General features: G+C 37.7%; 50 protein-coding genes. 23 read left to right on the top strand and 27 right to left on the bottom strand.

What is annotated here, in order from left to right; genetic code table 11:
* Positions 1 to 54: 54 nt before the first annotated feature.
* Positions 55 to 1,683 carry a long-chain-fatty-acid--CoA ligase gene (locus WFN33_RS10625; protein ID WP_336953043.1) on the bottom strand — a complete coding sequence of 543 codons (1,629 nt, stop codon included), beginning with the start codon at positions 1,681 to 1,683 and terminating at the stop codon, positions 55 to 57.
* A gap of 732 nt (positions 1,684 to 2,415) precedes the next feature.
* On the opposite strand from WFN33_RS10625, the gene WFN33_RS10620 reads away from it, so the two are divergent.
* The 6 genes from WFN33_RS10620 (at position 2,416) to WFN33_RS10595 (ending at position 7,184) form a co-directional block, all read left to right on the top strand.
* Positions 2,416 to 2,628, top strand: a complete 213-nt coding sequence (locus WFN33_RS10620; RefSeq protein WP_336953042.1) for a hypothetical protein — start codon at positions 2,416 to 2,418, stop codon at positions 2,626 to 2,628.
* Positions 2,629 to 2,780: 152 nt separating this feature from the next.
* Positions 2,781 to 3,488, top strand: coding sequence for a hypothetical protein (locus tag WFN33_RS10615; protein ID WP_336953041.1), 708 nt, complete (start codon positions 2,781 to 2,783; stop codon positions 3,486 to 3,488).
* Positions 3,489 to 3,522: 34 nt separating this feature from the next.
* Complete coding sequence (locus WFN33_RS10610) at positions 3,523 to 4,488, top strand: 2-hydroxyacid dehydrogenase (RefSeq protein ID WP_336953039.1); 966 nt, start codon at positions 3,523 to 3,525, stop codon at positions 4,486 to 4,488.
* A 172-nt stretch (positions 4,489 to 4,660) separates the two neighbouring features.
* Positions 4,661 to 6,058: a M48 family metalloprotease gene (locus WFN33_RS10605; protein WP_336953038.1), complete on the top strand. Its 1,398-nt coding sequence runs from the start codon at positions 4,661 to 4,663 to the stop codon at positions 6,056 to 6,058.
* A gap of 149 nt (positions 6,059 to 6,207) precedes the next feature.
* The gene (locus WFN33_RS10600) at positions 6,208 to 6,567 is read left to right on the top strand and encodes a hypothetical protein (RefSeq protein ID WP_336953037.1); all 360 of its coding nucleotides are present in this window, start codon (positions 6,208 to 6,210) and stop codon (positions 6,565 to 6,567) included.
* A gap of 38 nt (positions 6,568 to 6,605) precedes the next feature.
* Positions 6,606 to 7,184, top strand: coding sequence for a GNAT family N-acetyltransferase (locus WFN33_RS10595; RefSeq protein WP_336953036.1), 579 nt, complete (start codon positions 6,606 to 6,608; stop codon positions 7,182 to 7,184).
* Positions 7,185 to 7,290: 106 nt separating this feature from the next.
* On the opposite strand, the gene WFN33_RS10590 is transcribed toward WFN33_RS10595, so the two are convergent.
* Positions 7,291 to 7,737, bottom strand: coding sequence for a GatB/YqeY domain-containing protein (locus tag WFN33_RS10590; RefSeq protein ID WP_004720970.1), 447 nt, complete (start codon positions 7,735 to 7,737; stop codon positions 7,291 to 7,293).
* A 38-nt stretch (positions 7,738 to 7,775) separates the two neighbouring features.
* Positions 7,776 to 7,991, bottom strand: a complete 216-nt coding sequence (gene rpsU, locus WFN33_RS10585) for a 30S ribosomal protein S21 (protein WP_001136722.1) — start codon at positions 7,989 to 7,991, stop codon at positions 7,776 to 7,778.
* A gap of 145 nt (positions 7,992 to 8,136) precedes the next feature.
* On the opposite strand from rpsU, the gene tsaD reads away from it, so the two are divergent.
* Positions 8,137 to 9,153: a tRNA (adenosine(37)-N6)-threonylcarbamoyltransferase complex transferase subunit TsaD gene (gene tsaD / locus WFN33_RS10580; protein WP_336953035.1), complete on the top strand. Its 1,017-nt coding sequence runs from the start codon at positions 8,137 to 8,139 to the stop codon at positions 9,151 to 9,153.
* Positions 9,154 to 9,220: 67 nt separating this feature from the next.
* On the opposite strand, the gene WFN33_RS10575 is transcribed toward tsaD, so the two are convergent.
* Complete coding sequence (locus WFN33_RS10575; protein WP_336953034.1) at positions 9,221 to 9,760, bottom strand: hypothetical protein; 540 nt, start codon at positions 9,758 to 9,760, stop codon at positions 9,221 to 9,223.
* A gap of 110 nt (positions 9,761 to 9,870) precedes the next feature.
* On the opposite strand from WFN33_RS10575, the gene WFN33_RS10570 reads away from it, so the two are divergent.
* On the top strand, positions 9,871 to 11,217 hold the full coding sequence (locus tag WFN33_RS10570; protein ID WP_336953033.1) for an esterase-like activity of phytase family protein: 1,347 nt from the start codon (positions 9,871 to 9,873) through the stop codon (positions 11,215 to 11,217).
* Between the two features lie 249 nt (positions 11,218 to 11,466).
* Here the strand turns inward: WFN33_RS10570 and WFN33_RS10565 are convergent, their stop codons facing one another.
* Positions 11,467 to 12,525, bottom strand: a complete 1,059-nt coding sequence (locus WFN33_RS10565; RefSeq protein WP_004720964.1) for a type II asparaginase — start codon at positions 12,523 to 12,525, stop codon at positions 11,467 to 11,469.
* A 306-nt stretch (positions 12,526 to 12,831) separates the two neighbouring features.
* On the bottom strand, positions 12,832 to 14,067 hold the full coding sequence (locus tag WFN33_RS10560) for a pyridoxal phosphate-dependent aminotransferase (RefSeq protein WP_336953032.1): 1,236 nt from the start codon (positions 14,065 to 14,067) through the stop codon (positions 12,832 to 12,834).
* A 151-nt stretch (positions 14,068 to 14,218) separates the two neighbouring features.
* Between WFN33_RS10560 and msrB the strand changes: the two genes are divergently transcribed.
* The 4 genes from msrB (at position 14,219) to WFN33_RS10540 (ending at position 16,691) form a co-directional block, all read left to right on the top strand.
* A complete protein-coding gene (msrB, locus tag WFN33_RS10555; protein ID WP_004720961.1) occupies positions 14,219 to 14,638 on the top strand; it encodes a peptide-methionine (R)-S-oxide reductase MsrB in 420 nt (139 codons plus the stop codon).
* Positions 14,635 to 15,117, top strand: a complete 483-nt coding sequence (locus WFN33_RS10550; RefSeq protein WP_336953031.1) for a glutathione peroxidase — start codon at positions 14,635 to 14,637, stop codon at positions 15,115 to 15,117. The genes msrB and WFN33_RS10550 overlap by 4 nt, the downstream gene beginning before the upstream one ends.
* A gap of 35 nt (positions 15,118 to 15,152) precedes the next feature.
* Positions 15,153 to 15,998, top strand: coding sequence for an AraC family transcriptional regulator (locus WFN33_RS10545; RefSeq protein ID WP_336953263.1), 846 nt, complete (start codon positions 15,153 to 15,155; stop codon positions 15,996 to 15,998).
* Between the two features lie 72 nt (positions 15,999 to 16,070).
* Positions 16,071 to 16,691, top strand: a complete 621-nt coding sequence (locus WFN33_RS10540) for a LysE family translocator (protein WP_336953030.1) — start codon at positions 16,071 to 16,073, stop codon at positions 16,689 to 16,691.
* 137 nt (positions 16,692 to 16,828) lie between these two features.
* On the opposite strand, the gene WFN33_RS10535 is transcribed toward WFN33_RS10540, so the two are convergent.
* Together WFN33_RS10535 and WFN33_RS10530 are read right to left on the bottom strand one after the other, a co-directional pair.
* On the bottom strand, positions 16,829 to 19,999 hold the full coding sequence (locus WFN33_RS10535; protein ID WP_336953029.1) for an efflux RND transporter permease subunit: 3,171 nt from the start codon (positions 19,997 to 19,999) through the stop codon (positions 16,829 to 16,831).
* 1 nt (position 20,000) lies between these two features.
* Positions 20,001 to 21,176: an efflux RND transporter periplasmic adaptor subunit gene (locus WFN33_RS10530; protein WP_442892794.1), complete on the bottom strand. Its 1,176-nt coding sequence runs from the start codon at positions 21,174 to 21,176 to the stop codon at positions 20,001 to 20,003.
* A gap of 431 nt (positions 21,177 to 21,607) precedes the next feature.
* Here WFN33_RS10530 and WFN33_RS10525 point away from each other — a divergent pair, with 431 nt between their 5' ends.
* Entirely contained in the window at positions 21,608 to 23,830 is a 2,223-nt protein-coding gene (locus tag WFN33_RS10525) for a TonB-dependent receptor (protein WP_336953027.1), read from the top strand.
* A 50-nt stretch (positions 23,831 to 23,880) separates the two neighbouring features.
* On the opposite strand, the gene dapC is transcribed toward WFN33_RS10525, so the two are convergent.
* From dapC to WFN33_RS10495, 6 genes are all read right to left on the bottom strand, one after another.
* A complete protein-coding gene (dapC, locus tag WFN33_RS10520) occupies positions 23,881 to 25,050 on the bottom strand; it encodes a succinyldiaminopimelate transaminase (RefSeq protein WP_336953025.1) in 1,170 nt (389 codons plus the stop codon).
* A gap of 28 nt (positions 25,051 to 25,078) precedes the next feature.
* Positions 25,079 to 27,745 carry a [protein-PII] uridylyltransferase gene (gene glnD / locus WFN33_RS10515; protein WP_336953023.1) on the bottom strand — a complete coding sequence of 889 codons (2,667 nt, stop codon included), beginning with the start codon at positions 27,743 to 27,745 and terminating at the stop codon, positions 25,079 to 25,081.
* 26 nt (positions 27,746 to 27,771) lie between these two features.
* A complete protein-coding gene (gene purT, locus WFN33_RS10510) occupies positions 27,772 to 28,980 on the bottom strand; it encodes a formate-dependent phosphoribosylglycinamide formyltransferase (protein WP_336953022.1) in 1,209 nt (402 codons plus the stop codon).
* A gap of 191 nt (positions 28,981 to 29,171) precedes the next feature.
* Entirely contained in the window at positions 29,172 to 29,669 is a 498-nt protein-coding gene (locus tag WFN33_RS10505) for a metal-dependent hydrolase (protein WP_336953021.1), read from the bottom strand.
* A gap of 168 nt (positions 29,670 to 29,837) precedes the next feature.
* Positions 29,838 to 30,173: an L-valine transporter subunit YgaH gene (ygaH, locus tag WFN33_RS10500; RefSeq protein ID WP_004821146.1), complete on the bottom strand. Its 336-nt coding sequence runs from the start codon at positions 30,171 to 30,173 to the stop codon at positions 29,838 to 29,840.
* A gap of 1 nt (position 30,174) precedes the next feature.
* A complete protein-coding gene (locus tag WFN33_RS10495) occupies positions 30,175 to 30,912 on the bottom strand; it encodes an AzlC family ABC transporter permease (RefSeq protein ID WP_004720941.1) in 738 nt (245 codons plus the stop codon).
* A 102-nt stretch (positions 30,913 to 31,014) separates the two neighbouring features.
* Between WFN33_RS10495 and WFN33_RS10490 the strand changes: the two genes are divergently transcribed.
* Positions 31,015 to 31,497, top strand: a complete 483-nt coding sequence (locus tag WFN33_RS10490; RefSeq protein ID WP_336953020.1) for a hypothetical protein — start codon at positions 31,015 to 31,017, stop codon at positions 31,495 to 31,497.
* A 79-nt stretch (positions 31,498 to 31,576) separates the two neighbouring features.
* On the opposite strand, the gene WFN33_RS10485 is transcribed toward WFN33_RS10490, so the two are convergent.
* Complete coding sequence (locus WFN33_RS10485) at positions 31,577 to 31,984, bottom strand: hypothetical protein (RefSeq protein WP_336953019.1); 408 nt, start codon at positions 31,982 to 31,984, stop codon at positions 31,577 to 31,579.
* Between the two features lie 168 nt (positions 31,985 to 32,152).
* Positions 32,153 to 32,854, bottom strand: a complete 702-nt coding sequence (locus tag WFN33_RS10480) for a Crp/Fnr family transcriptional regulator (RefSeq protein WP_336953018.1) — start codon at positions 32,852 to 32,854, stop codon at positions 32,153 to 32,155.
* A 330-nt stretch (positions 32,855 to 33,184) separates the two neighbouring features.
* Between WFN33_RS10480 and WFN33_RS10475 the strand changes: the two genes are divergently transcribed.
* Positions 33,185 to 33,727, top strand: coding sequence for an Mpo1 family 2-hydroxy fatty acid dioxygenase (locus WFN33_RS10475; protein ID WP_336953017.1), 543 nt, complete (start codon positions 33,185 to 33,187; stop codon positions 33,725 to 33,727).
* 222 nt (positions 33,728 to 33,949) lie between these two features.
* Here the strand turns inward: WFN33_RS10475 and WFN33_RS10470 are convergent, their stop codons facing one another.
* Positions 33,950 to 34,561 carry a superoxide dismutase gene (locus WFN33_RS10470; RefSeq protein ID WP_336953016.1) on the bottom strand — a complete coding sequence of 204 codons (612 nt, stop codon included), beginning with the start codon at positions 34,559 to 34,561 and terminating at the stop codon, positions 33,950 to 33,952.
* A 465-nt stretch (positions 34,562 to 35,026) separates the two neighbouring features.
* On the bottom strand, positions 35,027 to 36,118 hold the full coding sequence (gene ychF / locus WFN33_RS10465; protein ID WP_336953014.1) for a redox-regulated ATPase YchF: 1,092 nt from the start codon (positions 36,116 to 36,118) through the stop codon (positions 35,027 to 35,029).
* A 324-nt stretch (positions 36,119 to 36,442) separates the two neighbouring features.
* Here ychF and WFN33_RS10460 point away from each other — a divergent pair, with 324 nt between their 5' ends.
* Positions 36,443 to 36,904, top strand: coding sequence for a hypothetical protein (locus WFN33_RS10460; RefSeq protein WP_336953012.1), 462 nt, complete (start codon positions 36,443 to 36,445; stop codon positions 36,902 to 36,904).
* Positions 36,905 to 37,005: 101 nt separating this feature from the next.
* On the opposite strand, the gene WFN33_RS10455 is transcribed toward WFN33_RS10460, so the two are convergent.
* The 7 genes from WFN33_RS10455 to WFN33_RS10425 are packed head-to-tail and all read right to left on the bottom strand — an operon-like array spanning position 37,006 to position 44,419.
* Positions 37,006 to 37,665, bottom strand: coding sequence for a methionine ABC transporter permease (locus WFN33_RS10455; RefSeq protein WP_336953011.1), 660 nt, complete (start codon positions 37,663 to 37,665; stop codon positions 37,006 to 37,008).
* Positions 37,646 to 38,716, bottom strand: coding sequence for a methionine ABC transporter ATP-binding protein (locus WFN33_RS10450; RefSeq protein ID WP_336953010.1), 1,071 nt, complete (start codon positions 38,714 to 38,716; stop codon positions 37,646 to 37,648). Before WFN33_RS10450 ends, WFN33_RS10455 begins: the two co-directional genes overlap by 20 nt.
* A gap of 11 nt (positions 38,717 to 38,727) precedes the next feature.
* The gene (locus WFN33_RS10445; RefSeq protein WP_336953008.1) at positions 38,728 to 39,564 is read right to left on the bottom strand and encodes a MetQ/NlpA family ABC transporter substrate-binding protein; all 837 of its coding nucleotides are present in this window, start codon (positions 39,562 to 39,564) and stop codon (positions 38,728 to 38,730) included.
* 10 nt (positions 39,565 to 39,574) lie between these two features.
* Positions 39,575 to 40,456, bottom strand: coding sequence for a MetQ/NlpA family ABC transporter substrate-binding protein (locus WFN33_RS10440; RefSeq protein ID WP_336953007.1), 882 nt, complete (start codon positions 40,454 to 40,456; stop codon positions 39,575 to 39,577).
* A gap of 55 nt (positions 40,457 to 40,511) precedes the next feature.
* Positions 40,512 to 41,945: an LLM class flavin-dependent oxidoreductase gene (locus WFN33_RS10435; RefSeq protein WP_336953006.1), complete on the bottom strand. Its 1,434-nt coding sequence runs from the start codon at positions 41,943 to 41,945 to the stop codon at positions 40,512 to 40,514.
* Entirely contained in the window at positions 41,945 to 43,177 is a 1,233-nt protein-coding gene (locus WFN33_RS10430) for an SfnB family sulfur acquisition oxidoreductase (protein WP_336953005.1), read from the bottom strand. The genes WFN33_RS10435 and WFN33_RS10430 overlap by 1 nt, the downstream gene beginning before the upstream one ends.
* Before the next feature lie 36 nt (positions 43,178 to 43,213).
* The gene (locus tag WFN33_RS10425) at positions 43,214 to 44,419 is read right to left on the bottom strand and encodes an SfnB family sulfur acquisition oxidoreductase (protein ID WP_336953004.1); all 1,206 of its coding nucleotides are present in this window, start codon (positions 44,417 to 44,419) and stop codon (positions 43,214 to 43,216) included.
* Between the two features lie 396 nt (positions 44,420 to 44,815).
* Here WFN33_RS10425 and WFN33_RS10420 point away from each other — a divergent pair, with 396 nt between their 5' ends.
* The 4 genes from WFN33_RS10420 to WFN33_RS10405 all read left to right on the top strand — a co-directional run bounded on the left by WFN33_RS10420 (position 44,816) and on the right by WFN33_RS10405 (position 49,952).
* Positions 44,816 to 45,580 carry a glutathione S-transferase family protein gene (locus tag WFN33_RS10420; RefSeq protein ID WP_004821170.1) on the top strand — a complete coding sequence of 255 codons (765 nt, stop codon included), beginning with the start codon at positions 44,816 to 44,818 and terminating at the stop codon, positions 45,578 to 45,580.
* A gap of 71 nt (positions 45,581 to 45,651) precedes the next feature.
* Complete coding sequence (locus tag WFN33_RS10415; RefSeq protein ID WP_336953003.1) at positions 45,652 to 46,026, top strand: hypothetical protein; 375 nt, start codon at positions 45,652 to 45,654, stop codon at positions 46,024 to 46,026.
* A 319-nt stretch (positions 46,027 to 46,345) separates the two neighbouring features.
* On the top strand, positions 46,346 to 46,615 hold the full coding sequence (locus WFN33_RS10410) for a hypothetical protein (RefSeq protein WP_004720907.1): 270 nt from the start codon (positions 46,346 to 46,348) through the stop codon (positions 46,613 to 46,615).
* A gap of 697 nt (positions 46,616 to 47,312) precedes the next feature.
* Positions 47,313 to 49,952: a bifunctional aconitate hydratase 2/2-methylisocitrate dehydratase gene (locus WFN33_RS10405; RefSeq protein ID WP_336953001.1), complete on the top strand. Its 2,640-nt coding sequence runs from the start codon at positions 47,313 to 47,315 to the stop codon at positions 49,950 to 49,952.
* 1,453 nt (positions 49,953 to 51,405) lie between these two features.
* Here the strand turns inward: WFN33_RS10405 and mqo are convergent.
* Both mqo and WFN33_RS10395 read right to left on the bottom strand, forming a co-directional pair.
* On the bottom strand, positions 51,406 to 53,052 hold the full coding sequence (mqo, locus tag WFN33_RS10400; RefSeq protein WP_336953000.1) for a malate dehydrogenase (quinone): 1,647 nt from the start codon (positions 53,050 to 53,052) through the stop codon (positions 51,406 to 51,408).
* Between the two features lie 317 nt (positions 53,053 to 53,369).
* Complete coding sequence (locus WFN33_RS10395; RefSeq protein ID WP_336952998.1) at positions 53,370 to 53,855, bottom strand: Lrp/AsnC family transcriptional regulator; 486 nt, start codon at positions 53,853 to 53,855, stop codon at positions 53,370 to 53,372.
* 481 nt (positions 53,856 to 54,336) lie between these two features.
* Here WFN33_RS10395 and WFN33_RS10390 point away from each other — a divergent pair, with 481 nt between their 5' ends.
* From WFN33_RS10390 to gltS, 3 genes are all read left to right on the top strand, one after another.
* On the top strand, positions 54,337 to 55,320 hold the full coding sequence (locus tag WFN33_RS10390) for an ion transporter (RefSeq protein WP_336952997.1): 984 nt from the start codon (positions 54,337 to 54,339) through the stop codon (positions 55,318 to 55,320).
* 171 nt (positions 55,321 to 55,491) lie between these two features.
* Positions 55,492 to 55,944: a hypothetical protein gene (locus WFN33_RS10385; protein WP_336952996.1), complete on the top strand. Its 453-nt coding sequence runs from the start codon at positions 55,492 to 55,494 to the stop codon at positions 55,942 to 55,944.
* Between the two features lie 308 nt (positions 55,945 to 56,252).
* On the top strand, positions 56,253 to 57,473 hold the full coding sequence (gene gltS / locus WFN33_RS10380) for a sodium/glutamate symporter (protein WP_336952995.1): 1,221 nt from the start codon (positions 56,253 to 56,255) through the stop codon (positions 57,471 to 57,473).
* Positions 57,474 to 57,671: the final 198 nt, after the last annotated feature.

The raw sequence follows: 57,671 nt of genomic DNA, 5'->3' as shown, positions 1-57,671 counted from the left end.
GCTTTTCAATTCGATATGATTCGTTAGTAATTCTTTAAAGCTTATTCAAAGGATTTATTCCGTTAATAACACATCACTATATTGTTCACGTAAATCACGCTTTAACATCTTGCCAGTACCTGTTAAAGGAATGGAATCTACAAAAATGACTTTGTCTGGGATTTGCCATTTTGCAATTTTATCTGCATAGTAATCCAGTAAATCTTGTTCAGTAATGTGAGTACCTTGTTGTTTAATCGCAATTACCACAGGGCGTTCATCCCATTTCGGGTGGTTTGCTGCAATTACAGCAGCCATAGCAATTTCAGGATGATTCATAGCAATGTTTTCAAGCTCAACAGAAGAAATCCACTCGCCACCTGATTTAATTAAATCTTTGGCACGATCGCTTAGCAGTAGATAGCCATCCTCATTAATCGTAGCGATATCACCAGTATCAAACCAACCATCAGCACTTAACGCTTTTTCAGATTTTCCATAATAAGATTCAATAATCCAATGACCTTTTACTTGCAAATTCCCAGTGCTATGTCCATCACGAGCAACTTCATGTGTGCCATTTTCTTCATCGGTAATACGTAAATCTACGCCAAAAGGTGGGCGACCTTGCGATAAGCGAACTTTGAATTGTTCTTCTTCACTTAAATTTAGGTGTTTGGCTTTGAGTTGGTTACCTGTGCCCAATGGGCTCATTTCAGTCATGCCCCATGCATGAATAGTTTCGCAATGATAAATGTCTTTAAATGCTTTCATCATCGCAGGTGGGCAGGCTGAACCGCCAACGACATTGCGTTTAAGGCTTTCAAGAGTACTACCAGATTGTTTTGCTGCTGCAAGCAAGCCTTGCCAAATGGTTGGTACACCAAGCGCAATGCTGACTTTATATTCATCAATCATTTGTACTAAGCTGCCACCATCTAAACCTGGCCCCGGGAGTATCAATGTACAACCAACCATAGCTGCGGCATAAGGTGTACCCCAAGCATTGACATGGAACATTGGAACAACAGGTAACATAATATCTTTTGCAGATAAATTTAGAGAGTCGGGTAGTGCGATCGCATAGGTATGTAAAATGGTTGAGCGATGACTATATAATGCGCCTTTGGGGTTACCTGTTGTCCCTGAGGTATAGCATAGTGAGCTTGCGGTATTTTCCTCAAAATTTGGCCACTGGTACTGCACTGAATGTTCTGCAATCAGCACATCATAGAATTTAACCTCTGGGAGGGCATCAGCAATATCTTGGTCAAAAGCACCCAGATAGACGAAATGCTCTACATTAGGGGTAAGGGCTTTCACAGCTTTGATTAGTGGTAAAAATGTTTTATCAAATAAAACTACTTTATCTTGAGCATCATTGATAATAAAGATTAATTGTTCAGGAAAGAGTCTAGGGTTAATGGTATGGCAGACCAAACCACTTCCGGAAATTGCATACCAAGATTCAAGATGACGATGATTATTCCATGCAATCGTTGCAACTCGGTCGCCTAAACCTAAACCCAGTCCAGCAAGCGCATTGGCAAAGCGTTTCGCGTTTTCACTTACATGTGTCCAATCTGTTTTTGTAATCGTACCATCAGTATTTTTTGAAATAATCGCAGTATCACCATGATAACGAGTAGCATGCTCAATGAGGCTACTGATTAATAATGGTTGCTGCATCATACGTCCTTGCATATAAAATTCCTTTATAATCTTGTTGATAGGCTTAAATTGTTTTTTTCTCTGAAGCTCTCTAAGTGAAAAAAATTGTTAAATAAAAAAAGCTATCATTTCATCCTATATAAAAGTCAGATTAAATCAAGCTTAAAAACAATATATTTTTGCAATATTTTTATAGTTTTAACCAAGAAAAAACAATAACTTAGTTGGATTATCACGATTTGAAAATTTGATGATGAAATTTGCGGTATCAGACTAAAGAACTAGGAAAAAGTATTACTCAGATATATGTAGATATGCTAAACATATCACATGTCTTGTTAAGGCATTGATGTTTTAGGATGAAACTATATTGGTGTAAGATATTAAAAGGAGTTTTAAAATGTTTCAAAAAATCAGAAAATTATTGTGTATCCACAGTTTTGAATATGAAATTGGACATAATAGTGTGGTGAAAGAGTGTCGTAAGTGTGGTGCTCATCATTAATTTTCTAGAAGTGATTGCAAAATATCACTATATTATGATCATTCGAGAAAATATGGTGATATTTAGAAAGCGTTACCTCTCTAAATGAAAATAATAAAAATCTAGTTTGTAAGATTATCTATTCATCCTTATGTTCATCGGCGTACTCGGTTGATTGCTTATGTCTTGTATATGTTTAATGCTTAAGCCTGTTTTTTTTAAGGTGTTGCTAAATTTGCGTTAGAATAACGCTATTCTTCTTTTATTGTCTTTGAATCATAATGTCTAAAGATTTTTTAGCTGAAAATTATATTGTCGATGAAAATCTTGCTGATACTTTAAATTGGTTATGCCAACATCAAGATTGTTATGATGCTTTTCAATTTGATGTGTTGACTCAAGAACTCAAAGTTGATCATGCCAATGGTACAGATATCATTCGTCAGGGGATGTATCTTACGGCAAAGTACGGAATTTTAATCACATCTTTATAGTGAGTTGGTGCTCAATGATTGTCGCTAAAATCAGCATGTAACATCTTCTTGCGCTTAAATTTAATTTATCGTGTTTTTTTACTTTGATTAGTGCGACAAAAAAGTTAAAACACAGCTAAAATATAGCTTGAATAGTGTGTATTGAATCCATAATGAATATGAATGTATCAGAACATCAGCGTAGCATTTTGGCTACGATGGGAATAGAGCTTTGGATCCCCAAGGTTGATGTTCAAACACGTCATTATGAAAATGCGCTATACCGTGATATTGCTCAAGTTGAACAGAATATTGCTGTTGTGCCTGAGTTGAACATGCATTCAACTCAATCTAATGCAAAACTAGAAAATCAAAATGTACATCCGTCACAGATTGAAAAAGCACATCAGCCTGAAGTTTCTCTATTAAAACGAAATCCTGAAACAAAGCAAACTGAAGAAGTTTCAGCACCTGAGCAAATTCAGCAACAGACAAACTTTACTGTTGAGCCTGCATTACAAATTGCGCCATTTGAAATCCAAGCCTATTGCATTGAAAGCTGTGTCATCTTTGTTGATTGTACTCAAGTCAGCACTGACCAATTCACGCTATGGAGCAATATACAGCAAGCCTTTGTAGGGCACTTTTATGATTTGAAATGGCCTTTTCCAATGGTGCAGCTTCAAGATGGAAGAGGGGCTGCGATATATATTCAAGGGTTTGTTGATGCCTTAAGACAAGAGCGCAAAGTCATCAGTCTTGGTCAATTGCCTTATTTAAATAATACTGAAATGTTCGAATTGGCAAGTTTACAAGAGATGATTGAGCAACCTTTATTAAAACGCCGTCTATGGCAATTTATGCAAAATAAAGTGAATTAGCTTTAAAAATCTGTACTGAGAGGTTTTCTGGGATATGAATAAAAAAGTGGTTGTATTTAGTCAAATCGACTCAGAAGTTCAAGCAAAATTAGCAGAAAAATATCAGTTGGTTGTATTGAATCCTAAGCAAGGAGATATCAATGTACAAATTCGTCAAGCAGTTGTTGATGCGGATGCAATGATTGGTGCGGGTCGTTTGCTTAATGAAAGCAATATCGCAACTGCAGAAAAATTAAAAATTATTTCCTCTGTTAGTGTGGGCTATGATAATTACGATGTTGATTATTTAAATCAAAAGAAAATCTGGCTGTCGAATACACCACATGTATTAACAGAAACGACCGCGGATTTAGCCTTTACTTTGTTAATGAGTGCTGCACGTAAAGTGCCAAGTCTAGATCACTGGACCAAACAAGGTGAGTGGCAGCGTACAGTCAATGCGACACAATTTGGTCAAGAAATTTTCGGTAAAACTTTAGGAGTAATCGGTTTAGGTCATATCGGTGCAGCTATTGCACGACGTGGATTTTATGGCTTTAATATGAATATTTTGTATCATAATCGTCGTGAAAAAATCGAAGTGGCACAACAGTTTAATGCACAATACAAAAGTCTTGAAGCACTGCTAAAACAAGCCGATTTTGTTGTGGTCGCGGTAGATTTAAATAGCCAATCTAAAGCTTTAATCGGGACTCAAGAATTTGCTTTGATGCAAAAGCATGCTGTTTTTGTCAATATTGCTCGTGGTTCAGTAGTGGATGAATATGCATTAACAGAGGCTTTACGGAACCGTCAAATTTTTGCTGCGGGTCTAGATGTATACCAAAAAGAACCGTTGCAACAATCGCCATTGTTTGAGTTGGACAATGTCGTGACTTTACCGCATATCGGTTCAGCGACCGCCGAGACGCGTAAGAAAATGGCGGAACTGGCTTTTCAAAATTTAGTCGATGCTTTGGAACAACGCACACCAAGATATTTAGTCAATGAAAACTTTTAGTTGATATTGAAAGTTTGCTGACAATGCAAATTACATATGAAATGTTTACAGCCCCCTAACACTTCATTGCGAATTTGTACTAAATTCAATGTTATATTTAGAATATTAAAATAATTGGGATGATCAATTGAACAAGACCTTCCTCAGCCTTTGTCTCTGCTTAAGCACTTCAATGAGCTCAGCTGATGATTTTTTGCCAACTCAGAATAGTACTCAATTTGAAGTACCTGAGATTGGCAGTGGAGTAGGGTTTATTGATCAACAAAAAGAAAAAACCATTGGTGAAAAAGTTTATCGTCAAGTTCAACAGCAAATGCCAGTTCTTCAAGATCCTTGGCTGGAAGACCAGTTTATGCTGGTTTTTTCAAAAATTCTCAGTCAGACCCAACTTTCACAGCCAGTAGGCTTGGTGGTGATCAAAGATGCTCAGATCAATGCATTTGCAGTACCTGGCGGTATGTTTGCCTTAAATAGTGGAATGATTACAGCTTCAAGTAATATGGATGAAGTTGCCAGTGTGATGGGACATGAAATTGCCCATGTCACACAACGTCATTACAGCCGTTCACAAGAAGCATTTAAAGGGCAGGGTTTGTTGGCACTTGCTGGAATTATTGTCGGTGCTGCATTGGCGTCCAAAGCGGATGGTGATATTGGTGGGGCGGTGATGATGGGTACACAAGCTGCATTAATGGACAAGCAGCTCAGTTATAGCCGAAATCAAGAACGTGAAGCTGATCGGATTGGCATGCAGTTTATGTATGGTGCAGGATATGACCCAGAAAGTATGGCTGATTTCTTTGAAACCATGCATCGGTCTACCAGTCGTTTGAGTTTTTTACCTGATTTTTGGTTAACTCATCCTTTAACAACTGAGCGTATGAGTGAAGCAAGATTAAGGGCAAATCAATTTCCAAAAGTTCCTTTTCGTGCTCAACAATCTGATTTTAATATTATTAAATGGTATACCGCAGTGATTTCGGGACAAGCGACTGATCGTCAGTTGCTGGCTTTAGCACAATCCAATAATTTAGCGGGTTTATTGGCTTTAAGTGAATTTTATTTACTGCAGGGTGATTATGACAATGCGCAAACCCAGCTGAATTTAGCTAAGAAGGTTAACGCTGAGCATACGTTGGTTACATTGATTCAAACTGATATTTATTTAGGGCGAAATAAGCTAGACGATGCCTATCAAACTATCATCAGTAAGCAAATCATAACCCCAGAAAATCGTGCATTAAGTTATAAATTAGCTGAAGTTTATATTCGACAACAAAAGTCCAAAGAAGCTGAGCAACTGGTTAATCGCTTTGTGAATAAAAATAATAAGGACATTATTGGCTGGCAATTGTTACAACAAGCGGCAAATTTAGATAAAAAGAATCCAATGCGTACAGTCAATGTGCTAAGAAATCGGGCGGAAGTTCAATATTGGTCTGGTGATGAAGAAAATGCAATTAAATCACTTTTACATGCCAAGCGTTTGGCTAAAGAAAATAATGCGATGAGTGCCCGTATCGATACACGTTTAAAAGTGATGCAAGATGAACGGAAGCTAAAAATTTAAAAGCCTGATTAAAACTCTAAAAGCTTAGATTAAAAAACTAAAAATAATGAGTGATTTTAAATGAGCCATTAAAGAAAATTTACTTTCTATTCTTGCTTGAACAGGTTAAGCTAAAATCACTTAAAGTTATAATAAAGTATTTGATTCACATGAAGAAAATTTTAATCGCATTCAGTATTTTTTTCTATGCTCACTCAATATTTGCAGCAGTACCAGAAAGCTATGTTCGAGAAGTTGAGCGTATTTCGGCGCAATACAGTGCAGATATGAAATTTTTTTTACGTAGCTTAGATCCGAAATTGAGCCAGTTTAACCCACAACAAGAGTCACAATTTTGTGGCATTGTTAAAAAATATGTCGATGATATGTATAAAACGACAGATGAAAATCGTCAATCCCTCCCACCATCAGCGCAATCTATGACCAAACAAAATGTGATTGATAAAGTGATGTTGTCACCTGAAATGCAGCTACTTAAAAAATATAATATTGAGTGTGATTTGAAATAGGGTTATCTTTAACATCTTACATCTGAGCCAGATTATTTATGGATTTTAGCCAATTTCAAATTGAGAATGAGCAAATTGTTCTCAACATCATTCAAGTATCTGATGCTGAAGATTTATATAGCGCAATAAAAAATAGCTTAACTGAGCTTAGAAAGTTTCCTGCAAGTTTATTATGGGCATTGGAAGAACCTAATATGCATGCTTCAATGGCATTTTGCCAATCTCGTTTGGTGGCGTTGTTAAATAAAGAGAACTTTGTATTTATTATCCGTTTAAAAGAAATTGATGATTTTTTAGGGGTTGTCGATATCCATGAAATTAATTGGTTGGAAAATACTGCATCTATTGGGTTTTGGGGAAACTCAAAATTTAAGCAAAAAGGCTACATGTCACAAGCACTAATACTATTTGTAAGTAATTTATTTTCGAAATGGAATTTTGTCGGTTTAAATGCTTATGTCGATGCAGAAAATATATTGGCACGAAAATTATGTGAAAAAGCAGGGTTTTTACTTAAAAATATTCAATATCAATCTGTATGGAATCCAGTCGATGGTGGCTTTAGAGATATTTGCCATTATCAGATAGAAAATAAATTAAGTGATATTGTAGATTGAAGATTTTGGGCTATTTAACAAGAAACTATTTCATTGCAAAATAATTTTTATTTAAGTTGTTAAATAGACCAAATCAAACAGAAATTCAGATTTAAGAACGTTGGGTTTAGCCAAGTTTTGCTTTAATTTTTGCAGAAACTTGTGCTGGATCGGCACGTCCGGCTATGATCGGACGTAGAGAATTCATCACCTTACCCATATCTTTCATGCTAGTTGCACCTTGCGCAGTAATAGTTTGCGCAATGAGAGAATCAAGCTCGTCCTCTGACATAGCTTCAGGTAGAAACTGAGATAACACCTCAATTTCGGCTTGTTCTTTACTAGCTAAATCTTCACGGCCTGCACCTTCAAAGGCTTTGACCGATTCTTTACGTTGTTTGATTTGCTTTTCAATGACCGCAAGAACCTGAGTATCGTCAAGCTCTATGCGCTCATCGACTTCGATTTGTTTGATTGCTGCCTGTAGACCACGAATTACCGTTAACTTACCCATTTCTTTAGCACGCATTGTTGCTTTTAAAACATCAGTTATTTGGTTTTTTAAAGTAGTCATTTATCTGTCCAGGTGAGTCAATCAATCACAAATTAATCTTAGTAAAGGCGAGTAGTACGTACTGATTCACGCGCCAATTTCTTTTGGTAGCGTTTAACAGCAGCAGCTTTTTTACGTTTACGTTCTTGAGTAGGTTTCTCGTAGAATTCACGTTTACGAACATCAGCTAAAACACCAGCTTTTTCGCATGAACGTTTGAAACGACGGATAGCTACGTCTACTGGTTCGCCTTCTTTCAATTTAACTTGTGGCATGAAGAATCCTCATTAAGTTATGGATAAGATCAGGGTCGAATTACCCTAGATCACAAGTGAAGGTCAGTATTTTACTCATTTACATCTCATACCACAAGTCTATAATAGCTTTAGCAATATTTTGAAATGGGTAAAAGGCAATTTAATGATCGTTCTGGGCTTAGAAACTTCATGTGATGAAACAGGATTAGCGCTCTATGACAATGAAGTCGGCTTAAGAGGACAGGTGTTATATAGTCAAATTAAATTGCATGCAGAGTATGGTGGTGTGGTCCCTGAGTTGGCCTCTCGAGATCATGTTCGGAAGTTAATTCCATTGATTAATCAGTTGCTTGAGCAAAGCGATGTAAAAAAATCAGAGATCGATGCAGTGGCGTATACGCGCGGCCCTGGCTTAATGGGTGCACTTATGACAGGGGCATTATTTGGTCGCACCTTGGCTTTTGCGCTGAATAAACCCGCAATTGGTGTGCATCATATGGAGGGTCATATGCTTGCTCCATTATTATCCGAAAATCCACCTGAATTTCCGTTTGTCGCATTATTAGTGTCAGGTGGACACACGCAATTGATGGCAGCACACGCAATTGGTGAGTACGAAATTCTAGGTGAGTCGATTGACGATGCCGCTGGTGAAGCTTTTGATAAAGTCGCAAAAATGTTGAAATTACCTTATCCAGGTGGTCCAAATATTTCAAAATTGGCGGAACAAGGTGACAAAAATGCTTTTGAATTTCCCCGTCCAATGTTGCATCAAGGGTTAGATTTTTCATTTAGTGGTCTAAAAACTGCTGTTTCAGTGCAGTTAAAAAAATTAGGTGAAGAACAACGTGATGCAGATATTGCGGCTTCATTCCAAGAAGCTTTAGTGGATACTTTGGTTAAAAAGTCGATTAAAGCCTTAAAACAGTCGGGTTTAAGGCGTTTGGTAATTGCGGGCGGTGTCAGTGCCAATAAACGGTTAAGAGAGCGTTTGGAAGTAGACTTAGCCAAAATTAAAGCAACGGTTTATTATGCAGAACCTGCTTTATGTACAGATAATGGCGCAATGATTGCGTTTGCAGGCTATCAGCGTTTAAAAGCTGGACAAAAAGATGGTTTATCGGTGACAACAACACCACGTTGGCCAATGACTGAATTGACTAAACCTGAATCAGTTTAAGTCTCATATTTAAAGGATTGTTAAATTCAGCAAAGAGGCGAAAGCCTCTTTTTTGTGGATCTAAAATTTAACGCGGATAAGGCTTCCACGTTTTGCTTTTATTGTCATATTCATATTGAACTTGGTCAGCGTAATTTGATTCAAAGTTTGTATGGCCATATTGATGACTGATGCTAAAACAATTTTTGATATTGCTATAGGTTTCATGTGTTCCAGGATGATCACCATCGAATTGTGAGCCCATCAAGCATAATTTGGAGTCATTCAATGAAAATGTATAAGTAGGCTTCTTTTTTACATTGCCTTCATTATCCTCCCAACCCGTGAACTGATAATTGAGTGGATAGGCAATACCCGTTTGGGTATCTAAAGCAACCATTTCTAAAGAGTCTGAATTTCCCGTATTGAGTAAAATATATTTTTTATCAAAATTGGGCGGCATTGATTTAAGCGCATTTTTGTATTTGGCAAGGTTGGCTTTAGAACAATAATCGCCATTAAAATAATCACTCTGACACTCAGAAACTTTTTTAAACGTCGTCCCAGCATTTGCCAATTGTAGGGATGTAGAACAAACAATCAGCGATAGGGCAAAAAATCTTTTCATTTATACTGACTTTGAATGTGTATATATACAGTTTATCGCATTTCTTTTACTGTGGTTTATCTGATTTCATGATAGAAAATAAACAGAATATTAAAAAATGAGATTGGCATATGGACTTATTGTCTTCTGAACAGCATATCAACCTAAGCAATATTGACAAAGATCTTCAGCTTTATAAAAAATTTAGTCAAGGTGTGCGTTTACCTTATGAGGTTTTAAACATTCATAATATATCTGACGGTGCAAAACCTGGTCATTTTATTGAAGTTCGTTGTGGTGGGTTTGGTTCAGAAATTTCAGCACACCCTATAGAAAAGCATCAATTTTATGCACTTACAGATCGTGGACCGAATACCACGTATAACGTCAATCAGGATCATGGGAAAATCTTTTTAGCTCCTGACTATACCCCTAAAATTGGATTATTTGAGCTAAAAAATGATGGAACTATTCAGAAAATAAAAGAAATTTTATTAAAAGATCCAACAGGCAGAAATATTACTGGTTTGCCTAATCAGCATTTTGGTGCAAGTAAAGAAATCGCCTATGACCAAGATGGAAAGAAATTAGCCATAGGGACAGATGAATTTGGATTGGATGCTGAAGGTTTGGTTGCACTCAAAGATGGTACTTTTTGGGTCAGCGATGAATATGGTCCTCATATTGTGCATTTTAATGCTGATGGGCTAGAAATTGATCGTATCAATGCCTATGTATTAGATGAGCGAAGAACATCGGGTTATTTATTGCCTCAAGAATATGCCAATAGACGCCAGAATCGAGGAATGGAAGGTTTAACTATTACACCTGATCAAAAAAAGCTGGTGGGCATCATGCAATCCACTATGAGCAATCCCGATGCTTCGGTAAGTAAATCAGATCTTGTACGTATTGTGATGATTGATTTAGAAAGCAAAGTCGTTTCTCAGTATCTGTATCAACAAGAAGGAGGTCCTAAGGCTTATTCAAATACGGCTATTACCGCATTGAGTTCCTCACAATTTCTAGTCGCAGAGCGTGATGATGATTTCTATAAAGATAATCCTCAAGCATTTAAACGGATTTATAAAATAAATCTGCAACATGCCACTGATTTGGAAAAGCTAAAGCCAACTTCAGCGATTTGGCAAGATGAACAACTCGGGTTGTTAATAGCTGAAAAAACCTTAGAACAATATGTGTTAACAGCAGGCTGGACTGGTCTGGCTCAACAGGGTATCTACCCAGTAGAAAAAACTTTAGTGGTGGATTTGGTTGCGCGTTTACAGTATCCGCACGATAAAATTGAAGGTCTATGGGTGATTGATGAACAGCATTTAGGGGTTCTCAATGATGATGATTATGCTTTTTCTGAAACGGATGGGGTATTGGAACAAAAGTATTTGGATCACGATAAAAATATCATTGATGGCAATACACTCTATATCCTTGATCAATTGGATTTAACAGCAGATTAGCGTGTTTTTTGCCGCTACGCGTTACCTTGCGAAACGATATTTTTCATCATTTAGAGTAACTAAATATCGTAACTCGCGTCTAATATCGATTAAAACACACACATCGTCGCAAACGTAGAGGAATCGTCAACAGACCCTAACTCATTATCCATTCAATCTAAAATCAAACCGCCGAATTAATTTGACGGTTTAATGCATTCTTTTACAATTAACTTTGTGCTGGTCTTAAGCTTAATTTAAATATTAAGCTTAGTATTCCCAGAACATCCGTTGAATTTCTTTTGCATCTTTGGTTTTAGTGAGTGCCAAAGCCGCTAAGAGTTTTGCTTTTTGCGGATTTAAATCGTGAGCAACAACCCAACCATATTTATCATCAGGCTGTTCAGCATTACGTAACACAAAACCTTGTGGAACACGTGAAGAACGAATGATTTGTACACCTTGTTGCTGAAGTTGGTTTAATGTCGGAACAATATAGTTCGCAACGGAACCATTACCTGTACCTGCATGAATAATGGCTTTAGCACCCGCTTTTGCATAGGCCACATAGGCATCGGGAAGCATATTGCCTGAACCATAAACGATTTGAACGATTGGTAACGCATCACCTTGAATATTTTCAATATTAAACTCGGAGCTATTGTTAAAACGTTTTGCAACGTTTCTAAACCAATAAGGCTTACCTTCAACCAGTGTACCTAAAGCGCCCCATTGGCTGACAAAAGCATCGGTATGAATATTGATGGTCTTTGACACATCACGTGCTGCAAAAATATCATCATTCATTAACACAAAAACGCCTTTGCCTTTGGCACTGTCTGCGGCAGCAAGCGCAACAGCACTATAAAGGTTCAAAGGGCCATCAGCTGAAAGCGCTGAAGGTGGACGCATAGAACCAACAACGACAATTGGTTTATCTGTATGAACCGTAAGGCTTAGAAAATAAGCAGTTTCTTCTAAAGTATCTGTACCATGGGTAATCACCACGCCATTTACATCAGGCTTTTTAACCAACTCATTCACTTTGCGTGCAATGGTTAAAAGTTCTTTGTCAGTGATGCTTTCTGAAGCAACCTGTAAAGCCTGTACCCCTGTAACATTGGCAAGATTTTGAATTTGCGGAACTGCATTCAACAAATCATCTACAGGAACTTTCGCAGCAGTGTATGTTGCGCTATTTGTAGAACTTGCTCCAGCACCTGCGATCGTACCGCCAGTTGCGACGACAACGACATTATTTTTTGCATAACTCGTAAAGGGTAAAAGCATGCCAATTGCAAGTGTAAGTGCAGTAACCGTCTTTTTCATAAACTATCCTTTTCAATCATTGTTCTGGTCATAAGCATTTTTTGTACCAGTTTTTAAATCTATATAAATACTGAGCTGTTGCCCATACTTATTTAAAAATGTAATTTTTCAAATAATCACTCAAATTTATAGTTACATACTATTAAAACTGGATAAAGTGTTTGCCAGTGTGTTTTTTCAGCATTCAATAAAGATGTTGCGCAATATAACGTCAATGAATAAGTTTTTAGTTGTACAGATGCTTGAGCAATAAAAAAGGCATTCAATTTTGAATGCCTTTTATAGCTTATGTTTACTTTATAAAGATTAACGCATTTTTGCCAAGAAACGACTTAAACGGTTCATTGCTTCACGTAATTCATTTTCTGCGGGGAGAAATACCACACGGAAATGATCAGGTGTAGGCCAGTTAAAACCTGTTCCTTGAACCAGTAAAACTTTTTCAGCTTTGAGGAAATCTAACATGAATTTTTCATCATCTTCAATTGGATAGATTTCAGGATCCAGTCTAGGGAAACAATACATTGCACCTTCTGGTTTTACACACGATACACCAGGAATATCGTTAAGCATTTCCCAAGCAATATTGCGCTGTTCATATAAACGACCACCTGGGCGGATCAAATCATTAATTGATTGATAGCCTCCTAAAGCGGTTTGAATCGCATATTGAGCTTGATGGTTGGCACATAAACGCATAGAGGCAAGCATGTCCAAGCCTTCAATGTAATCCATTGCACGTGACTTATCACCCGTAATCGCCATCCAACCAGAACGGTAGCCAGCAATACGATAGGCTTTAGATAAACCATTAAAAGAAACACATAAATGGTTTCCAGCTAATGCTGCAATAGAGACATGTTCGATACCGTCATAAACAATTTTGTCGTAAATTTCATCTGCAAATAAAATCAGATCATGTTTTTTTGCCAACGCGACAATCTGTTCTAAAACATGGCGCGGATAGACTGAACCCGTTGGATTGTTTGGGTTAATCACCACAATACCACGTGTATTCGGGGTGATTTTACTTTCCATATCCGCCATATCAGGATACCAGTAGTTTTGGTCATCACATTTATAGTGAATCGCTGTACCACCTGATAGATTTACGGCTGCCGTCCATAATGGGTAATCCGGCATTGGAACCAGCATTTCATCGCCATCATCCAATAAACCTTGCATCGCCATAACGATCAGTTCAGATACCCCATTGCCGATATACACATCTTTAACATGTAAATCTAAGATACCTTTTTGCTGATAATATTGACAAATGGCTTTACGTGCAGGAAAGATCCCTTTTGAATCTGTATAACCCACAGCATTAGGCAAATTTAAAGCCACATCATTGATAATTTCTTGCGGGGCTTCAAAGCCGAACGGGGCGGGGTTACCGATATTTAATTTAATAATTTTATGACCGGCTTCTTCCATCTCATTGGCCGCTCGTAACACTGGTCCACGAATGTCGTAGCAAACATGCTCTAGCTTTGACGATTTCTTGATTTCACGTGGGGTTGTGTTACCTAAAACGGACATAATTTTATCCAATTATTTTGAGTTAAAAAAATAGATTACTGAAATATCACAATCTATGTTGAAATTTAGCTAGAAATTTTCCAAGCTCTAGCGTAAATATGGAAGTACTGAAGCATGACATTGAATGTCAAAGATTTAAAGGAGTTTAATGATGGGAAAACTCAATAAAACAGACCGAGAATGGCAAAGAGAGTTATCACCAGAGGAATTTAAAATCACTCGACAAAAGGGCACTGAACCTGCCTTTACTGGAAAGTATTGGAATTCCAAGCAGCATGGAACCTATGTATGTCGATGTTGTGGGGAAGAATTATTCTCTTCAGAAACCAAATATGACAGTGGTTGTGGTTGGCCAAGCTTTTTTAAACCAATCAATAATACTGTTATAGAAGAACAAGATGATCATTCACATGGTATGGAACGTGTAGAAATTATATGCCATCATTGCGACGCTCATTTGGGGCATGTATTTGAAGATGGACCACAACCAACGGGCTTACGCTACTGCGTAAATTCCGCTTCTTTAGAATTAAAATCACAAGAAAAAGGCGACGAGGAAACGTATCCATGACCAACATTTATCAGTTTGAGGCTGAGCTGTTAGAGGGTGAAAATAAATCTTTTTCTGATTATGAAGGAAAAGTTTTATTGATTGTAAATACTGCAAGTAAATGTGGCTTTACTCCACAATTTGCAGGATTAGAAAAGGTTTACGAGAAATATAAAGACCAAGGTCTTGAAGTTTTAGGATTTCCTTGTAACCAGTTCGGTGGACAAGACCCTGGTACAAATGAGCAAATCGGCACTTATTGCCAACGCAATTATGGCGTTTCTTTTCCCATGTTCGCTAAAGTGAATGTAAAAGGGCCTGAAGCACATGTGATATTCCGTTATTTAACCAATAACAGCAAAGGCATACTTGGCAATGGTATTAAATGGAACTTCACCAAATTCTTAATTAATAAGAAAGGCGAAGTGATTAACCGCTATGCACCAACCACGAAGCCTGAGGATATAGAACAGGATATTGAAAAAGCTTTAGCAGAATAACCTGTTGTAAAGACCAAAATAAGACTGAGGATATGATGCAATTAGACACTACAGTTGAATTTTGGACTGATCCGCAAATGCCCTATGTCGAAACACGTAGGGCATGTCAAAGCCGTATTTGCTATAAACCACATAGCCACCCGACATTCTCGATTGGTGCTGTGGATTGTGGAATAAGCCGTTTTAGTAGCTATTTTGCCAGAGAGGAGCACATTCAAACAGGAAGCGTAGTAATCATTCCTGCGGAGGTAGAACACGCATGTAATCCATTAGAAAATCAAGCATGGAGCTATCAGATGATGCATCTAGATGCACATTGGATTGCTCAACTCGTTTCAGAATTAGTCAAAGATATCGAGCAGCTTTATCCTCATCATATTCCACTGCTAAAACCACAAATTTTAACAAACCCACATATATACCAAGCATTTACGCAATTAAATCAGTTGTTATTTGATCCTGCCATTTCGATTTTATTCAAACAACAACAATTAATTGAAGTTCTGAGTGAAATTTTATTGCCGAATTTTGAATTTACGTTATTAAAGCAGTCTGATTACTTTCAAAAGCATTTGGGTGCAATAATTGATGATATGGATCACAATAAACAGATGCTTTCTTTAGAAGATCTCAGTCAAAGCCTCGGGATTAGTCGTTATGCAATTATCCGCTTGTTTAAAAATAATTTTGGTTTAACACCACATGCATATCAATTAAATCAAAAAATAAATATAGCCAGAAAGCGTTTGAAATATGGAGAAGCAATTATTCAAGTTGCTCATGATTTAGGGTTTACAGACCAAAGTCATTTTCATCATGTGTTTAAATCGCATACTGGAATCACACCGAAGCAGTTTCAAGCTCAGTTTGTCATGCTCTAACTGCGCAATTATCTACAAGATAACACGTTCTAAAAATATTTAAGCTCATCTAAATATTTTTTGGATCGAGTAATGCAACTGTTCATTATTGTGATGGTCACCCATTTCATTGCTTTACTTTCACCCGGCCCTGATTTTTTTCTTATTTTAACCTCATTGTTTCGAAATGGACCACGCGCGGCGAGAGCTGTTTGCTTAGGAATCGTCTTGGGAAATGTTGCCGTGATTGGTCTTGTTTTGAGCTCATTATTTTTTCTTGGCAAATTTGATGATGAAATTTTAAAGTTGGTAAAATGGGGCTGTATTACCTATTTAAGTTATTTGTCTTATCGGTGTTTCATATTTGCGCAACAAGCTAAGCTAACAGTGGATTACCATCTGGAGCACCAAAATAAATCAACCTTTGCATGGATGAAATATCTCTTGTTGGGGATACAGTCGAGCTTATTAAATCCTAAAAACATTCTGTTTTATAGCAGTATTATTATGGCAATTTATCAACGCTATAATGTTGTTCAACTGACTTTAATCTGTCTGTGGATGGTGAGTGTGGTATTGATCTGGAACTTGTTTTTGGTGCGATTAATGGCTCATAACCAAGCTATGCATTGGTTTAAATCCAAAATCAAATATATTTATTATCTTTCATCTTTATGCTTTGGCTTATTTGCTGTGGCTTTATTGCTGAATTAACCTAAATAAAATTAGACCCAATAAAAATGCCTATCTAATAAAGATCTAGATAGGCATTTTCTTTTACATTATGTTGTCATCTTATCCATTGGGTCTAACAATTAGTTCTGGTTGAGCATCTGATTCAATTTAAAAAATCAAGAATGAGATACGCTTGCTTCGTTCGATTTATTGGCTTTATTACGTTTAAATAACATGTTGTGAATATCATCAATAAAAGTATACACAACAGGAATAACTAATAATGATAAAAAGGTACTGGTAATCAGTCCACCAATTACAGAAATTGCCATCGGTGCTCTAAAACTTGGATCTGTACCTATTCCTAAGGCAATCGGAAACATCCCCGCACCCATCGCTAAAGTGGTCATAATAATGGGGCGTGCACGCTTATGGCAGGCATCTAATAGGGCATTCATACGTGAATACTGCCGTTGATTGCGGGCTATAATTGCATAATCGACCAAAAGAATAGAGTTTTTACTGGCAATTCCCATCAGCATGATTAAGCCAATCAAACTTGGCATCGAAAAACTACTTTTTGCTAAAAGCAGTAGCACAAACGCACCACCCAGCGCCAAAGGTAATGCCACTAAAATGGTGATCGGTTGTAGGAAATCTTTAAACAGTAGCACTAAGACGACATAGATACACAATACGCCTGTCAGCATAGCTAAACCAAAGCTTGCAAAGAGCTGTTCCATCACATCGGCATCACCCAGATTGGTACGTTTTACTGTCGGTGGTAAGTTTTTGATGGTTGGAAGTTTATCTACAGCAGCCGCAACATCGCCTAAAGGCTGATCATTGAGCTCAATATTAAAGTTGATGTTACGTAAACGGTTAAAACGGTCAATTTGTGAAGGACCACTTTCAATATTGACTTGTGCAATGGTGCCTAACATCACTGGACCTTTACTACCTGTAATCATTAAGCGTTTAATTAGATCTTGGTCTTGACGTGCAGACAATGGCAGTTTGATGACAATCGGAATTTGTCGTTGCGAAAGATTTAATTTTGCCAAGTTCTGATCAAAATCTCCCGCCGTGGCAATACGCACAGTTTCAGCGATATTTTGCGTGGTAATGCCTAAATCCGCAGCTTTTGCAAAGTCAGGGCGAATCACCAATTCAGGGCGAATCAATGCTGCGCTTGAGGTAATACTGCCAATATTAGGAATAGTACGAATTTCTCGTTCTACTTGACGTGCTGTCGTGATTAATACATCTGGGTCATCTCCTGACAGCGCAATTTGATATTGGCTGTTATTGCCTGCAATACCGACTTGAATTCGTGCACCAGGCAGTGGGGCTAAACGTTGTCGCAAGTCATTTTCAATTTTTTGTAGACTCGCAGCGCGGTCAGAACGTGCTGTGATTTGAATGGTTAAGGTTGCTTTTCTTGGTTCACTCGATGCACCACCCGCAAATGGATCTGTACCTGCTGAACCACCTCCAATGGTGGTATAGATACTTTTAATCTCAGGATGGTCTTTTATTAAACTACGGGCGTATTCAGCTGCTTTTAAGGTATCTGGAAATTGTGAACCTGGTGGAAGCTCTATACGCACTTGGGTCTGCCCAGTGTCAGGTGGTGGAACAAAGCCTGTAGGGAGTAATGGGATGAGCATCAGTGAAGCAATAAAAAATATGATCGCACTGCTTAAGGTAATCCAACGATGATTTAAACACCACGTAACCATCCGCATATATGCACGCATCATCCGACCATCTTTGGCACGGTCATGTTGAAGTTCAAGATCACCATGATCTTTGATTGTTTGACTTTGATCATCTAATACTTGATTATCATGATGACTTTCAACTTTACCAACCCATGGTTTAAGAATATAGGCTGACATCATAGGCGTCAGTAAGCGTGCCACTAAGAGCGAGGCAAAAATAGCCAAAGCCGCTGTCCAGCCAAATTGCACAAAGAATTTACCCGCAATTCCACTCATAAAGGCAGTGGGTAAGAACACTGCGATCAAGGTAAAGGTTGTGGCAATCACGGCTAAACCAATTTCATCGGCTGCCTCCATCGCAGCTTCATAAGGTGTTTTCCCCATTCGAAGATGCCTGATGATATTTTCAATTTCTACAATGGCATCATCAACCAGTATCCCAACAACCAGAGACATGGCTAATAGTGTGACAATATTTAAAGTAAAACCTAGGTAATACATTCCAATTAAGGCAGGTAAAATTGACAAAGGTAGAGCAGTTGCAGCAATGATCGTGGCACGCCAATCACGTAGAAATAGCCAAACCACCAAGATTGCAAGAAGCGCACCTTCATAGAGTAAAGACATCGAACCTTTATAGTTATCAACCACGGGGTTTACGAAGTTAAATGCTTCTGTGATTTTAATATCGGGATGAGATGCTTTTAATGTTTCAAGCGCCTCTTTTACACCGATTTCAACATCAACCTCACTCGCACCTTTACTGCGAGTAATTTCAAAGCCAATCACAGGGTGACCATTTAACAGTGCAGCAGAGCGTCGTTCAGCAATGCCATCGCGAATACTGGCAACTTGATCCAGCCGAATATGGCGACCATCACTCAAGGAAATATCCATTGCTGCAATTTCAGCAGCAGTTTTTACTGTGGCAATAGTACGAATAGACTGTTCACTGCCACCTATTTTGGTTTGTCCGCCAGAAGCATCTTGTTGAACAAGGCGTAATTGTCGGGTGATGTCTGTTGCTGTGGCATTTAATGCCAAGAGTTTTTCAGGGTCAACCTCAACTTCAACTTGGCGAGTGACACCGCCTACACGAGAAACCGCACCAACCCCTTTGACTTTTAACATAGCACGCGCAACGTCATAATCCACAAACCAAGACAATGCTTCCTCATCCATACGGGGGGATTGGATGGTATAGGTGAGAATTGGTGAACCTGAAAGGTTAATTTTACTGACAATTGGATCACGAAGATCCGCGGGTAAATCTGAACGTACTTGTGAAACGGCGTTACGTACATCATCAACAGCTTCTTGTAGTGGTTTTTCCAGTTGAAACTCTGCGGTTACGGTGACTACACCATCTTGGATATTGGTATATTGATTTTTAAGCCCCTGTAAGGTTGCAATCGAGTTCTCAATTTTACGTGCAACTTCAGTTTCCAGTTGGGGAGGTGCTGCACCTGGTAAAGCAGCTGTGACCGTGACCATTGGTAGTTCAATATCGGGAAATTGTTGTATTTTCATCCAATGAAAACACATCAAACCCGCTAAACCAAGCATGATAAAAAGCAAAATACCGGGAATCGGATTCTTAATCGACCAAGCGGAGAAATTCATGTTATTTCTCCTGCGTGCTAACGAGTTGTTTGGTCAATGGTGTATCTGGAATCGCTTGCCCACGTTTGATTAAATCACCATCTGACAAGAATCCTGTTCCAGAGGCAACCAGTTGAGTGTTTGCTGCTAAATCAACAATTTCAACACGATCATTTAAACGTCGACCAAGTGTGACTTTCTGTTGAGTTACTCGATTATCTTTATTGACAATAAACACATAAGAGAAACCATCTCGTAAAAGTACTGCGGTTTGAGGCACTGTTAGTGCTGGCTTTTCGCCTAGATCAAACTCACCTTTGACAAACATACCCATACGAACAGCATCAGTAGTAGGTATATCCACATAGACCAAGCCATAACGTGTTTGCGGGTCAATGACTGGTGCAATCATCCGAACGCTACCTGAAACGGCTGAACGGCTAGGATCAGGTGAGATGATATGCGCTGTCATGCCTTTTTTAAGTTTATATAAGTCTGTCGAGGTTACTTCGGCACGCCATTCCAAACGGTTATCACGGATCAAGCGGAACAGTTCTTGTCCCGTTTGTGCCAATGAGCCAACTGTTGCTGTACGTGCTGAAATAACTCCATGATCGGGTGCAATCACTTGAGTTTGTGTTAAACGAAGCTGATTGGTGTCAATTTGGGCTTTGGCTGCATCTAAGCGGGCTTGAGCTGTACTTTGAGAGGTTAGATATTTTGTTGCTTCTTGTTGTGAAATTGCACCGGTATTTTTGAGTTGTTGAATACGTTGATTATTGATGCTGGCATCCGCTAGCACAGCTTTCGCTTCTGCATAATTGGCTTTTGCTGTCGCCAATTCTGCACGAATACTTTCGCTATTAATTTCAGCCAAAACTTGCCCACGTTGTACGCTATCTCCAACGTTGACATTCACTTTGGTAATTCGTTGCCCCGAAAGTTCACTGCCAATCACCACTTCTTGCCATGCAGCAATATTGCCATTGGCTGTAAAGTTTTGCTTCCAGTTTTGTAGCTCGGGCTGTATCACCGTTACAGTTAGTGCTGGTTTTGCGTTAGAAGCGGATGTTGCTGCATTTTCTGAAGAAGTCTGTTTTTTATTTGAAGATTTCCATCCAATAAAAGCGACGATTAGCACAATAAAAATAATTGCAATAATGATCCCGAGTTTTGAGTTTATGCGCTTTTTTTTCATTGGGTCATGCGATTTCATTTTAGTTTTTTAAATGAGTAGAGATAAGTTGAGTATCTCTAAAGGCTCTATGTTTGGTCAAGTTGCAATACAGCGCTTAATGTGATTTTTTGAAAGTTAAGTAGTTAAATTTTGCTATAGAGGGGGCATTCAAGTTAGCGACATTTGTTGTTTTAATGCATTGATTATTAGATAGGTTGAGCGGATAAAATTATTTATATGTTTTTAATATGAAAACTTTAGTGATTAGTATAATTTTTTATAAAAACTACAAGACCATTCGCAATTTATAATATTTTTTAATAAATAAATACCATGAGATATTGCTTTTTTATTTAAAAAATCACGCTTACAAAATGAGAAAGTAAGTTTAAGTAAGAGTGATTATCATTTAATATGGCGGCTTAATTTAGATGACTGTTTTAGAGCCTCCTATGCGAAAAATTAAACCCTTAATTGTGATGATGGCAGTGGCGACGAGTGCTGCAATTGCGCATGCTGAACAACAAGATGCTTCATTGTCTCAGTCGAATAATGGCAATGCAAAACAACTGAGTACGATTACAGTAGTCGCAAGTGCAGATGCATCAGCAGAGGGCTTAATGCCAGCATTTGCTGGAGGACAGGTGGCTTCTGGTGGTAAAGTTGGGATATTTGGCAATCAGAAAAATATAGATACACCGTTTAATCTAACCAGTTATACCAATCAATATATTCAAGAGCGACAAGCAAAAAGTGTTGGGGATATTTTAAGAGCGGATCCAAGTGTTCGTGTCGGACGTGGTTTTGGTAATTTCCAAGAAAATTATTATATTCGTGGCTTTAACTTGGGCTCAGATGACACAGCCTATAATGGCTTATATTCAATTTTACCACGTCAGTATATTCCTGCAGAGCTGTTTGAACGTGTTGAAGTGTTAAAAGGGGCATCCTCATTTTTAAATGGAGCAATGCCAAGTAATGGTGGGATTGGTGGTGCAATTAACCTATTGCCGAAACGTGCAAGTAACGAACCACTTAATCGTGTCACAGTAGGTACGGACTTTAATGGCGGTTATATTGCCAATGATATTTCTCGCCGTTTTGGTGAAGATCAACAATTCGGCGTACGAGTAAACACAGCATATCATGGGGGTGATACTGCTGTTGATAATGAAAAAGCATCTTTAGGCTTAGCTTCTATAGGTTTGGATTACCGTGGTGATCGTTTACGTGTTTCTGGAGATATGGGTTATGTGAATAATCGTTTAAAATCGACTCGTCCAAACGTGACTTTAGGCGCGGGTATTACCGAGATTCCGAAAGCAATTGATGGCTCAGATAACTTTGCACAAAAATGGACGTATTCAAATGAAGAGGATGTCTTCGGAAGTTATCGTGCTGAATATGATTTAGCAGATAATTTAACAGCTTATGCTGCTTATGGTTTTCGACATGGCGAAGAGCAAAACAGTTTAGCAAATATGACATTGACCAATCAGAAAACAGGCGCGGGAACCATTTATCGATTTGACAATACGCGTGTAGATATGGTCAATACTGGTGAAGTTGGTGTGCGTAGTAAAGTAAACACAGGTTCAATTGAACATAATTTAGTGCTATCTGCATCGGCATTTCAACAGAACACTCGCAATGCTTATGTGATGGACTATAAAAATATATTAGCCAACAATATCTATAATCCAATCCAGTATGATCAACCTGCTTATTCACAAAATGCGTTGTTTGGGAATAACTTAGATACACCTAAATTAACGACTAGGACGCGTTTAAGAAGTATTGCCATTGGCGATAACCTCAAAGCTTTAGATGATAAATTAACAGTCATGCTCGGTGGACGTTATCAAACCATCATGCAAGAAAACTATAATTATGGAACTTCAACTAAATCAGGTGAGTATGATGAAAGTAAGTTTACCCCTGCTTTGGGTCTAAGTTATAAAATTCTGCCTGAAGTTTCAGTTTATGCAAATTATATTGAATCTTTAGCTAAAGGTTTGAGTAATACCAATTCAACGACGAAAGAAACCACAACACTCAAACCATTCGTTGCTAAACAAAAAGAAATTGGTGCCAAATATGAAAATGATCAGTTTGGTGCAAGCCTAAGTTTTTTTGATATCGATAAGCAGCGCGCAGTACTTGAAAACAGTATTTTTAGTGATGCGGGTAAATATGTACATCGTGGTGTTGAACTCAATACTTTTGGTCAATTGACTGATTCTTTAAAAGTGTTAGGTGGTGCAACTTGGATTGATGCAAAGCAAAAAAATACAGGAAATGTTAACTACGATAATAAAAAGGAGGTGGGTGTTGCAGAATTTCAAGCAAATGTTGGTGCTGATTGGAAATTGCCAACAGTTAACGATGTGTCTTTAAATGCTCAAGTCACTTATACAGGTTCGACTTATGCGAGTTTAGACAACAAATTGAAAGTAGGTGATTGGACAACTTTAGATCTTGGTGCGACATATAAAACTCAGTTGGGGCAAACGCCGACAACTTTTAATTTCCGTGTAAATAATGTCTTCGATAAAAACTATTGGTCATCAGTTGGTCTATTCGATAACATCAACAGTACTTCTAACACCAATAACGGTTACTTGGTTGCTGGGCAACCTCGTACATTCATGCTAAGTGCTGCATTTGATTTTTAAACACCACAAAAAATGCCCCAAATTTGGGGCATTTTTTATAACAACATTTTTTATAAAATGGTTTTCAGACGCTGAATCACTTGCTCACATTGAGCAATATCTGCGACCAATGCCATACGAACATGACCTTCACCAGGATTGCCTTGTTCAGTATCACGAGACAAATAACGCCCCGGTAAAACTTTAATGTTGGCTTTTTCCATTAACATTTTGGCAAAGTTTTCATCATGATCGACTTTTAACCAATAATAGAAACCTGCATCAGGCTTTTGTAATGGTAAAAGATGACCGAGTTCATTTTGGAACAAATCAAACTTAGCACGATACAGTCTACGATTTTCTTCAACATGTGTTTCATCGTTCCAAGCAACAATTGAAGCCAATTGATGCTGGACTGGCATTGCAGCGCCGTGATAAGTACGGAATTTTAAATAAGGTTTAAGTACGTTTGCATCACCAGCAACAAAACCTGAGCGCATACCCGGTAAGTTTGAACGCTTAGACAGTGAATGGAACACGATACAATTTTTATAATCGTCACGACCTAATTCAGCACAGACTTCCAATAAGCCGATAGGTGCTTCATCAAACCATAATTCTGAGTAACATTCATCAGACGCAATCACAAAATCATATTGGTCAGAAAGTGCTATTAGCTTTTTAAATTGTGCTTTTGAAAGTACCGCACCAGTAGGATTTCCCGGCGTACAAACAAACAAAAGTGCGGTTTTTTCCCAAACTTCAGCAGGTACAGCATCAAAATCACCAAGGTAATTGTTGTCGTCGGTACAGTTGACAAAGTATGGCTTGGCACCAGCTAAAAGAGTCGCACCTTCATAAATTTGATAGAACGGATTAGGCATTACCACATAAGGTGCGTCATCACGATTAATCAAGGCTTGTACAAAAGAGAAAATTCCCTCACGTGTACCTGTTACCGGAAGAACATGATCTTCCGCACTGATCGCATTCAGCTTAAAACGACGGGTTAGCCACTGAGCAATACTTTCACGAAGTTCGGGTAAACCTTTACTGTTTGGATAAGTTGAAAGGTGCTGAAAATTATCAATGATCGCTTGCTTCACAAACTCAGGAGCAGGATGCTTTGGTTCTCCAATTGAAAGTGGGATCAAAGGTAAATCTGCAGGTTTTACATCCTGAAAAAGCTGGCTTAACTTTTCAAATGGATAAGGATGTAATAAAGACAAACTAGAGTTCATGAAACAATTACCACGATAGAAAGTAAGATTAATGTTGCCCACAGATTTGATTTGATGCTTCGTCTAATGCCGCTTTTAATTTTGCGGTAAAGACTTCAGCCTCAGCTTCAGTGAGGGGGGTGCCATCTTTTTTGGTGACAAAGAAAATATCTTCTGCTTTTTCACCCAGCGTGGCGATTCTAGCAGAATGTATGTCTAAACCTTGCATCATAAATAAACCACCAACGCGTGCGAGTAAGCCCGGTTGGTCGAGAGTAGAGATTTCTACCATATTTTGCTGCAAAGCTTCGTTCAGTGTTACATCCACGGTATTTTCAATATCGAAGTGGCGAAGTTGACGTGGAATACGACGTTGCATCAAACCCGGATATTTATCTGATTCGCTTAAGGCTTTAATTAACGCCTGTTTGACTGTTTCTTCACGTTCAGGATCGGTTAATAAGGTACCGAAACGATCCAAGACCACATAAGTATCTAAACTAAAGGCTTTGGTTGCAGTGATAATCCGTGCATCTTGGACATCTAAATTCATACGATCCAAAATTGCCACTGTGGTAGCAAACAGATTGGGTTGGTCTTGAGTATAAATAAAGATCTGTACAGCATCTTGTGCGGCTTTACGGTGCGCACGCATGAGCACCAATGGTGCAGGGTTGTCGCCGTGTTGCAAAATGGCGCGAGTATGCCATGCAATTTCATCTGCGGATTCTTTAAGGAAGTATTCGTCCCCAAGCTCTTGCCAAACCTTTTCAACCTGATCGAGTGGAAACTCATCCACCAAGACTTCGCTTGCAGAGAATTTGGTATCTTCAATCAGCATTTGATAATCAACAGGTCGACCCAAACCAGAACGAATTACATCACGCGCATGGGTATAGAGTTGACGCATCAAAGAAGAGCGCCATGTATTCCAAAGTTTTGGATTGGTGGCATTGATATCGGCAACTGTCAGTGTATAGAGATAATCTAAATGCTCCATATCACCAAGCTTTTCAGCAAACTCTTTCACCACATCTGGATCAGAAATATCTTTTTTCTGTGCGGTCATCGACATCAGTAAATGGTTTTGGATGAGCCAAGCAACCAGATTACATTCGCGCTCAGTAAACCCATGCGCAAGACAGAATTCAATTGCATCTTCAGCGCCAAGTTCACTGTGATCTCCACCACGGCCTTTGGCAATATCATGGAATAATGCAGCAAGGAATACGATGTCACGGCGGACTAAGCGTTGAAATACAGAACTGACAACAGGATAGTCTTTGGCAAAGCCGGGTTCTTTAAAACGATTTAAATTACGAATTAACAGTAAGGTATGTGCATCGACGGTATAAATATGGAACAAGTCATATTGCATCAGTCCCATGATTTGCCCAAAAGCAGGAATATAATTTCCTAATACACCATAACGCTTCATTGCCACCATGGTTTCGTATAAACGATATGGAGAGCGAATGATCGCCATGAATAGTGCTTGATGGGTTGGATTATCACGAAATGCTTGATCAATTCTTTTTGCAGCTAAGGTCAAAAGACGCAGTGTACGTGCACGAATACCCTCAATTTCAGGGCGATTCGCTAAGATATAGAAAATTTCTAAAATCGCACTTGGATTTTCGGAAAAAATTTTATGTTGTTGAACTGCGAGCTTGCCATCAACCAGTTTAAAATGTTCGTTAATATTTTCGATTTTACGTTCATAGTCGGGTAAACGTGGAGTAATCACCGACTCATTGAAATAAGCCAATAACATTTCATTTAAGGTCGAAACCTGCTGCGCGGTACGATAATAACGCTTCATGAACTGTTCAATTGGATAATTTGGATGATGATCATCTTCTCGCGTATAGCCAAATTTAGCAGCAATATCACGTTGATAATCAAACAATAGACGATTTTCATCACGTTTAGTTAAACGATGTAAATGATGGCGGATTTCCCAAAGAAAGTTTTCAGCTTCCTCTAGAACGCCCAATTCAAATTCAGAAATAAAACCCAAATGAACCAAGTCGTAAATACGATTGACTCGAAAATGCCGTTTGGCAATCCAGCCAATTTGGTTAATGTCCCGAATACCGCCGGGTGCATTTTTAATGTCGGGTTCTAAATTACTTTCAGTATTGTTATGTTGCGCATAACGTTGCGCTTGTTCATCCATCTTGGCATCAAAGAAAGTCTTATCTGTCCAAGTTTGTGAAACGACACGACGAGGCCATCTTGCCAGATGTTGATTACCAATAATCAATCGTGCTTCAATCAGTGAGGTTGCAACAGTGAGATCATTGGTGGCTTGTTCAAAACAACTTCGGATAGTACGTACACTGATACCGGGTTTAAAATTCCCCACATCCCAAAGTGTAGAAATAAATTGCGTCACCGTTTGTTCTTGTTCAGGAGAAAGATCTTCTTCTGAAAGAATCATGATGTCGACATCGGAATAGGGCAACATTTCGCGCCGTCCATAGCCGCCAACAGCAAATAAACCGAGATCTGTTTGATCCAGCCCGGAATGTTTCCATAGAAACATAAGGGCTTCATCTACCACATTTGAGCGGGTACGGACAATTTCGCGTATTGTTGTACCATGATCATAAGCCTCATTTAACTGTTGTTCGACATCGCTACGCCATTGATTAATCGCTTTAATGTCATGTATATCAGTTACATATTCCAACAGAGGAGAGGTGTTGATCATGGATGTCTTGTCCGCAAATATATTGGCTAGTTGTTTAAATGAACTGTGACTTTTGCAGCCGTTTCTTGTGCAAGTTCACGTGCTTGGTCTGTTGTTTCAGCACGTGCTGTTGCCACGCCCATACGGCGACGTTTAAATCCTTCAGGTTTACCGAACAGGCGTAAGTCTGTCGCAGGATTTTGCAAAGCAAGATTTAAGCCAGAGTATGAAAGATTCTTTGCATCCATACCTGCATAGATTACAGCACTTGCAGCAATACTATGTCGTTCAGTATTGACAGGTAAACCCAAAATCGCACGTGCATGTAATTCAAATTCGCTTTGGAATTGTGATGCAAGTGTGACTAAGCCTGTATCGTGTGGACGCGGTGATACTTCACTAAACCATACTTTATCACCTTTTACAAACAGTTCTACCCCAAAAATCCCACATCCACCAAGTGCTACAGTGACTTTATTGGCAATGCGTTTGGCTTCATTTAAAGCTGCTTCTGTCATTGCTTGGGGCTGCCAACTTTCTACATAGTCGCCTGAGTCTTGACGGTGTCCAATCGGATCACAATAAGCGGTTTCAATTCCACCTGTTTCTGGATTTTTCGAACGTACAGTGAGTAAGGTGATTTCAAAATCAAAGTCAATTTGTGACTCAACGATGACTGTACCTTGATTTACCCGACCACCAGTTTGAGCATATTCCCAAGCCGCATCTACTTCAGCATATTCTTTGACACGAGATTGCCCCTTACCAGAGGAAGACATTACAGGTTTAACAAAGTTCGGATAACCAATGTCATCACATGCAGAACGGAAGCTTTCTAAGGTATTGGCAAAACGGTAAGCGGAAGTGGGTAAACCAAGTTCTTCCGCCGCTAATCGACGAATCCCTTCACGGTTCATCGTTAAATTCACTGCCTTTGCTGAAGGGATCACTGTTGCAATATTTTGTTGTTCGATTTCGACTAATACTTGAGTAGCAATCGCTTCAATTTCTGGGACAATAAGATTAGGTTTTACTTTTTCAATTAAAGCTTTTAATTCTGTTGCGTCCGCCATGTTTAAGCTATAAGAGAAATGGGCAACTTGCATGGCAGGTGCATTTTCGTAGCGATCTGCCGCGTGAACTTCAACACCAAGTCGTTGTAATGAAATCACCACTTCTTTACCAAGCTCTCCTGAACCTAACAGTAAAACTTTAAAGGCAGATGATTGAAGTGGAGTACCAATAGTAACGCTCATGCTATTCTTCCATGCTTGTCTTATGGACTGTTAGCATAGCAGAACTCAGGCGTGTGTTAAGGGCTGATTGACATAAAATAATGATATTGTCTAACAGATTTTTTTATAAAGTCTTTAGCTTCTAGATTGTTTGTCACTGCAAATGAAGTAGCTTTGAATTTGCGCAAGAAAGTTGATCAATAATTTTTTGATCAATTCTTTTTACCAACCAACATAATCAATGCAATAAGGCATATCAGTAGTTCTATAAAAAACGACCAATGCAGAATAAAGTTTAACCACCACGGCTGATAACGTGAGCTTACTTCAAAAAACACATAGGGTTGATCAATAAACGGTGCAAAAAGCCAAACATCACCTACAAAAGTATCCAACCCGATATGTAGCAGGGCAGCACCCGAAAAAAGACTGATCATTAGGGCAGGTTTAGCCGTATATTTTGAATGGATGAAATAAAATAAAGCAATTAGAAAGATTGGAATCCAAAACGAAAACCAATGTAAAAAATACTTATGGTGGTGTACCGATCTATGATCGAATAAATAGAAATAGAATAAATCAATATCAGGAAAAACTGCACCAAGCATAATCAGCGTAAAAAAAGCTTTATTGGTGATTTTTGTCTGTTTAAATTTCTGGAGTAAAAGTTTAGCCAGTATATAGCCAGAAGGTAAGTGTGCGATAAACATATCAAGTTGCGTATTTTAAATATTATATTGGAAAGAAATCATACACAACCAATTAATTCACATGGTTTTTTATTGTAAATTGATTAGATGAAAGCATTTTAAATCCTAGAGACTTTAAATTTAAACGTTGATTTACTGATGCATTAAAATGAACTACAATCAACAAAACTACAAATAGGTATAGACCAAACCATAGGCTAATGCTGCTGTGAGAGTCGCCAAGACAATTCTTTTAAATTTAAAATACAATCCTGTGAGTACAATAAAGCCCACCAACATCGCAAAACTTTTATTTGGGGTTTCGATCAATGGCGGAAGAGTAGCAACAATTAACATTGAACTGATTGCTGCAATTCCGATACTGCCTAATGCAATTTTTAACCATGTTGCGCCACGAGATTGTGTGTGTTGTTGGCTTTTTTGCAGCAGATAGAATGGACCAAAGCGTGAAGCAAAGTTTGCAATACCGACCAATATCCCCACCAAAATAATCTGTAAATCCACTTTAAATACTCACTTCATCAGTTTGCTTTAAAACATAATGTTTAAATAATCCCGCTAAAATTCCAGACGCAATCCCAATAAAAATTGCTGCAGACATGTTGATAAAATAACAGGCCAATGCGGAAACCACTAAAGATACGGCAACCACAAAAGTATGTTTTTTCTCAAAGGCTGCCAGTAAGAAGCTTAAGAACAATGCAGGTAACAAGAAGTCTAAAGCGGCTTGTAAAAATTGCGGCAAGTCGCTGACTTGATCTGCAAATAAACCACCTAAAAATGAACCTAAGGCCCATGACATCCAGCTAAACAAGCTGAGTCCTAGCATCCAAGACTCTGACCATTCTTGACGACGTTGGGAAAGTTTAATCATTCCAGCCGCAAAAACTTCGTCGGTTAAACCCCATGCCCATACTGCAGTCTTTTTTAGGTTTAAACGGTCCTGAATCAGGTTTTGTAAGGCTGGCCCGTAAAGTACGTGGCGAATATCCAGTGCAATGACTGTAAGTGCTGTCATCCAAATAGATGTACCACTGCCCAATAATGCAACCACAAGAAATTGGCTAGCTCCAGCGTACATAGAGCAAGATAGAAATAAGGCTTCCCATGCACTAAAACCAAATTGGGTCGCGGATACACCAAAGGCAAAAGATACAGGCAGATAAGTAAAGATGATGGCTTGACTGTCTTTAGCGCCTTGCCAAAAGCCAGCAGTTTGGACTGAGGGATTGTGCTCTGACACAGGACACCTAAAACGAGAGTAAAACAAAAGGTAAAATCAAGATTGTGTATTCTACCCGAATTTACTAGCATAGTAGCGAAATGTTTATTTAGGCGTAACTTTATGTTCGCAAATCAGTCGAAATTATTATTGAGTATGACCTTGATGTTAGGCGTTTTAGGTTTACAAGCATGTGGTAATTCATCTCCTGAACCTAAAGAAAAAGTTGAAATTAAAGCTGCGCCAAAACTAACCAATGATGCGACAACCTATGCCAACGAAGCATGGAAATTGATTAATCAGGTTGAACCCTTTGTCTACCGTAAGCAATTAAATTTGATTGAAGATAATGTACGTAAACCTTTAAGAAAGTTAAGTACAGACTGGCGTATCAACGTCAAAATGACCGATTCAGTGACAGAAGGTAAATACGCTTTGTGTCGTAAAGCCATGACCAGTTTAGATACTTGGGCAAGATCGACACTTGAAAAAGATGGTGAGATGCAAAAAAATCAATCGCAATATGAACGTGATAAAGCACAATGCAAAGATGCAATTGAAAATCCCAGTTTAGGCAATACCAAAGCAAATAATAATATTTTTTAAATGGTCTTAGAAAAAATGGCGCAAATATGCGCCATTTTTTTAATTCATATGAACGTTCGTTAAGTAAGCTTTTCGTTGCTTAAGGTTTTAACGGATTGGTCGATGCTGTTTTCACTGCTTTGTCTTTAGCAGCAGTTGATTTTGCAGCAGCGTCATTTTTCACTGCTTTGGTTGTTGCTTCCGCTTTTGCTTTGCTTGCGGCAGTCTCTGTTTTTAGCTTTGTCGCTGCTTCTTTCGGTTTCGCTTCAACAGCTTTGGTTGCAGCTATGCTTTTGTCTTTGGCTTGATTCACATCTGCTTTGGCTTTTGTGCTTGCAGCGGTCGCTTTTTGAGTCGCTTGAGCTGCAGGATTTGCAGCGACGCATTTGCCACCTTTATGATTTGGGCCTGTACCACCAACCAATGTTGTACCTTTAGGACAAGCAAAAGCAGAAGCGCTAAGTACAGTGAATAATCCCGCTGTGAGCAATGTTGTGATTTTTTTCATTTATTTCAACTTTTATTGAGATGGCATTAGCGCCTCGCTAAAATATAATTGTATTTTTCACAAAGTAGAATAGATTATTTGTATATTTTATTTATGAAATGATTATATATTCCAGCCGTTTAAGGTGAATTTAATATTTATCTAAAAGTAGAAAAGTGATGTGTTAAATTAGAGTTGGCCTAGTGAGTGAGCAATAGAATGTAATTGCTTGATATCTAAAATTTCTATTTTTTTAAAGGCAATTTTTAAAACGCCTTGTTGTTCGAGTAAATGTAATTCTTGGTTAATGGTCTGACGTGAGCATTTGAGCAGCAATGCCAATTGTTCTTGTGATAAATGAATGATGTTATTTTCAATACGGATATGATTGCCATAGCCGTTTAAGATAAACATCAAACGCTGAGCTAATCGTTGTCGTATATGTTGGGTTTGAATTGAAATGAGTTCTAAAAAAGCATAGCGAAGTTTTTGACTGGTCAATTGGGCGATATGGAACCAATATTGCGGATAGTCATTTAAAATTTTCTGAATCGCTTGGCTGGGGAGATGTAAAATTAAACATTTTCCAACAGCAATTGCATCATGAGAACGTGGTTGCTGATCCACCAAAGAAATTTCTCCAAACCACATAATTGGTTCTGCAATAGCAGCAACGGATTCATTTCCTTCAATATCAATATAGCCTAAGCGTACCCGACCATCTAAGACGGCATAGATGCCATTAAATAGATCGCCTGATCTGAAAATCGCTTGATCACGCTCAAATTTTTGATAATGGGCTCGTTGTTGAATCAATTGTTGAAAAGGAATAGGCAGTTGTGAATACCATAAATTCTTTGATAATAATTCAAGATCCGTTGAATTCAGCACAATATGTCCTTTTATATATCATGGTTAATCTTTGCTTTGATTTTAAAATATATCTAACAGCAGTTAGTAGGGTAGAAATTACCTTAGATAAAATCAGTAACGATAAGCGCTGAGTAGAACCATTTACAATCCTCCTTCAAGAGCAATAATTTAGCGGAAATATGACACAATCACAGGCCATAATGTATCAATAAGTTTATTGTGAAAGCTGTTGTTATCTACTTCTTTGAAAATTTAAATGAAAAATCAATTCAAGTTGTCAGGTAGACGACAACTTTTATCTTAGCGCTTTTATATAGTGAAATGAAGAGATTAACAAGGACGCTGAAAATGAATAGATTAGAGCAACTTCTTAGCCAATACGCAGCTTATCATTTAGACCATAAAAATGTATTTACGCATTTTATTGGTATTCCGATGATCGTATTTTCAATCATGTGTTTAACGGCTAGAGCTGGGGTGATGCTTTCAAGTTTTGAAATCACTTTGGCATTGATTCTATTGGTTTTAAGTGTGATTTATTATTTGAGTTTGGATAAATCATTGGGCTTTTTAATGTTGGTTATTTATGCAGTAGCCTATCCATTTGCCTATAAAATTGCGCAATTGGGCATGGGAACTTGGTTAAGTATTAGTATTGGTACTTTTGTTGTAGGATGGGTATTCCAATTTGTAGGGCATTTTTATGAAAAGAAAAAACCCGCATTTGTTGACGATTTAGTCGGTTTAGCAATTGGTCCATTATTTGTTTTAGCTGAATTTGTATTCTTGCTGGGTTTTCGTAAAGATCTACAAGAAAAAATGCTAACAGAAGCGAGAAAGCAACGAACTGCCATGGATGAAAAATCATTAGACGCTTTACACGCGAAATAATTAGAAAGATAAAGAATCTAGTTCATGATAAAACCCTTTAAGTCAGTAATTTAAACTGACTTAAAGGGTATCGACTTCTATATTTTTGTTTGTCTTAGAATAAGAATTCTTTGATAAAAATCACTAAACCAAAGAAAAAAATGGCGCAACCAATATAAAATTTTATTTTTTTAATCATTGAAGAATTGAAGATTGGCATCGTCATATGGTCTGTATAGTATTTCATTGAATTGCTTCTAAATAACGGCGATTCACTTCTTCCCAATTCACAACATTATAAAATGCCGCAATATATTCGGGACGACGATTTTGGTATTTTAAATAATAAGCATGTTCCCAGACATCTAAAGCCAGAATCGGGATATTTCCATTCATCAGTGGTGAATCTTGATTGGCACTGCTTTCTACGATGACTTTCTTTTCAGGGGTAACGCTCAACCATGCCCAGCCACTGCCAAATCGTGTCAGTGCTGCTTTGGTAAAAGCTTCTTTGAAGTTTTCAAAACCGCCAATATCTCTGTCAATTGCTTCAGCGATTTGTTTAATTGGCTCTCCACCACCTTGAGGACTCATTACTGTCCAGAATAAAGAGTGGTTAGCATGTCCACCACCATTATTAATCACGCTATTTTTAAGATCAGCAGGAAATTCATTCACTTTTGAAACCAGTTCTTCAATCGACAACTTTTCCCATGGCGTACCTTCAACTGTAGCATTGATATTATTGATATAGGTTTGATGGTGCTTGGTATGGTGGATTTCCATTGTTTTTGTATCAATATTAGGTTCAAGTGCATCGTATGCATAAGGCAGTTGTGGAAGCGAGTAAGCCATGAATCAATCCTGTTATGTTAAGTATAGTGATAATGCTAATAATTATCATTATTATATATGAGCATCAAAAGTGCAACCAACTTAACTTTATTATTGTGTAGCTGATTTCAAAATAGAGATGATCAATTGAGGCAGGGGCTTAGCGATAGACGCTTGGCGCGTTTTAAGATGTAAATAAATATCGCGTATATTTACTGGAATATTATAATTTTAAATGTTGATATTTTTTTATAAAAACCTGAATACGTGTTTCATTAAAAAGCAGAGTTAAAATTAGATCGATAAGGGGAATGGTCAAAGTGATCCGCAAATCAATCAACAGATCGTTGAATCTAGATTTAGAAAACAAGTTTTAAGTATTCGTCAGACATTTATAAACCAAACTAAAACCAGCGAAAGATTCTATGATGAAAAAAAACAGGTTGAAGAAGTCTTCAACCTGTCTCATCAAAGAATGAGATCTGCTTATACGTTAAAACGGAAGTGCAAGACATCACCATCTTGAACGATGTAAGTTTTACCTTCTAAACGCCATTTTCCTGCTTCTTTAGCGCCGTTTTCACCGTTGTATTGGATGAAATCATCATAAGCGATACATTCTGCACGAATAAAGCCTTTCTCAAAGTCAGTGTGGATTACACCCGCAGCTTGAGGTGCAGTTGCACCCACTTTTACAGTCCAAGCACGTACTTCTTGAACACCTGCTGTAAAGTAAGTTTGTAAGCCAAGTAAGCTATAACCTGCACGAATCACCACATTTAGACCTGGTTCTTCCATACCTAATGCTTCAAGGAATTCAGCACGATCTTCATCATCCAACAATGAAATTTCAGCTTCGATTTGGTTGCAAAGCGGAACAACGATTGCATTTTCCTCAGCAGCTAACTTTTTCACAGCTTCAAGGTGTGGGTTGTTTTCAAAACCATCTTCTGCAACGTTTGCAATATACATGGTTGGTTTTAATGTCATTAAACCAAAACCACGCACAAGTTTACGTTCATCATCATCTAAATCAGCTGCACGAGCAGGCTTGCCTTCATCAAGTAAAGGTAGAATTTTTTCTAAAACAGATTTTGTTGCAAGCGCTTCTTTATCACCGCTTTTAGCTGATTTTGCCAAACGTGTAACTGCTTTCGTTACGGTTTCTAAGTCAGCAAGTGCAAGTTCAGTATTAATCGTTGCAATATCATCTAATGGATCAATTTTACCATTTACATGAATTACGTTTTCATCTTCAAAACAGCGTACAACGTGTGCAATTGCATCAGTTTCACGGATATTTGCAAGGAATTGGTTACCCAAACCTTCGCCTTTAGATGCACCTGCAACTAAACCTGCAATATCGACAAATTCCATCGTAGTTGGAATAACACGTTGTGGTTTAACAATGGCTGTTAATTTGTCTAAACGTGGATCAGGTACAGGTACGATGCCTGTATTTGGTTCAATGGTACAGAATGGGAAGTTTTCCGCAGCAATAGCAGCTTTAGTCAATGCATTGAAAAGTGTAGATTTACCAACGTTCGGCAAGCCGACAATACCGCAATTAAAACCCATGAAATAACTCACAAAGTGTTATATAAAAATTGCGGATGATTTTACATGAAAGCCATGACAAAGTCAGGTCTGCGACCTATAAGTTTTTAAACAGATCATGACTATATTATATCCTGTGCTAAATATTTGAGTGTAAATAGAGTTTTATTGAGCAAAAATAATAGTGTAGTTAGAGAAATTGTGAAGGCATATAAATTCTATTGACTAGGATATTCCCAACCCTAGTATGCTTATATCTATACAATATTTACCTGATTTCAGGGATATGTTGATCAATGTTTATTGGTTATTTTTTAACTTCTTTATTGAATAGCAGTACTTAAAATGACTAAACATTATTCAAATGTAAACCTTGTCAATAAGACAAATAAGACTATATCAGAAATCAAGTTTTTACATCGTTATGATTCAGATGTATATAATTATGGCGATAAGGACATTTTAGAGAAAGAAAAACCTTATTTGATTTGTGTCGCAGAATATTGGACAGGTTTTCTAAGAGTCGGTGTAGATTATTGGTGGATCCAATTTAAACTCGAAAATAAAACATATACTTGTAAGGCTAATTTCTTTTGTACGTTAATGTCAGAAGATGGTGGTAAAGATGTGACTGTCGAAGTGCATACTGACAAAATGTATATTAAACCAGCCAAGTCCAGTAGTTGCTATGTTGGTTTATATGAGCCTTCACTTCTTGCTGAACAATTTGAACAAGAGTTGATATTGTCTGGTATAGCGACTGAACCTCAACCGGCTTCAGCATTTAAAAAATGTAATTGCGATTAATGCAAATGTTATAATTTTAGAATAATCGTTATTTAAAAGGAACTAAATCTTCCTTTTAAATAACGTCATAGGGTTCGTATTTTAAAAAAGGATCAATCCGTTCAAATCTTCCGCTTATCCAACTGGCTTGCCAAACTGTCACCAAATGCCTGAACGATCATGACCAAAGCCACCAAGACTACAATCACAGCAAACATCATTTGCATATCAAAGCGTTGATAACCATAACGGTAGGCAATATCACCTAAGCCACCAGCACCAATTGCACCCGCAATTGCAGAGGAGTTAATCATGGTGACAATTGTGACTGTAAAACCTGCCACAATACCGGGAAGGGCTTCAGGTAAAAGTACATGCCAAACGATTTGCTTACGGTTACAGCCCATTGCTTGTGCAGCTTCGATTAGACCTTGATCGACTTCACGCAAGCTAACTTCTGCAATACGGGCAAAAAAAGGTGTCGCGGCTAACGTTAATGGAACAACAGCTGCCCAGACTCCGTAACTGGTTCCGACAATCCAACGGGTTAAAGGAATCAGTGCCACCATTAAAATCAAAAAGGGAACAGATCGGGTAATATTAATCACCGTGCCTAATGCATGGTTAATCTTTTTAGATGGGTAAATCCCTTGCTCAGATGTATTGACCAAAATCACGGCCAAAGGTAAACCGATCAAAAAGGCAACAATGGCAGATACACCAACCATCAGTAAGGTATCTATGGTTCCGGTCAGCAATAAATCAATGAGTTGCTCTTGCATAGCCAAGTACCTCTATTTGCGCAATTTGATGTTTTAACCTTTCTTGTAAATTATGCAGGTCTAAATGGGTTTGTTCAGTACCGACAATCAGTGTTCCAATCAAATGGTTTTGGATATTGTCGATGTGACTTTGATATAAATGTACCGATTTTTCAAAAACTTTAAAAAGTTCCACTAAATCAGGTGAGTTTTTCGGATCGGTTTCATAACGTAGTTTTAAAATGCTATGGGTGGAATCTTGTTGCAGCTCTGTATGCACTGGAAAGGGCAAATCGAGCTGTTCTAGGTTTAACAATTCTTGTGTGATTTTCTGCTGAGGCTGTGAAAACACGGACCAGACTTGTCCTGACTCAACAATTTCACCATGTTCAATCACCACCACTTGATCGCAAATTTCACGAATTACTTGCATTTCATGGGTAATTAAAACAATGGTAATCCCCAATTCTCGATTGATTTTTTTCAACAAGGATAAAACCACTGAGGTACTTTCAGGATCAAGTGCAGACGTTGCTTCATCACACAATAATATTTCTGGATGATGCACCAGCGCACGAGCAATACCAACACGTTGCTTTTGACCACCAGACAGCTGTGAAGGGTAGTTATGTGCTTTATTTCCCAATCCGACCAGATCTAAAACATCGTTGACACGTGTTTCAATTTCAGCTTTATCGACATGGGCAATTTTTAAAGGCAATGCCACATTGTCCCAAACGGTTTTGGCAGACATTAAATTAAAATGCTGAAAAATCATCCCGATTCTTTGCCGTGTTTGAATCAATTCAGCATGACTGAGTTCAGCCAAATTCTGTTGATGAATATGAATACTGCCTTCAGAAATACCTTCTAAACCATTTAAGGTTCGGATTAAGGAAGATTTACCTGCACCACTTTTACCGATGATGCCGAAAATCTTGCCTTGAGGAATATCTAAGTTGATATTTTTTAATGCATGGATCTGTTGATCTTGCCCATCATAGTATTTATTCAGATCACGAATTTTGATATGAGGGACTGAAAAATCAACATGCGAACCGAAACTCACCATTTCTATTCTCCTTATTTCCAGCCTGCAAACCACATATCTTTGCCGAAATCTTTATCTAAAATATCTCGAACTTGCTGTGAGTTTTGGAAAGCTTGAATAAATTTCTCTAACTTTTGATTTTTGTCTTGATAATCGGTACGTGTCACAAAAAGAATGGCGTACTTTTTATCAACGGGATCTAAAAACAGCGCACTATGCGGATCGGCTTTTTTTGCCATATTTAAGTAATGCGGAAAACCAAAAATCAGATCTGCATCATCATAAGCTAAAGCTGTTTGTGGACCTTCAACTTCCAAAAACTTCAAGTGTTTTGGGTTTGCAACAATATCTTGAAGTGTTGAAAGTTCATTGTTGATGTCTTTGATTTGAATTAACCCAGCGCGGTGTAGCAAGATCAAAGCACGCGCAGAGTTAACGGGGTCACTGGGGATGACAACACGAGCATTTTGAGGTAAAGCTGCTAAGGATTTATATTGTTTTGAATATAAACCGACATGGCTGCCGCTACCTGTACCAAAAGCATGCAAATCGTAATTGGTTTGTTTAATGGCATTTTTTAAAAATACACTTTGTTGGAAAAAGTTGGCGTCAATGTCACGGTTTTGCACCGCAACATTGGGCGCTTGCCAATCTGAAAATTCGACCAGTTTGACATGGATACCATCTTTCTCTACCTCTTTGGCAACTGTTTGTAGTAATTCTGCATAAGGTGGGCTAATGCCAATCGTGAGTACATTATCCTTTTGTTGATTTTGTACATAACGATAGGTAAACAGCCCCAATAATACGATGACAACAGCAAGACCAATCAGCAGGTTCTTGTTTTTGAGTTTGGAAACTTGGGACATGAGTTATTCCTTATTTCCAACCAGGGAACCATAAATTTTCACCAATATCATCATTCAAAGCCTGTTTGACCTTGTCCGAAGTCTGGTAAATTTTTACAAACTCTTTTAACTGTTTGGCTTTTTCTGGGTGCTTTTGCTCATAGTCATCTTTTACGACAAACAAGATCGCATAACGGGTATTGGTATTATCATCGAGTAATAATGCTTTGTTTGGATCAATGGTTTTTGCAAGACGTAAATAAAGCGGGTAGCTAAATACTAAATCAGCATCATCTACAGCACGCGCAGTTTGAGGTCCTTCAACTTCAATAAATTTAAAGTTTTTAGGATTTGAGATAATGTCTTGTAAGTTCGATAAATGGTTATTCGGATTTTTTAAGGTGATGAGTTTTGCCTGTTGCAAAAGCAACAGTGCGCGACCTTGGTTGACTGGGTCATTTGGAATTACTACTCGTGCATTTTCAGGGACAGCCGCTAAGGAATCATATTTTTTAGAATATAAGCCCACATGAGTTGCCACACCTGTGGCAATCGGTTTCAGTTTAAAATCAGTTTCTTTTAATGTATTGGTTAAAAATGGTTGGTGTTGGAAATAGTTTGCATCAATATCACCATGATTTAGTGTGATATTCGGTGTGTTCCAATCTGAAAATTCTACCAGTTTAATATCAATCCCTTGTTTCTTGGCTTCCTCTGCTGCAACTTGTAAAGGCTTGGCAAAGGGTGGGCTAATACCAATGGTGATTTCTTCTGAACCGGCTTTTTTATGTTGGTTCCAATAAAAAAGTCCTGCAATCACGGCAATAATGATCACACCAAACAGAATAAATTTATTCTTGGAGCCTGATTTTTTGGATGGATTACCATTTGCAGGTGAGTTTATTTGAGTCATGTGACACCCCTTAAAGTGAAATTATTCAATTCATCATGTTTGCTGATTAGGTTATTTAGGCAGTTTGCTTTTGCCGATCTGCCGTTTCGATGCTGTTGTTATTATTTGAGTTTTGACATCGAAAATCAGCAGCAGGGTGTTGTTGAGTTAAATGATCACCCTGTTTAAAGATTTTGTTACGTAAAGAACCATTTTCATATTTGGTTTTAAATCTGCCACGTTGTTGAAGTTCAGGAATAACAAAACGAATAAAGTCATGATGTGATTCAGGCGCAACAGTACGAGTTAAGTTAAAGCCATCAATACCTGTTTCATCAATCAACTGAATTAATTTTTCAGCAATTGTTTCACCACTTCCAACAATCAGTGGATAACGACCACCGAGTTGATGCTGTGCTTTAAGATCGTTAGGCGTGATCTGGTTTTCCTTAAATTTATTATTGACTGAAGCAATACTATTGGTTTGTTGATATGGGATTGCCTCATCATCAGCATATTTGGATAGGTCTATACCGACTGAACTTGAGAAATGTGCTAAACCTGCTTCTGGACTTGCATAGCGGGCATATTCAACTAATTTTTCTTGAGCTAATTCATCTGTTTCTGCTGTAACCACTGTGATTCCCACAAAGATTTTAATATCTTCGGGATTACGGCCTTGTTGCACAGTCAATTCTCTAATCTTGTCCACTTGTTGTTTGATTTTTGCAGGTTGATCACCCCCAATAAAGACACATTCCGCATGACGTGTGGAGAATGCTAAACCGCGTGGTGAAGCACCTGCTTGAAAGAGCACAGGGGTACGCTGTGGTGAAGGTGAGACTTGGAAAACACCTTGGCTTTGATAAAAACGCCCTTGATGGTTAATTTGATGAACTTTTTTAGGGTCAGTAAAAATACGCTTTTGCTTATCTTTTTGTATTGCATCATTTTCCCAAGAACCTTCCCAAAACTTATAGCAAAGCTCTAAAAATTCTTCAGCTTGTTCATAACGTAAGTCATGATCTTTTAAACCTTTTTGCCCAATTAAGCGTTCAGCACTGTCCAAATACCCCGTCACAATATTCCAGCCAATCCGACCTTGTGTCAGATGATCTAAACTTGCGAAGCGCCGTGCGAATTGGTACGGAGTTTCGTAACTTAAGTTTACGGTCACGCCAAAACCTAGATTTTGGGTTACAGCTGCCATTGCGGAAATCAGGGTAGATGGGTCATGACTCGGCAGTTGGATGGACTCTTTTAAGGTTAAATCTATACCATTCTGGTAGACATCATAAACACCGGTAATGTCTGCGATAAACAACCCATCAAATAAACCTTGCTCCAAGGTCTTAGCGAGATCAGTCCAGTAATTGAGCTCATTAAAACGATGAGATTCATCACGCGGATGGGTCCATAAGCCGTGATTGATATGGCCGACACTGTTCATGTCAAAAGCATTGAGTAAAATTTGTTTTTTAGGTGCTGTATGTTGAGATGTATTTGTCATTACAATGTCCCTCTGCGTGGTGGAAGGATGTTGTTTAATACATAGTTTCCAATAAAATAATATTTCCAGCGTGATGCATCATGCAGTGTATGTACCCGTACATTGCGCCAATGTCGATCTAAGCCATCGGCACGTTGACTACCGCGACTTCCAGCCAACTCGATCAATTTTGAAGACGCTTTTAATGCTGTTTCTGTACTGTGTGCACGGACTTTAGCTACATCTAGTGAGGCTTTGGCAATATTTTCAACTGTAGGTTGTGGTTTTGCCGCATCAATAGATTGAGCAGCTTGTTTTAATAAAGCCTCACTTGCTCTTACATCAGCAGCAACACGGCCTAATTCATAAGTGGTCAGTGGATCTTGGTCTGCACGTTCTACATTGGCATCAATCCATGCGCGTGCTTGTTTAACCCGTTCTATTGTTTCTTCAAATGCTGCACGAGCAATGCCTGTTTCAATCGCAGCATGCATAATTTGTGCAAATGGTCCAACGAGGGTGGGTTCAGAAAATGCGGTGTCAAAACGGATGACATATTCAGATTCAACAAAAACTTGATTGAATTTAACGGTGCCACTGCCTGTGGTTTTTTGTCCAAAGCCTGACCAATCATTGATACGTTGTAAGCCTTGTGCATCGGCAGAAATAAAAGCTAAATATTCACGTTCTTCAGCATCACGAACTAATGTTGGAATACGATGGGCAAATAGACTGCCCGTGCAATAGAACTTTTCCCCATTGACCACATAACCATGTTCAGTTTGACTAATCTGGGTATGCTTTTGTGCAGCAGTCTTGGTCTTAAATTCAGCGAGAGCATTGCCAAAACGTGCGCCTTGAAGTACTTCGCTATAGAGTTTTTTCTTTTGCTGCTCGGTGCCTGTATTACGCAATACTTCTAGTGCATAAAAATGGTTTTGAGGGATTTGACCAATAGAGCCATCTACGCCACTGAATAATGCAATTATTTTAGCAACAGTATGACTAGAGACCTCTGCACCACCATATTGCCGTGGTACTGTGATGGCCCATAACCCTGATTGACTAAAAGCTTCAACCTCATCAAATGGTAAAATTCTTTCAGCATCACGGAGTACCGCATTCTCTTTAAATTGCTGACTCAACTGTTGCGCGATTTCTAATGCTTCTTGATCATTTTGAATAATATGTGCTTGCGCAAAGGGATGATTGTGTACATCCAATGTTTTATTGATATCTTGATAAGTTGTCATATATATTTCCCTGATGAGTAACGAAGTTATTTAACTTTAAATCCACGCATGGCGTTGATTTTGCGTACCATTTAAGTAATAGTTTCCAATGGCATGAAGTTTCCAACGCACAGGGTCATGTAAGGTATGCACACGAGCATTACGCCAGTGTTGATCGAGATTATGAGTTTCTAGGCTTGAACGACTACCGCCCAATTCAAGTAATTTTTCAGAAATAAGTAGTGCTGCATCATTGGCATACACTTTTGCCTCAGCAACGATAATGGAGGCTTTACTGGCTTGTTCAGGACTGACGATATCTTGTGAATCTAATTGATCTAAATATTCTGCGGCTTCATCCAGTAATAAAATGGATGCCTCGAGTAAGATATTGAGCTTACCGACTTCTTGTAGGGTATACGCTTCAAAACTGGCTTTATCCACATTGGCATCAATGATTGGACGCGCTTTATGGATTGCAGATAAAGTATCTGCAAACGCAGCTTCTGCAATGCCCACATCAATCGCAACCTGAATCAGTTGTGAGTACGCACCACGATATTTTGAAGCATCGGCAAGTGGTTTTTCATCCATAATAAGATCTGGGTGAACCACAACATTCTTTAAACGCACTGTGCCACTTGCCGTTGTACGTTGTCCAAAGCCATCCCAATCATCAACAATTTCAACACCGTCAGCTTTTGCATCAATAACAGTTAAAACAATATGACCATCTGGGTGAATTGCGCGTATCGCCAACCAATCGGCAAAATGTGAACCCGTTGAATAAAACTTCTCACCATTTAAAAGGTATTGACCATTGATCTGTTCTAAACGTGTTTCAATGGTGCGGGTATCTTTGGTATTACGTTCTGGACCACCGTTAGAAAGACGTTTACCATTTAAAATTTCAGTATAAATAAACTGTTTTTGCTGTTCATTGGCAATGTGCTCAATGGCATTTAACAAACCAAATTGATTCTGAGGAATCTGGCCAACACTGGCATCTGCCTTAGATAAAATACGGAAAACATGCGCAAGGGTTTTATTTGAAACTTGAGCGCCACCATATTTTTTGGCAATACGAATTCCGCCTAATCCTTTGAGGCTTAATTCTTGAATGACATCAACAGGTAAAATTCGTTGTTGATCACGTATATTTCGTTCTACCAAAGCAAAATCAGCAACTTGGTAAGCTGCATTTATTGCTTGTTGATCGTTTTGGATCACAAAGGCTGAGGTAGAAGAATTCAAACTAGACATATTGGCACCTTTCAATAGATACCAAAACGCTAAGCAATATTGTGGTAAAAATTAAACGAACTATTGTGCTTAACTTATCTAAAAATATTGTTAGGATAAAAATCGCAAAGTTTTTTAATATTAAATATAAGCTAAATAATTGAAATTTATTATTTATTTTTGTTTTATCAGGTCTGGCTCTTAGTCGGAGTTAGCTTTGTTATTCCTATCACGAATAAAGAATAAAGAAACTGATATAACCATAGAATAAGCATTGGGTCATATGACGAGCGATTGAAGTAAAAAGTACATTGTAATTCAGGTGATGAATGTCTAAAGTACATAAGATTACTCAGGATTAATCTTAACTTTTAGATTTATCTAAGCTTTTAATTAAAAAAATAATTTGGAGACTACATGCGTACGTTGTACCAATTCCCACTCTCGCATTACTGTGAAAAAGCCCGTTGGTTGCTTGATCATAAAGAATTGGATTTTGTTGCGCAGAATTTAATCCCAGGTGTCCATCGTGCATTTGCACAACTTAAAACAGGGCAAAACAAGCTGCCTATTTTAAAAGATGGAGAACGTTTTATTGCGGGGTCGACTCAAATCGCATTGTATCTAGATGACGTTTATCCTGAACATCGACTGCTTCGTACCGATCATACGCTTCGTGAAAAAACCTTAGAAATTGATCTGATTGCCAATGAGTTAGGTATTCATGTACGTCGTTGGGGATTGGCACATGCTTTAGCAGAAGGCGATGAACCGCTAGAAATTATGATTGGTGAAAAAGGCTATTTACGTCAATTTGAAAAAATTTCAAAGCCTATTCTAAAAACCATGGTTTCAAAAAGTTATCAATTGGACAAAGAGAAAGTCGAAGAATCTAAATACAATTTAGAGCTGACTATCGACAGTTTAAATAAGATCTTGATTGATAACGGTTGCCGTTATTTTGTGGGTGATCGCCTTGGTTTGGCAGATATTTCAGTATGTTCAATTCTTGCGCCTTTATTAGAATTACCTGCGACACCGTGGGAAAAGGAATATGCAGAAAATATTTCTCAAGAGTTTACCGAATTTAGCCAACATTTGTTAGAACTGCCTTTAGGGCAATACGTGAAAAGAATTTACGCAACTGAGCGCAATGCACGTGTAGATTGGCGAGGAATGTAAAATTTCAAAGCAAGAAACTCTCCAATTTACTGAAAAATTAAGTATCATAGTGTGGAATTGGAGATTTTTTAATGCAGAAGTTCGTAATTTTAGGTGCGATAAGCACTGTTTTATTGATGGTGGGTTGTACTGAGAAAAAGCCTGCAACTCCTGAAGAAATTTGGAAAGGTTACTGTACCAGTATTGGTAATGCTGCACGCTCTATTACTCTAGATCGTCAAAATGGGATTACCAAGAAAGAAGCAATTGAGTATGCAAATAAAGTCACTGATCCAACGACTAAAGGCTTTGTACTTGAGTATTTAGAAAAAGTCTATGCATTATCAGATGCAGAGCTAAAAGCGGATAAAGATGCAGTTCAAGCAAAGTTTAAGAACGAAGCATTTGAACAGTGTTTAAATACACCGCATGATCCCAAAAAAATGCCAGATTATAAACCGTTCTAAGGAGCGGTTTTTTTTTATGGCTTAAAGTACCAAAATAGGCAATATGCTTGGTTAGCAGACAATGAAAGAATAGAATTTGTGTAAATTAGAAATGCGAATCGTGAATGGTCAATACATTCACACTTTTGAGTGTCCATCCCTTTAAATCATTTATATGTGTTTTTTGCATAAAGATTACCATGTCGTGTTTTTTATGTTGGGTTATCGAGAATCTCTAAGTAATCGACAAGCCTCGTCACAAAAAATGATTAGCATATAAATTGAAAAGCATATATACAATATAGAAATAGAAAACAAAAAGTAGCATAGGAGTGAGACAATGGAAGTAGTTGCTTATTTACATAATGCAGATTTGCTCTTAGAAGATGACAATGGTGTCGCTGTGATTAGCGGAAGTCATTATGTGCTGAGTTTAGGTGATCAAGTTTTTTTCCAAGAAGTCATTGACGAACGAGCGAAGTTATACCAAGTAAAAATTTCATTTGCGTGTACTGAACATTCAATGTTTCATGAAGATGAAGTGCAAATGAAATTTGAAGGTTGTCGTACAGAATTTCAAAAGTATGTAGACAGTACAACAGTCCACTAAGGTGGAATGTACTTTGCTCTAAAAAAAAGGCAACATATGTTGCTTTTTTTATGGCTAAAACAGTCTAAAAGCCATGTAGGCATAACTTCTTTCGGATTAAAGAGAAGTTCATGTTTTACAAAGATAAGGGTCTGCTGGCATTTCATAAATGGTTTGAGTTGTAGGCTAAAATTGAGCAGGCAAGGTATGAAACGAAGAGAATAGCGAGATTATTTTTGAGTTTCATAACGCAGACTGAGATAATTTTAGCCACAACCCTGAGCAAGAACAAAGCACTGCTTTGTTTGCAGCGCAAGGCGCAGCGGGGGGACTAGAGTGTTTTTTGCTGCTACATCGTTACGAACTATTCATTTAGAATGACTAAATTTCATATTTCATGCCTTGTATCATCTAAAAAACACCCGTAGTCGCAAACATAGACGAATTGTCAACAGACCCTGTATTTTTAGGGATTTTTCGATTTAATTTGAGAAATAATTTACATAAACGTCTGATGAAAGCGTACTGTGTAGATCTGTAGTTAAATGAAGCGAAAAGTGATGAGTATTTATTTATAAAATAATGGTCATCACGAATTAATACGCTCATTGCATTAACTTTTGGCTTGATTTTTAGTAAAATTTGACAGTCCATATTGCCTGTGAAGCTTTAATAAGCAGGAATTCACAGGTAAATTTTTAAAAAGAGGAATTACACCGTGCTAGAAGCTTACCGCCAACACGTTGCAGAACGTGCCGCACTCGGAGTCCCACCGAAGCCACTTGACGATGCTCAAACTGCTGACTTGGTTGAATTACTAAAAAATCCACCAGCGGGTGAAGAAGCATTTTTAGTAGATTTGCTTGAAAACCGTGTTCCAGCAGGTGTTGACCAAGCTGCATATGTAAAAGCTGCTTTCTTGACTGCTGTTGCTAAAGGTGAAGCGACTTCTCCATTGGTTTCTAAAGAGCGTGCGGTTTACTTATTAGGTACTATGCTTGGTGGTTATAACGTAGCACCTTTGGTTGAATTACTTGATGATGCTGCACTTTCAAGCTTAGCTGCTGAAGCATTGAAAAAAACGCTTCTTGTATTTGATGCGTTCCATGACGTTGCTGAAAAAGCCAAAGCGGGTAATGCAAATGCACAAGCCGTTATGCAATCTTGGGCTGATGCTGAATGGTTTACTAGCCGTAAAGACGTTCCAGAAGAAATCAAACTTACTGTTTTCAAAGTAACTGGCGAAACAAATACTGATGATTTGTCTCCTGCACAAGATGCTTGGAGCCGTCCAGATATCCCATTGCATGCAAACGCAATGCTTAAAAACGTACGTGATGGTATCAACCCAGAAGTTCCTGGTGAAGTTGGTCCATTAAACCAAATCAAAGAACTCATCGCAAAAGGCAACCAAGTTGCTTATGTTGGTGACGTTGTTGGTACCGGTTCTTCTCGTAAATCAGCGACTAACTCAGTGCTTTGGTTCTTTGGTGATGACATTGCTCACATCCCGAACAAAAAAGACGGTGGTTACTGCTTAGGTTCTAAAATCGCTCCAATTTTCTTCAACACAATGGAAGATGCTGGTGCGTTACCTGTTGAAATTGATGTTGCTAACATGAACATGGGCGATGAAATCGTTCTTAAAATTGATCATGCTGCAGCGAAAGTAACTGCATTTAAAGCAGGCGAGCAAATCGCTGAATCTGAGTTGAAGACGCCTGTTCTTCTTGACGAAGTTCGTGCGGGTGGTCGTATCAACTTAATCGTTGGTCGTGGTTTGACAACTAAAGCGCGTGAAGCTTTAGGTCTGCCAGCATCTACTTTATTCCGTGTTCCAGTTCAACCTGAAAACACTGGTAAAGGCTTTACTCAAGCTCAAAAAATGGTTGGCCGTGCTTGTGGTCTTCCAGAAGGTCAAGGCGTTCGTCCAGGTACTTACTGTGAACCGAAAATGACGACTGTTGGTTCGCAAGATACGACTGGTCCGATGACACGTGATGAATTGAAAGACTTAGCTTGCTTAGGTTTCTCTGCTGATCTTGTGATGCAATCTTTCTGTCACACAGCTGCATATCCAAAACCAGTTGACGTTCAAATGCAACATACGCTTCCTGATTTCATCATGAACCGTGGTGGTGTTTCATTACGTCCAGGTGACGGTATTATTCACTCTTGGTTAAACCGTATGCTTCTTCCAGATACAGTTGGTACTGGTGGTGACTCACATACACGTTTCCCAATCGGTATTTCATTCCCAGCGGGTTCTGGTCTAGTCGCGTTTGCTGCTGCAACTGGTGTTATGCCATTAGATATGCCTGAGTCTGTACTTGTTAAGTTCAAAGGTAAAATGCAACCTGGTATCACGCTACGTGACCTTGTACATGCAATTCCTTACTACGCGATTCAAGCGGGTGACTTAACTGTAGAGAAAAAAGGTAAGAAAAACATTTTCTCTGGTCGTATCTTAGAAATCGACTTAACAGAAATGGAAACTGACCTAACTGTAGAGCAAGCATTCGAACTTTCTGATGCTTCTGCTGAACGTTCTGCTGCTGGTTGTTCAATCACACTTTCTGAAACGAAAGTTGCTGAATACCTGAACTCTAACATCACCATGTTGAAGTGGATGATTTCTCAAGGTTATGGCGATGCACGTACTATGGCTCGCCGTGTTGAGAACATGGAAAAATGGTTAGCGAATCCATCACTTCTTAAAGCTGATGCTGATGCTGAATACACTAAAGTGTATGAAATTGATCTTGCTGACATTAAAGAACCAGTTCTTTGCTGCCCGAACGATCCAGATGACGCTAAACTTCTTTCTGATGTTCAAGGCGTTAAGATTGATGAAGTATTCGTTGGTTCTTGTATGACGAACATTGGTCACTTCCGTGCAGCTGGTAAATTACTTGATAAAGTACCAGGTGGTTCATTGTCTACTCGATTATGGTTGGCTCCACCAACACGTATGGACGAGCATCAATTGATGGAAGAAGGTTTCTATAACATTTATGGTAAAGCTGGCGCGCGTACTGAAATGCCAGGTTGTTCATTATGTATGGGTAACCAAGCACGTGTAGCTCCGAACACTACTTGTGTATCGACTTCTACGCGTAACTTCCCGAACCGTTTAGGTCAAGGTGCAAATGTATACTTAGCTTCTGCTGAGCTTGCATCTGTTGCTGCGGTACTTGGCAAATTACCTTCTCCTGAAGAGTATCAACAATATGCTGCTCAAATTGACAGCATGTCTGCTGACATCTATCAATACTTGAACTTCGACAAGATGGGCGAGTATACAGATGCTGCTAAAGGTATCGATACTAAGAAAATTGCTGCTGCTCAATTAAGCTAATCTATTGAAAAATATATTAAATTGAGTTGAAACTAAGGGCTGATTATTCAGCCCTTAGTTTTATGTATAAAAATGCTTATATGTGCTATTTACTTAAATATAATGGTTAAAATGATATTCGAATGGTTTATACAATAGAGTAAAGGAATTACATCAATGTTATATAAACTGGTGAGAAATGGCTCAAGTACACGATTTTGTTGTCCTAGATAAAGAAACATATGCATATGAAGATCATATGCAACTGGTTAATCAAGTACCTTATGATGTATCTATACATGATAATCAAATTATGTTTTTTATGGTTTCTTACAACAGATACCAACTTATAATCCATCTAAAAAGGTTAGACATACTGGTTTAAATTACTATGTTCAAACGATTATTGATTCGAAAGGGGCTTTAGCTGCATATAACATAATCAGCAGTATTATAAATGTTATAAAATTATTTCTGAAATTTCTAAAATTTAGTAAAGGATAAACTTATAAATTTGTTGAAGAGCAAGAAAAATTAATATTTCAGAAATATAAAGTGGTGGATCAGTTTGACCAAATGAAAGAGTGTATTAAACAAATCATTGATTCAAATCGGCAATTGTATATTTTTCATTTAGGAATTTAGTACAGATATTTTTTGATAAAAATAATAATTTGTTAACTATACATTTTTAAAATGTCAGCCATCATATCTTTAAAATCTAAAATAACGACATAATGATTAATGCTCGATAGATCAAAATCAGTGTTCACGAAATCAAATAATGCATTTGTTAATGAGTTGATCTCTAGGTCATCCAATATGTTATTTGAGAAAACGGAAGGGCTGGACTCAACAGTAATTAGCCGATTTTTTCCAATACTTCAAAAGTAATATTTCCAATCTTGAGAATGGTAATCAAGGGTACAGTCCTGCAATACTCCAATACCTTGCGGAAGCTTTTAATTGTTCTGTCGCACAGCTATTCTTATTGGCTGAGAGTTTAGATGAGCAAGAGAATGTCTCAGAAAATTGGGATAAGATGCCTATCGATGCTTTATTTATACAATTACCCAAAGATATTCAAGATAACTTAAAACAACTGATATATAGTTTGATTCAAAATAAATCCTCGTAATCTATTTTTATAAGTAAATTATTACATTCAAATTTTTATTATTCTAAAATTTTAATGATCTGTTTTAAATCAATTAGATTCAGTGAAAATAAATAAATTTTTTGATCATTTTTTATAAATTAATCAATTGGGTAAAGCTTAATTTTCTTTAATAACCATTTGCTTAATCAGAAAGTTTTTGAGTAGGCATTAAAAAGCCCCTTATTCAGGGGCTAGTCGTATAGATCACTCTATACTTATATAAGGCTCATCTCATACTGAGTCTATTAAAACACAAAATGAGATATTCAGCCATAAAAAAGATGAGCTGTAGCTCATCTTTTTTAGACAAGAAAATTAATGTGCATTTGCTACAGCAGGTGCAGCAGCGGCTGTCGCATCATTTGCAGCTTTACGAGTAGGTGTATAGTTTAAACCTAAAGTCGAGCTGGTATATGTACGCACTTGATCAAGCAGAGCAGGGTTGGTATTTAAATCCTGTTGATAAGACTTCACAATCTCATGCAATTTTGGATTCCATTTACCTTTCACTTGCTCTGGGAACGCTTTTTCCATCAAGCTCAACATAATATATGGAGAGGTTGATGCACCAGGAGAAGCACCAAGAAGGCCAGTGATTGAACCATCTTTAGAGGTGAAAATCTCAGTACCGAATTGAAGTGTTGCTGGTTTACCCGGTGCTTTTTTGATGATTTGAACACGTTGGCCAGCTTGGCTTAAAGTCCAGTCTTCAATTTTTGCATCTGGATAATACTTTTTCAATTCATTGAACTGATCTTGCTTAGACATCGCCACTTGGCTGACTAAATATTTCACCAAGTCCAGATTTTCTATTCCAATGGTTGCCATCGGAATCACATTGTTTTTGTTGGTCGCATCAATTAAATCAAACTGAGAACCATTTTTTAGGAACTTGTTTGAATAGGTTGCGAATGGGCCAAACAATACATACTTTTTACCGTCAACGTAACGAGTATCAATGTGTGGTACAGACATTGGAGGTGCACCTAATTCAGGCTTACCATAGACTTTTGCAGTATGTTGTGATGTAACAGCTGGATTGTCTGTCATCAAGAAAATACCACCGATCGGGAAGCCAGCATATTGCTTAGTTTCTTCCAGACCTGTCATTTGTAATAATCTAATTGCGGCACCGCCCGCACCAATAAACACATGGCGAGTTTTAACATGACTGGTTGTATTGGATTTTAGATTTTTAAACGATACAGTCCAAGTTTTGTCTGCATTTTGACTAATACCTGTTACTTCAGATGAAGTTTCAAGTTTGAATTTAGGCTGTTTTTTCAAATGATCAATTAATTGAGTCGTAATTGAACCATAATTTACATCAGAACCTACGTCCATACGTGTTGCAGCAACTTTTTGGTTTGCATCACGGCCCTGCATAACTAAAGGCGCCCATTGCTTAATTTCAGCAGGATTTTCAGTATATTTTAATCCTTCGAACATTGGGCTTTGGCTCATCGCTTCATAACGTTTTTTCATGTAGTTCACGCTATCGCCCCAAACAAAGGCAATATGTGGTACAGGATTAATAAAGCTGTTTGGTTGACCCAGCACGCCATTTTTGACTTGATAAGCCCAGAATTGTTTACTTACTTCAAACTGTGAAGCAGTATCAATGGCTTTTTTAATATCAACTTTACCGTCTTTCTCAGGGGTATAGTTCATTTCCATAAAGCCAGAGTGTCCCGTTCCTGCGTTGTTGAATCCCGCAGAACTTTCTTGACCTACTTGATCCAAACGCTCATACATATTGATGGTCCAGTCTGGTTCAACTTCATTGAGGTAAGTCCCCAAGGTTGCACTCATAATACCGCCACCAACAAGTACCACATCTACAACTGGTTCATCTGCTGTTGTGTTGACTTTTTTAGAAGCAATTGGTCTAAATAAAAAGATCAATCCAATAACAAATATAACCCCGATGACAATCAGTAGGTATTTAAAAAATCTCTTCATATATTTCCTGTTTCATCAAGTTTTAATAATATTGTAATGTAGAAAAGTTACATAAATCTTAGTTTGTGTAATGATTTTTTTCGTAAATGATTTAAATATATGAAATAATTTGTTTTTAAATTTGTAAAGATGTGTACGAAAAACAACCAGATTAAAATTTGATTAGTATATTTGTGTAATAAATATTCAAAAAAGTCTTAGACTAAAGTACTATTTTTTGTAGGTGTTAAGCTTTTTGTATCTTTGAATTGGCTGAAAAATATGCTAAAAACAAGAGTTTTCAGTCTAAATATGAAAACTCTTCTCAGTTTTTTTGCTCATTCAATCATCATTAGGTCTGATTTATTTTCAAGCTTTAAAGGACGTAAAGCAAAAATAGAGCGGGTATGACGAATACCTTTCATTGAATATAAGTTTTTACGTAAAAAGCGTTCATAATGTTCAGCATTTTTCACCGCAACTTTGACCAAATAATCATAATCACCTGTTACCAAATGCGCTTCTATAACTTCAGGCATTTGACTAAGCGCATCACTAAATTGTTCTAAGATCTCGTCGTCATGACGTTCTAAAGTGATCTCAATAAAAAATAGCTCATTAATCCCGATGGCTTTGGCATTAATGGTTGCAGTATAGCCTTCAATGACATTTAAAGATTCTAGACGTTTAACGCGTGTCCAACATGGTGAAGAGGAGAGTCCAACCAGATCAGAAAGCTGGGCGACTGTTAAACGTCCATCTTTTCGAAGTGCCGATAAAATTTTGCGATCAATCCTATCTAAACTGTACTGACTTTCATTCATGAGCTTTACCACAGAAAATATTTTCGATAATAATGGAATATGTGAAAAATCATTCCAAAAATACTGGAGATTTATATTAAATACGGGAAACATTCTATTCAGTAGAACGTTAGAATAAACTTATCAAATCAAAGACATTTGGGAGACTGGCTTTGATTTAGCGGATAGTATCTTTAGAGGAAAGGGTGCCTTTAACGATACTGTCCGCGACCTTATTCTACGCTTTAAAAAATTTATAAAAATAGCTTTAAAACGATAAAATTCAACCGCGCCTTCACAAAATGCATATGATTCAATAAGACATTGTAATCTTATTTATTCTATAACAAAAAATTATGCAATGAATAAGATATATTTATAATTTGAGTTCGAGGCTTTAACATTCAAAATAGTCAACAAAATTGTAATCTCAAGTAGCTGAAGATGTGCAATTAAATCGAGAAGTATTAAGATGCTTTATCTTTAAAATAAAGAATAATGCATGCGATTCACAGCTTGGTACACACTTCGAAAATTTGTATATGACAATTTGCATAATGAAGATTATGAAACATGGTTTAGTCGTGCGATCAATTTTTCTTTGATTTTTCTAATTATTGGTAATGTTGTTGCGGTACTTTTAGAATCAATCAATGATGTCTATAAAGCCTATCAACTTTATTTCGATGCTTTTGAAGATTTTTCAATCATTGTATTTACAGCTGAATATATTTTACGTTTTTGGAGTGTTGTAGAAAAAGAACCGTTTGATTCTGAGTGGAGAGTACGCTGGAAATATGTGACCAGTGGTGCTGCGATTATCGATTTACTGGCGATTTTACCTGCATATATCAACTTCTTTGTACATATTGATTTGAGATTTTTGCGGATTTTACGCTTATTACGTTTATTGAAACTTACCCGATATTTCATTTCACTACAGATTTTACTTCGTGTTATAGAACGTGAAAAAGGTTCATTTCAAGCAGTAATTTTTATTTTGGTCATTATGATCGTAATGGCAGCAGCAGGTATCTATGTCGTGGAAGGTCGAGCGCAACCTGATGTCTTTAGCTCAATCCCTGCATCTATGTGGTGGGCCGTGGTGACATTAACCACTGTTGGTTATGGTGATGTAACACCGATTACACCCCTTGGACGTTTTCTTGGTGCATTGATTACCATACTTGGCGTCGGATTAGCCGCTTTACCTGCAGGTATTTTGGCAAATGGTTTAGCCAATGAATTAGAGTTAAGAAAACAACAACTGGAGTTGAAGTTTCGAGATATGTTAGAAAGTTGCGAAATTGATATTATTCATGATGAAGACAAAATTGATGAGATTCGTAGAGATGTTGGCTTATCTGCTGAGCAGACGCGAGATATTGTTTTACAACTGATTCGTGAACGTAAAGAGCAGGAATTGGAAAGGGAAAAAAACAAGTATTGTTTCTGTCCAAATTGCGGATATAAGTTACCTGAGTGAGTATGATTAAAAAGGGATTTATACAATAAAAAAATAAATGAAAAATTGAAGTGTAAAGATTAAAAATAACTTTTTCTAAAGTTACACTTCAGATACAATGTAAAAGATCAGGCAATTACAACTGAACAAAAGAATGGATTGTCGACATAACGCATTGGATTGTAATTAAGTATGAAAATTAAAAGTTTATCAAAAATTGTTTTATTTGCTGTAATTTCTCTAAATACAGGCTGCGCTGCTGTCATGGCAACAAAGCAACCAACAAAAAAAAATTTATCAATATTTAATAAAGGCGTAGATCGTAGTTTAATTATTGCTGAAATTGGGGCACCTATTACATCTGAATTTAAAAATGGTAAACGTTATGAAATTTACACATTTATGCAGGGATATTCAAAGGCTAATAAAATAAGCCGTGCGGTTTGGCACGGTGCGGCAGATGTCTTCACTTTAGGACTTTGGGAAATTATTGGCACACCAACAGAATCAGCTTTTAATGGGAAAAAAACTTCTTATGAAATGGTTTTTGATGCTGATGATCGTTTAGAAAGCTCTAAATTATTGACAATGTCAGAGTATAGAAATGATTCAAATTCTACAGCTGAAATAGAAGTTAAAAAATAGATGAATACTTTATGAGAATAGAAACAAGGAAGCACATCGCTTCCCTGTTTTATTTTAATGTACCTTTATCAATGTTTAATTAGGTCATCATCTGTATAGCTCTATCGATTCTTACATTGGCTGAGACGAATCAATCCGTGCTTTAAAAGCTTCACAATAAAAGTGATAATTTCAATCTGTTTAGTGATGAAAATTCTTCTGAATATTTTGACCAACGAATAGACTAATAATAGTTTTACATATTTTTTAATGAATTATTGAGTAAATTTAAGTATTAATAACGCCATAAAAGTTTTGAATGGTTAACAATGAACATTAATGTTGATATTTTTGGCACGATTGCAATTGCTGTAGCCGTTCTTTTTATTGGTTATTTTCTTGTAAATAAGATCAGTATATTGAAGCGATATAATATTCCTGAACCTGTCGTAGGTGGGTTAATTGCTGCTGCTGTAACATTTGTACTATTTAAGCAATTTAATTTAACCGTAAATTTTAATGCCAATATTCAACAAAGTTTTATGTTGATGTTTTTTACTTCTGTTGGACTGAGTGCAAGTCTGGTTAAATTAAAAGAAGGAGGGAAATCGCTGCTTCTTTTTATGGTTTGCGTGGTGATTTATGTGTTATTGCAAAATGCTGTTGGTATAAGTTTGGCAACTGTATTGGATTTAAATCCTTTGATTGGCTTGATTGCAGGATCCGTCACTTTAACTGGTGGACATGGTACAGCTGGAGCATGGGGCAGTATTTTTGAAGAAAATTATGGTATCAAAGGTGCGGTTGTCTTAGGAATGGCGAGTGCGACATTTGGTCTGGTCATTGGTGGAATGATGGGTGGTCCAGTTGCAAAGTTTCTGATTCGTCGCTATCAATTGGCTGAAGAAATTGCGCCATCAGCAACGCGTATGCAAGCTCCCCCATCGGCTGAAACAGCGCCATTTGAATATCCAGAAAAAACCCGTTTAATCACCGCTGATGATGCAGTTAAAACCATAGGAATGTTTGCACTGTGTATTGTATTTGCTAACTTTATGACAGGTTTTGCCAAAGGGCAATGGTTTGAGCTACCGACCTTTGTATGGGCATTGGGATGTGGAGTATTTTTACGTAATACGTTGGAATATGTATTTAAAATTGAACTGTTTGACCGTTGTATTGATGTGTTTGGTAATGCGTCGCTGGCATTATTTTTAGCTATTGCCTTGATGTCTTTACAATTATGGCTACTTGCTGATTTAGCAGGTCCTTTGGTGATTATTCTGATTGTTCAGACTATTTTTCTTGCTTTATATCTGTTTTTTGTTACTTTCCGTGTTATGGGTAAAAACTATGATGCGGCAGTATTGTGTGCAGGTCAGTGTGGGGTGAATTTAGGCGCAACACCAACTGCCATTGCCAATATTCAAGCAGTGACGAATACTTATGGGCCATCGCATAAAGCTTTTTTAATTATCCCTCTAACAGGTGCATTTTTTGTTGATATTGTGAATGCTATAGTTATTCAAACCATCACAAAGTTTTTTTAAATGTTCTTTTACAAAAAGTGATGCGATCACTTAAGGATTTGAAAACAGCCATAAAAGTGGCTGTTTTTCGTATTTAAATTAGTTTTATCATTACTCATTACTCATTACTCATTACTCATTACTCATTACTCATTACTCATTACTCATTACTCATTACTCATTACTCATTACTCATTACTCATTACTCATTACTCATTA

The sequence above is a fragment of the Acinetobacter sp. AS167 genome (assembly GCF_037152175.1).
Classification (GTDB): Bacteria; Pseudomonadota; Gammaproteobacteria; order Pseudomonadales; family Moraxellaceae; genus Acinetobacter.
This window is presented reverse-complemented; position numbering and strand designations above follow the sequence as displayed.

What these genes read in the sequence shown, in the direction of transcription:
- WFN33_RS10625 (WP_336953043.1), bottom strand. Translation starts at nt 1,683, where the DNA reads ATGCAAGGACGTATGATGCAGCAACCATTATTAATCAGTAGCCTCATT.
- WFN33_RS10620 (WP_336953042.1), top strand. Translation starts at nt 2,416, where the DNA reads ATGTCTAAAGATTTTTTAGCTGAAAATTATATTGTCGATGAAAATCTT.
- WFN33_RS10615 (WP_336953041.1), top strand. Translation starts at nt 2,781, where the DNA reads ATGAATATGAATGTATCAGAACATCAGCGTAGCATTTTGGCTACGATG.
- WFN33_RS10610 (WP_336953039.1), top strand. Translation starts at nt 3,523, where the DNA reads ATGAATAAAAAAGTGGTTGTATTTAGTCAAATCGACTCAGAAGTTCAA.
- WFN33_RS10605 (WP_336953038.1), top strand. Translation starts at nt 4,661, where the DNA reads ATGAGCTCAGCTGATGATTTTTTGCCAACTCAGAATAGTACTCAATTT.
- WFN33_RS10600 (WP_336953037.1), top strand. Translation starts at nt 6,208, where the DNA reads ATGAAGAAAATTTTAATCGCATTCAGTATTTTTTTCTATGCTCACTCA.
- WFN33_RS10595 (WP_336953036.1), top strand. Translation starts at nt 6,606, where the DNA reads ATGGATTTTAGCCAATTTCAAATTGAGAATGAGCAAATTGTTCTCAAC.
- WFN33_RS10590 (WP_004720970.1), bottom strand. Translation starts at nt 7,737, where the DNA reads ATGACTACTTTAAAAAACCAAATAACTGATGTTTTAAAAGCAACAATG.
- rpsU (WP_001136722.1), bottom strand. Translation starts at nt 7,991, where the DNA reads ATGCCACAAGTTAAATTGAAAGAAGGCGAACCAGTAGACGTAGCTATC.
- tsaD (WP_336953035.1), top strand. Translation starts at nt 8,137, where the DNA reads ATGATCGTTCTGGGCTTAGAAACTTCATGTGATGAAACAGGATTAGCG.
- WFN33_RS10575 (WP_336953034.1), bottom strand. Translation starts at nt 9,760, where the DNA reads ATGAAAAGATTTTTTGCCCTATCGCTGATTGTTTGTTCTACATCCCTA.
- WFN33_RS10570 (WP_336953033.1), top strand. Translation starts at nt 9,871, where the DNA reads ATGGACTTATTGTCTTCTGAACAGCATATCAACCTAAGCAATATTGAC.
- WFN33_RS10565 (WP_004720964.1), bottom strand. Translation starts at nt 12,525, where the DNA reads ATGAAAAAGACGGTTACTGCACTTACACTTGCAATTGGCATGCTTTTA.
- WFN33_RS10560 (WP_336953032.1), bottom strand. Translation starts at nt 14,067, where the DNA reads ATGTCCGTTTTAGGTAACACAACCCCACGTGAAATCAAGAAATCGTCA.
- msrB (WP_004720961.1), top strand. Translation starts at nt 14,219, where the DNA reads ATGGGAAAACTCAATAAAACAGACCGAGAATGGCAAAGAGAGTTATCA.
- WFN33_RS10550 (WP_336953031.1), top strand. Translation starts at nt 14,635, where the DNA reads ATGACCAACATTTATCAGTTTGAGGCTGAGCTGTTAGAGGGTGAAAAT.
- WFN33_RS10545 (WP_336953263.1), top strand. Translation starts at nt 15,153, where the DNA reads ATGCAATTAGACACTACAGTTGAATTTTGGACTGATCCGCAAATGCCC.
- WFN33_RS10540 (WP_336953030.1), top strand. Translation starts at nt 16,071, where the DNA reads ATGCAACTGTTCATTATTGTGATGGTCACCCATTTCATTGCTTTACTT.
- WFN33_RS10535 (WP_336953029.1), bottom strand. Translation starts at nt 19,999, where the DNA reads ATGAATTTCTCCGCTTGGTCGATTAAGAATCCGATTCCCGGTATTTTG.
- WFN33_RS10530 (WP_442892794.1), bottom strand. Translation starts at nt 21,176, where the DNA reads ATGAAAAAAAAGCGCATAAACTCAAAACTCGGGATCATTATTGCAATT.
- WFN33_RS10525 (WP_336953027.1), top strand. Translation starts at nt 21,608, where the DNA reads ATGCGAAAAATTAAACCCTTAATTGTGATGATGGCAGTGGCGACGAGT.
- dapC (WP_336953025.1), bottom strand. Translation starts at nt 25,050, where the DNA reads ATGAACTCTAGTTTGTCTTTATTACATCCTTATCCATTTGAAAAGTTA.
- glnD (WP_336953023.1), bottom strand. Translation starts at nt 27,745, where the DNA reads ATGATCAACACCTCTCCTCTGTTGGAATATGTAACTGATATACATGAC.
- purT (WP_336953022.1), bottom strand. Translation starts at nt 28,980, where the DNA reads ATGAGCGTTACTATTGGTACTCCACTTCAATCATCTGCCTTTAAAGTT.
- WFN33_RS10505 (WP_336953021.1), bottom strand. Translation starts at nt 29,669, where the DNA reads ATGTTTATCGCACACTTACCTTCTGGCTATATACTGGCTAAACTTTTA.
- WFN33_RS10490 (WP_336953020.1), top strand. Translation starts at nt 31,015, where the DNA reads ATGTTCGCAAATCAGTCGAAATTATTATTGAGTATGACCTTGATGTTA.
- WFN33_RS10485 (WP_336953019.1), bottom strand. Translation starts at nt 31,984, where the DNA reads ATGAAAAAAATCACAACATTGCTCACAGCGGGATTATTCACTGTACTT.
- WFN33_RS10475 (WP_336953017.1), top strand. Translation starts at nt 33,185, where the DNA reads ATGAATAGATTAGAGCAACTTCTTAGCCAATACGCAGCTTATCATTTA.
- WFN33_RS10470 (WP_336953016.1), bottom strand. Translation starts at nt 34,561, where the DNA reads ATGGCTTACTCGCTTCCACAACTGCCTTATGCATACGATGCACTTGAA.
- ychF (WP_336953014.1), bottom strand. Translation starts at nt 36,118, where the DNA reads ATGGGTTTTAATTGCGGTATTGTCGGCTTGCCGAACGTTGGTAAATCT.
- WFN33_RS10460 (WP_336953012.1), top strand. Translation starts at nt 36,443, where the DNA reads ATGACTAAACATTATTCAAATGTAAACCTTGTCAATAAGACAAATAAG.
- WFN33_RS10455 (WP_336953011.1), bottom strand. Translation starts at nt 37,665, where the DNA reads ATGCAAGAGCAACTCATTGATTTATTGCTGACCGGAACCATAGATACC.
- WFN33_RS10450 (WP_336953010.1), bottom strand. Translation starts at nt 38,716, where the DNA reads ATGGTGAGTTTCGGTTCGCATGTTGATTTTTCAGTCCCTCATATCAAA.
- WFN33_RS10445 (WP_336953008.1), bottom strand. Translation starts at nt 39,564, where the DNA reads ATGTCCCAAGTTTCCAAACTCAAAAACAAGAACCTGCTGATTGGTCTT.
- WFN33_RS10440 (WP_336953007.1), bottom strand. Translation starts at nt 40,456, where the DNA reads ATGACTCAAATAAACTCACCTGCAAATGGTAATCCATCCAAAAAATCA.
- WFN33_RS10435 (WP_336953006.1), bottom strand. Translation starts at nt 41,945, where the DNA reads ATGACAAATACATCTCAACATACAGCACCTAAAAAACAAATTTTACTC.
- WFN33_RS10430 (WP_336953005.1), bottom strand. Translation starts at nt 43,177, where the DNA reads ATGACAACTTATCAAGATATCAATAAAACATTGGATGTACACAATCAT.
- WFN33_RS10425 (WP_336953004.1), bottom strand. Translation starts at nt 44,419, where the DNA reads ATGTCTAGTTTGAATTCTTCTACCTCAGCCTTTGTGATCCAAAACGAT.
- WFN33_RS10420 (WP_004821170.1), top strand. Translation starts at nt 44,816, where the DNA reads ATGCGTACGTTGTACCAATTCCCACTCTCGCATTACTGTGAAAAAGCC.
- WFN33_RS10415 (WP_336953003.1), top strand. Translation starts at nt 45,652, where the DNA reads ATGCAGAAGTTCGTAATTTTAGGTGCGATAAGCACTGTTTTATTGATG.
- WFN33_RS10410 (WP_004720907.1), top strand. Translation starts at nt 46,346, where the DNA reads ATGGAAGTAGTTGCTTATTTACATAATGCAGATTTGCTCTTAGAAGAT.
- mqo (WP_336953000.1), bottom strand. Translation starts at nt 53,052, where the DNA reads ATGAAGAGATTTTTTAAATACCTACTGATTGTCATCGGGGTTATATTT.
- WFN33_RS10395 (WP_336952998.1), bottom strand. Translation starts at nt 53,855, where the DNA reads ATGAATGAAAGTCAGTACAGTTTAGATAGGATTGATCGCAAAATTTTA.
- WFN33_RS10390 (WP_336952997.1), top strand. Translation starts at nt 54,337, where the DNA reads ATGCGATTCACAGCTTGGTACACACTTCGAAAATTTGTATATGACAAT.
- WFN33_RS10385 (WP_336952996.1), top strand. Translation starts at nt 55,492, where the DNA reads ATGAAAATTAAAAGTTTATCAAAAATTGTTTTATTTGCTGTAATTTCT.
- gltS (WP_336952995.1), top strand. Translation starts at nt 56,253, where the DNA reads ATGAACATTAATGTTGATATTTTTGGCACGATTGCAATTGCTGTAGCC.